Annotated in this window: 50 protein-coding genes (1 of these 50 only partly in view); 29 read left to right on the top strand and 21 right to left on the bottom strand. The window is 72.2% G+C overall.

What is annotated here, in order from left to right:
• From ABZW30_RS25160 to ABZW30_RS25150, 3 genes are all read right to left on the bottom strand, one after another.
• Nucleotides 1-750, bottom strand: the 5' portion of a protein-coding gene (locus tag ABZW30_RS25160; RefSeq protein WP_355673447.1) for a phosphotransferase family protein. 279 nt of this gene lie to the left of the window's left edge; 750 of the gene's 1,029 nt are visible here — the first part of the coding sequence; the start codon lies at nucleotides 748-750; the stop codon falls past the left edge of the window.
• 126 nt (nucleotides 751-876) lie between these two features.
• On the bottom strand, nucleotides 877-1,167 hold the full coding sequence (locus ABZW30_RS25155; RefSeq protein ID WP_355673446.1) for a DUF397 domain-containing protein: 291 nt from the start codon (nucleotides 1,165-1,167) through the stop codon (nucleotides 877-879).
• A complete protein-coding gene (locus tag ABZW30_RS25150) occupies nucleotides 1,149-2,000 on the bottom strand; it encodes a helix-turn-helix transcriptional regulator (RefSeq protein WP_355673445.1) in 852 nt (283 codons plus the stop codon). The genes ABZW30_RS25155 and ABZW30_RS25150 overlap by 19 nt, the downstream gene beginning before the upstream one ends.
• Before the next feature lie 127 nt (nucleotides 2,001-2,127).
• Between ABZW30_RS25150 and ABZW30_RS25145 the strand changes: the two genes are divergently transcribed.
• The 3 genes from ABZW30_RS25145 to ABZW30_RS25135 all read left to right on the top strand — a co-directional run bounded on the left by ABZW30_RS25145 (nucleotide 2,128) and on the right by ABZW30_RS25135 (nucleotide 4,181).
• Nucleotides 2,128-2,466 carry a hypothetical protein gene (locus ABZW30_RS25145; RefSeq protein ID WP_355673444.1) on the top strand — a complete coding sequence of 113 codons (339 nt, stop codon included), beginning with the start codon at nucleotides 2,128-2,130 and terminating at the stop codon, nucleotides 2,464-2,466.
• Nucleotides 2,463-2,831 carry a hypothetical protein gene (locus ABZW30_RS25140; RefSeq protein WP_355673443.1) on the top strand — a complete coding sequence of 123 codons (369 nt, stop codon included), beginning with the start codon at nucleotides 2,463-2,465 and terminating at the stop codon, nucleotides 2,829-2,831. Before ABZW30_RS25145 ends, ABZW30_RS25140 begins: the two co-directional genes overlap by 4 nt.
• Nucleotides 2,832-2,945: 114 nt before the next feature.
• Nucleotides 2,946-4,181, top strand: a complete 1,236-nt coding sequence (locus ABZW30_RS25135; RefSeq protein WP_355673442.1) for a hypothetical protein — start codon at nucleotides 2,946-2,948, stop codon at nucleotides 4,179-4,181.
• A gap of 116 nt (nucleotides 4,182-4,297) precedes the next feature.
• Here the strand turns inward: ABZW30_RS25135 and ABZW30_RS25130 are convergent, their stop codons facing one another.
• A complete protein-coding gene (locus tag ABZW30_RS25130) occupies nucleotides 4,298-4,873 on the bottom strand; it encodes a helix-turn-helix domain-containing protein (protein ID WP_355673441.1) in 576 nt (191 codons plus the stop codon).
• 161 nt (nucleotides 4,874-5,034) lie between these two features.
• Between ABZW30_RS25130 and ABZW30_RS25125 the strand changes: the two genes are divergently transcribed.
• The gene (locus ABZW30_RS25125) at nucleotides 5,035-5,358 is read left to right on the top strand and encodes a hypothetical protein (RefSeq protein WP_355673440.1); all 324 of its coding nucleotides are present in this window, start codon (nucleotides 5,035-5,037) and stop codon (nucleotides 5,356-5,358) included.
• 591 nt (nucleotides 5,359-5,949) lie between these two features.
• On the opposite strand, the gene ABZW30_RS25120 is transcribed toward ABZW30_RS25125, so the two are convergent.
• Complete coding sequence (locus ABZW30_RS25120) at nucleotides 5,950-7,953, bottom strand: transglycosylase domain-containing protein (protein WP_355673439.1); 2,004 nt, start codon at nucleotides 7,951-7,953, stop codon at nucleotides 5,950-5,952.
• A 183-nt stretch (nucleotides 7,954-8,136) separates the two neighbouring features.
• Here ABZW30_RS25120 and ABZW30_RS25115 point away from each other — a divergent pair, with 183 nt between their 5' ends.
• The gene (locus ABZW30_RS25115) at nucleotides 8,137-9,249 is read left to right on the top strand and encodes a hypothetical protein (RefSeq protein WP_355673438.1); all 1,113 of its coding nucleotides are present in this window, start codon (nucleotides 8,137-8,139) and stop codon (nucleotides 9,247-9,249) included.
• Between the two features lie 77 nt (nucleotides 9,250-9,326).
• Here ABZW30_RS25115 and ABZW30_RS25110 read toward each other — a convergent pair whose 3' ends face one another.
• From ABZW30_RS25110 to ABZW30_RS25100, 3 genes are all read right to left on the bottom strand, one after another.
• Nucleotides 9,327-10,226 (bottom strand): Gfo/Idh/MocA family oxidoreductase, encoded by a 900-nt coding sequence (locus ABZW30_RS25110; RefSeq protein ID WP_355673437.1) that lies wholly within the window; start codon nucleotides 10,224-10,226, stop codon nucleotides 9,327-9,329.
• Between the two features lie 33 nt (nucleotides 10,227-10,259).
• On the bottom strand, nucleotides 10,260-10,949 hold the full coding sequence (locus ABZW30_RS25105; RefSeq protein WP_355673436.1) for an O-methyltransferase: 690 nt from the start codon (nucleotides 10,947-10,949) through the stop codon (nucleotides 10,260-10,262).
• Nucleotides 10,950-11,128: 179 nt separating this feature from the next.
• Nucleotides 11,129-11,803, bottom strand: a complete 675-nt coding sequence (locus tag ABZW30_RS25100) for a DedA family protein (protein WP_355673435.1) — start codon at nucleotides 11,801-11,803, stop codon at nucleotides 11,129-11,131.
• Nucleotides 11,804-12,906: 1,103 nt separating this feature from the next.
• Here ABZW30_RS25100 and ABZW30_RS25095 point away from each other — a divergent pair.
• The 10 genes from ABZW30_RS25095 (at nucleotide 12,907) to ABZW30_RS25050 (ending at nucleotide 25,241) form a co-directional block, all read left to right on the top strand.
• Nucleotides 12,907-13,956, top strand: coding sequence for a 3-oxoacyl-[acyl-carrier-protein] synthase III C-terminal domain-containing protein (locus ABZW30_RS25095; RefSeq protein WP_355673434.1), 1,050 nt, complete (start codon nucleotides 12,907-12,909; stop codon nucleotides 13,954-13,956).
• 2 nt (nucleotides 13,957-13,958) lie between these two features.
• Nucleotides 13,959-14,918 carry a 3-oxoacyl-[acyl-carrier-protein] synthase III C-terminal domain-containing protein gene (locus ABZW30_RS25090; protein WP_355673433.1) on the top strand — a complete coding sequence of 320 codons (960 nt, stop codon included), beginning with the start codon at nucleotides 13,959-13,961 and terminating at the stop codon, nucleotides 14,916-14,918.
• Nucleotides 14,915-16,885 (top strand): fatty acid CoA ligase family protein, encoded by a 1,971-nt coding sequence (locus ABZW30_RS25085; RefSeq protein ID WP_355673432.1) that lies wholly within the window; start codon nucleotides 14,915-14,917, stop codon nucleotides 16,883-16,885. The genes ABZW30_RS25090 and ABZW30_RS25085 overlap by 4 nt, the downstream gene beginning before the upstream one ends.
• Nucleotides 16,882-17,919, top strand: a complete 1,038-nt coding sequence (locus tag ABZW30_RS25080) for an NAD-dependent epimerase/dehydratase family protein (RefSeq protein ID WP_355673431.1) — start codon at nucleotides 16,882-16,884, stop codon at nucleotides 17,917-17,919. The genes ABZW30_RS25085 and ABZW30_RS25080 overlap by 4 nt, the downstream gene beginning before the upstream one ends.
• Before the next feature lie 2 nt (nucleotides 17,920-17,921).
• A complete protein-coding gene (locus tag ABZW30_RS25075; RefSeq protein WP_355673495.1) occupies nucleotides 17,922-21,074 on the top strand; it encodes a non-ribosomal peptide synthetase in 3,153 nt (1,050 codons plus the stop codon).
• Complete coding sequence (locus ABZW30_RS25070; RefSeq protein WP_355673430.1) at nucleotides 21,071-21,769, top strand: formyltransferase family protein; 699 nt, start codon at nucleotides 21,071-21,073, stop codon at nucleotides 21,767-21,769. Before ABZW30_RS25075 ends, ABZW30_RS25070 begins: the two co-directional genes overlap by 4 nt.
• A 348-nt stretch (nucleotides 21,770-22,117) precedes the next feature.
• Nucleotides 22,118-22,594, top strand: a complete 477-nt coding sequence (locus ABZW30_RS25065; protein ID WP_355673429.1) for a hypothetical protein — start codon at nucleotides 22,118-22,120, stop codon at nucleotides 22,592-22,594.
• Entirely contained in the window at nucleotides 22,557-23,792 is a 1,236-nt protein-coding gene (locus ABZW30_RS25060; RefSeq protein WP_355673428.1) for a cytochrome P450, read from the top strand. Before ABZW30_RS25065 ends, ABZW30_RS25060 begins: the two co-directional genes overlap by 38 nt.
• A 32-nt stretch (nucleotides 23,793-23,824) precedes the next feature.
• Entirely contained in the window at nucleotides 23,825-24,019 is a 195-nt protein-coding gene (locus ABZW30_RS25055; protein ID WP_355673427.1) for a ferredoxin, read from the top strand.
• A 34-nt stretch (nucleotides 24,020-24,053) separates the two neighbouring features.
• Entirely contained in the window at nucleotides 24,054-25,241 is a 1,188-nt protein-coding gene (locus ABZW30_RS25050; RefSeq protein ID WP_355673426.1) for an FAD-dependent oxidoreductase, read from the top strand.
• A 31-nt stretch (nucleotides 25,242-25,272) separates the two neighbouring features.
• On the opposite strand, the gene ABZW30_RS25045 is transcribed toward ABZW30_RS25050, so the two are convergent.
• Nucleotides 25,273-25,899 (bottom strand): TetR family transcriptional regulator, encoded by a 627-nt coding sequence (locus ABZW30_RS25045; protein ID WP_355673425.1) that lies wholly within the window; start codon nucleotides 25,897-25,899, stop codon nucleotides 25,273-25,275.
• Nucleotides 25,900-26,566: 667 nt separating this feature from the next.
• Here ABZW30_RS25045 and ABZW30_RS25040 point away from each other — a divergent pair.
• From ABZW30_RS25040 to ABZW30_RS25030, 3 genes are all read left to right on the top strand, one after another.
• Nucleotides 26,567-26,908 (top strand): hypothetical protein, encoded by a 342-nt coding sequence (locus ABZW30_RS25040; protein WP_355673424.1) that lies wholly within the window; start codon nucleotides 26,567-26,569, stop codon nucleotides 26,906-26,908.
• Between the two features lie 11 nt (nucleotides 26,909-26,919).
• Nucleotides 26,920-27,567, top strand: coding sequence for a protein-L-isoaspartate(D-aspartate) O-methyltransferase (locus tag ABZW30_RS25035; protein ID WP_355673423.1), 648 nt, complete (start codon nucleotides 26,920-26,922; stop codon nucleotides 27,565-27,567).
• Nucleotides 27,568-27,793: 226 nt separating this feature from the next.
• The gene (locus ABZW30_RS25030; protein WP_355673422.1) at nucleotides 27,794-29,884 is read left to right on the top strand and encodes a hypothetical protein; all 2,091 of its coding nucleotides are present in this window, start codon (nucleotides 27,794-27,796) and stop codon (nucleotides 29,882-29,884) included.
• A 512-nt stretch (nucleotides 29,885-30,396) separates the two neighbouring features.
• Here the strand turns inward: ABZW30_RS25030 and ABZW30_RS25025 are convergent.
• The 3 genes from ABZW30_RS25025 to ABZW30_RS25015 form a co-directional block, all read right to left on the bottom strand.
• Nucleotides 30,397-31,233: a class I SAM-dependent methyltransferase gene (locus tag ABZW30_RS25025; protein WP_355673421.1), complete on the bottom strand. Its 837-nt coding sequence runs from the start codon at nucleotides 31,231-31,233 to the stop codon at nucleotides 30,397-30,399.
• A gap of 102 nt (nucleotides 31,234-31,335) precedes the next feature.
• Nucleotides 31,336-32,130 carry a fused MFS/spermidine synthase gene (locus ABZW30_RS25020; protein ID WP_355673494.1) on the bottom strand — a complete coding sequence of 265 codons (795 nt, stop codon included), beginning with the start codon at nucleotides 32,128-32,130 and terminating at the stop codon, nucleotides 31,336-31,338.
• A 53-nt stretch (nucleotides 32,131-32,183) separates the two neighbouring features.
• Nucleotides 32,184-33,155, bottom strand: a complete 972-nt coding sequence (locus ABZW30_RS25015; RefSeq protein ID WP_355673420.1) for an alpha/beta hydrolase — start codon at nucleotides 33,153-33,155, stop codon at nucleotides 32,184-32,186.
• 272 nt (nucleotides 33,156-33,427) lie between these two features.
• Between ABZW30_RS25015 and ABZW30_RS25010 the strand changes: the two genes are divergently transcribed.
• Entirely contained in the window at nucleotides 33,428-34,831 is a 1,404-nt protein-coding gene (locus tag ABZW30_RS25010) for a selenium-binding protein SBP56-related protein (protein ID WP_355673419.1), read from the top strand.
• Nucleotides 34,832-34,850: 19 nt separating this feature from the next.
• Here the strand turns inward: ABZW30_RS25010 and ABZW30_RS25005 are convergent, their stop codons facing one another.
• Both ABZW30_RS25005 and ABZW30_RS25000 read right to left on the bottom strand, forming a co-directional pair.
• Nucleotides 34,851-36,107, bottom strand: coding sequence for a globin domain-containing protein (locus tag ABZW30_RS25005; RefSeq protein ID WP_355673418.1), 1,257 nt, complete (start codon nucleotides 36,105-36,107; stop codon nucleotides 34,851-34,853).
• 136 nt (nucleotides 36,108-36,243) lie between these two features.
• Nucleotides 36,244-37,137, bottom strand: a complete 894-nt coding sequence (locus tag ABZW30_RS25000) for a helix-turn-helix transcriptional regulator (RefSeq protein WP_355673417.1) — start codon at nucleotides 37,135-37,137, stop codon at nucleotides 36,244-36,246.
• A 204-nt stretch (nucleotides 37,138-37,341) separates the two neighbouring features.
• Here ABZW30_RS25000 and ABZW30_RS24995 point away from each other — a divergent pair, with 204 nt between their 5' ends.
• The gene (locus ABZW30_RS24995; protein ID WP_355673416.1) at nucleotides 37,342-38,442 is read left to right on the top strand and encodes an NAD(P)-dependent alcohol dehydrogenase; all 1,101 of its coding nucleotides are present in this window, start codon (nucleotides 37,342-37,344) and stop codon (nucleotides 38,440-38,442) included.
• 137 nt (nucleotides 38,443-38,579) lie between these two features.
• On the opposite strand, the gene ABZW30_RS24990 is transcribed toward ABZW30_RS24995, so the two are convergent.
• The 3 genes from ABZW30_RS24990 to ABZW30_RS24980 all read right to left on the bottom strand — a co-directional run bounded on the left by ABZW30_RS24990 (nucleotide 38,580) and on the right by ABZW30_RS24980 (nucleotide 40,667).
• Entirely contained in the window at nucleotides 38,580-39,119 is a 540-nt protein-coding gene (locus ABZW30_RS24990) for a DUF6114 domain-containing protein (RefSeq protein ID WP_355673415.1), read from the bottom strand.
• Nucleotides 39,120-39,121: 2 nt separating this feature from the next.
• A complete protein-coding gene (locus ABZW30_RS24985; protein WP_355673414.1) occupies nucleotides 39,122-39,778 on the bottom strand; it encodes a DUF6230 family protein in 657 nt (218 codons plus the stop codon).
• A gap of 136 nt (nucleotides 39,779-39,914) precedes the next feature.
• Nucleotides 39,915-40,667 (bottom strand): TetR/AcrR family transcriptional regulator, encoded by a 753-nt coding sequence (locus ABZW30_RS24980; RefSeq protein ID WP_355673413.1) that lies wholly within the window; start codon nucleotides 40,665-40,667, stop codon nucleotides 39,915-39,917.
• 321 nt (nucleotides 40,668-40,988) lie between these two features.
• Here ABZW30_RS24980 and ABZW30_RS24975 point away from each other — a divergent pair, with 321 nt between their 5' ends.
• A complete protein-coding gene (locus tag ABZW30_RS24975; RefSeq protein WP_355673412.1) occupies nucleotides 40,989-41,660 on the top strand; it encodes a Tat pathway signal sequence domain protein in 672 nt (223 codons plus the stop codon).
• A gap of 79 nt (nucleotides 41,661-41,739) precedes the next feature.
• On the opposite strand, the gene ABZW30_RS24970 is transcribed toward ABZW30_RS24975, so the two are convergent.
• Nucleotides 41,740-42,129 (bottom strand): hypothetical protein, encoded by a 390-nt coding sequence (locus ABZW30_RS24970; protein WP_355673411.1) that lies wholly within the window; start codon nucleotides 42,127-42,129, stop codon nucleotides 41,740-41,742.
• 175 nt (nucleotides 42,130-42,304) lie between these two features.
• Between ABZW30_RS24970 and ABZW30_RS24965 the strand changes: the two genes are divergently transcribed.
• Entirely contained in the window at nucleotides 42,305-43,195 is an 891-nt protein-coding gene (locus tag ABZW30_RS24965; protein WP_355673410.1) for a MoxR family ATPase, read from the top strand.
• Nucleotides 43,192-44,634 (top strand): VWA domain-containing protein, encoded by a 1,443-nt coding sequence (locus ABZW30_RS24960; protein WP_355673409.1) that lies wholly within the window; start codon nucleotides 43,192-43,194, stop codon nucleotides 44,632-44,634. The genes ABZW30_RS24965 and ABZW30_RS24960 overlap by 4 nt, the downstream gene beginning before the upstream one ends.
• Here the strand turns inward: ABZW30_RS24960 and ABZW30_RS24955 are convergent.
• Nucleotides 44,631-45,608 carry an alpha/beta hydrolase gene (locus ABZW30_RS24955; RefSeq protein ID WP_355673408.1) on the bottom strand — a complete coding sequence of 326 codons (978 nt, stop codon included), beginning with the start codon at nucleotides 45,606-45,608 and terminating at the stop codon, nucleotides 44,631-44,633. The genes ABZW30_RS24960 and ABZW30_RS24955 overlap by 4 nt on opposite strands.
• Nucleotides 45,609-45,768: 160 nt before the next feature.
• Entirely contained in the window at nucleotides 45,769-49,257 is a 3,489-nt protein-coding gene (locus tag ABZW30_RS24950; RefSeq protein ID WP_355673407.1) for a S8 family serine peptidase, read from the bottom strand.
• Between the two features lie 1,057 nt (nucleotides 49,258-50,314).
• On the opposite strand from ABZW30_RS24950, the gene ABZW30_RS24945 reads away from it, so the two are divergent.
• Nucleotides 50,315-51,088 carry a TetR/AcrR family transcriptional regulator C-terminal domain-containing protein gene (locus ABZW30_RS24945; RefSeq protein WP_355673406.1) on the top strand — a complete coding sequence of 258 codons (774 nt, stop codon included), beginning with the start codon at nucleotides 50,315-50,317 and terminating at the stop codon, nucleotides 51,086-51,088.
• A gap of 8 nt (nucleotides 51,089-51,096) precedes the next feature.
• On the opposite strand, the gene ABZW30_RS24940 is transcribed toward ABZW30_RS24945, so the two are convergent.
• Entirely contained in the window at nucleotides 51,097-51,294 is a 198-nt protein-coding gene (locus tag ABZW30_RS24940; RefSeq protein WP_355673405.1) for a hypothetical protein, read from the bottom strand.
• A 255-nt stretch (nucleotides 51,295-51,549) separates the two neighbouring features.
• Here ABZW30_RS24940 and ABZW30_RS24935 point away from each other — a divergent pair, with 255 nt between their 5' ends.
• The 5 genes from ABZW30_RS24935 to ABZW30_RS24915 form a co-directional block, all read left to right on the top strand.
• Entirely contained in the window at nucleotides 51,550-52,797 is a 1,248-nt protein-coding gene (locus tag ABZW30_RS24935) for a D-alanyl-D-alanine carboxypeptidase (RefSeq protein ID WP_355673493.1), read from the top strand.
• 29 nt (nucleotides 52,798-52,826) lie between these two features.
• Nucleotides 52,827-53,237, top strand: coding sequence for a PPOX class F420-dependent oxidoreductase (locus ABZW30_RS24930; RefSeq protein ID WP_355673404.1), 411 nt, complete (start codon nucleotides 52,827-52,829; stop codon nucleotides 53,235-53,237).
• A 146-nt stretch (nucleotides 53,238-53,383) separates the two neighbouring features.
• Nucleotides 53,384-53,875 (top strand): NTP pyrophosphohydrolase, encoded by a 492-nt coding sequence (locus ABZW30_RS24925; protein WP_355673403.1) that lies wholly within the window; start codon nucleotides 53,384-53,386, stop codon nucleotides 53,873-53,875.
• A gap of 184 nt (nucleotides 53,876-54,059) precedes the next feature.
• On the top strand, nucleotides 54,060-56,369 hold the full coding sequence (locus ABZW30_RS24920; RefSeq protein ID WP_355673402.1) for a heavy metal translocating P-type ATPase: 2,310 nt from the start codon (nucleotides 54,060-54,062) through the stop codon (nucleotides 56,367-56,369).
• A partial coding sequence (locus ABZW30_RS24915) for a copper chaperone PCu(A)C (RefSeq protein WP_355673401.1) occupies nucleotides 56,366-56,916 on the top strand: 551 nt, incomplete at its 3' end. The genes ABZW30_RS24920 and ABZW30_RS24915, both read left to right, overlap by 4 nt.

Below are 56,916 nucleotides of genomic sequence, written 5' to 3'. Positions count from 1 at the left end.
TTCGGTGTACATCACCAGCAGGCCGATGTCGGTGAGCGGGTCGCCGAGGGTGGACATCTCCCAGTCGAGGACGGCCGTGATGGTGTCCGTGTCGTCGACGAGGACGTTATCGAGGCGGTAGTCGCCGTGCACCAGGGCGGGTGAGGGGGAGGTCGGCAGGCGGTCGGCGAGCAGGGCGTGCAGGCGGTCGAGCTCGGGCAGGTCGCGGCTGCGGGAGGCGGCGAGCTGCTTGGACCAGCGGCGCAGCTGGCGCTCCAGGTAGCCGTCGGGGTGTCCGAAGTCGGCGAGCCCGACTGCGGCCGGGTCGATCCGGTGCAGGGTGGCGAGGGTCTCGACCAGGCTGCGACCGAGCGCTTGGACCCGCTGCTCACCGACCGCAGCCAGGGGGTCACGGTCCCGGTGCGCGACGCCAGCCACGTACTCCATGAGGTACCAGGGCGCGCCGAGCACGTCGTTCTCGTGGTCGATCAGCAGCATCCGGGGAACAGGCACACCGGTGTCACGGAGGGCCGACATCACCCGATACTCGCGCCCCATGTCATGGGCGGTGGCGAGGACGTGCCCGAGCGGGGGGCGACGCAGGACCCAGCGGCTGATGCCGTCGGTGAGGACGTACGTGAGGTTGGAGCGGCCTCCCTCGATGAGGTCGGCCCGCAGCGGGCCCTGGACAGCACCGGGCAGCTCGCGGCCCAGGTGGGTACGGAGGCGAGCCAGATCCAGGCCGGGCGGGTCGGCGGGGGTCTCGGACATCAGGCGACTCCTCGGGTTGGATCCATTGACTAAGCGCTTGCTTAGCATTCAGCCGCAGGAGGCCCCCTGTCAATGCGACGAGCCCCCGGACTCGCTAGTCCAGGGGCTCGTCGGCGGGGTCGTGGATCAGATGTCGCCAAACTCTCCGGCGGCAGTCGCGGCGACGAAGGAGCGCCACGCCTCGATCGGGAAGAGGAGGACTGCCCCCTCAGGGTCCTTGGAATCACGAACGGGCATCACGCCGGGCGCGTCGGGAGCCACCTCGATGCAGTTGCCGCCGTTGCCGCTGTGGCGACTCTTCACCCACTGAGCCCCGGCCAGATCAAGGGGCACCACTGCCACCTCGACACAGTTGCCACCTTGCTGGCTGAAGCTCGACTTCATCCACCGGACGGCAGTCAAGTTGATGTCGGACATTCGGTCCCCTTCCGAGCAGCGCGCATCCATTCGAGAGTCGCCGTCTCGGCCAGCGCTCCCACCTGGAGCCGATCGTAGTGTTTCCTCCAGGTGGCCAGCCTTTCAGTATCCCGCTCAAGATGGCTCCGCCCCTCCGACTCCGAATAGCCCAGGAGGGTCTGATCAGGGAGCGTGAGGAGCACCATCGGCAAGGCGAACGGCCTCTCCTCTCCCAGCTCAAATGGCGCAACTTGAAGGATGACGTTGTTCACCGCGTACAGCGCCTCCAGGTGGGCAAGTTGCGCCCGCATCACCTCACGCCCCCCAATGGGGCGGCGCAGGCAGCTCTCATCGAGCACCGCATGCACGAGCGGAGGCCGGTTTCGCCGGACCAGTTCTTGCCGCGCGAGCAGGAAGGTGACTCGCTCGTCCGCCTGGCTCTGAGTGATCGTGCCCCTTCGAACATCACCGGCCGCAAGCGCCCTTGCATACGCCTCGGTCTGAAACAGTCCCGGAACGACACCCGCCTCGTAGATCCTTATCTCAGTGGCGGCCCGCTCCTGGCTTGCGAACTCCGGGAAGCCTTCCAACAGAGCCGAGTGCTTGGCCTGGAGCCACATGAGGAGCAACGTCCCGCCCGTCTCCAGCACCCGGTCAGCCTCGCGGGCGAACCTCTCGCTCGGCGGGGTCCGACCCGGCGGAGCAAGTTCGGCATAGGAGACGTAGGAGGCGTCGACCCCGACGAGTCTTGCCAACTGGGCTTGCGTAAGCCCCGCTGCCCGTCGCGACCTGCGGAGTTGAATCCCGAAGGGCGCCCATGGACCTGATGTTGGATCAAGCTCCTTGAGGTTCACGAGGCTTCTCCTACTTGCCGTGGAACGACTTCAAGATTCAGATCGCCTTCCGATCGTAAGGCGCAGCAGGCCACCATGGCTACACCCGGTGAGACGCCGGACGCGAAGCGCAACCACGGAGACAGCCATGCCCCCCAACACCCCCACCCAGAACTTCCAGGTCGTGACCTACCTGGCCAAGACCAACTCCCGTTTCCCCGAGCGCGAGTTGCGCCAGTGCGAGGCCTACGCCCAGGCCTTCCGCTGGGACATCTCGCTGATCGTCGTGGACGACGAAGTCGACGCGAAGGGTCCCGAGCACCGGCCCATGCTCCGGGCCGCCCTCCAGCGGCTCCTCGAAAACCGCGCCGGCGCCATCCTCATCCCCAGCAAGGCGACCATCTCCCCCATCGACGGCGAGTTCAACGAGTTCGCCGAGCGCGTCGAGAAGGCCTCCGGCTTCATCCAGGTGGCGACCCGCCGATGACCAGCCGCTACACCGCCGTCCCCGCCGAGGCCCCGCACGGCGCCTCGTACCAGGTCTGGGTCATCCGAGACCGCAGCACCAACCTCCTCGTCAAGGCGCTGCCCCCCGCCCCCGACCCGCTCCGCTTCTACTCCTACGCCCACGCCCAGGCGTGGATCCGCAAGAACGAGCCGCGCAGCACGTTCGAGATCCGCCTCATCGACTCCACCAGCCCGCACTTCCTCCAACTGGAGTGCTGGGGCCTCTGGGATCTCGACAACCAGGAGTACCTGCGCGTACCTGGCTCCTCCAACCGGATCCGCCGCTTCTACACCCGCGCCGGCGCCGAGGCGTTCGAACGGCATCTCAGGCAATCGGCACCGTAGGAGAGTTCACGGCCGCAGATGCAACCATCTCCGCCCCCTCAGTCATCGGTCTAAGTGACCCACTGATCGAACTGTAGGGCTATTTACGGAGGCACGGTGCGGAATGCTCGCGGCATGACCGGTCTGCTGGCGGTGGGGGTCGTAGTGGCCCTCGCCCTGGCCACGGGAGGCCTCGATTCGCAGGGCAGACCCACCGCCGCCGGCACCACTCCCGCGAGCCCCGAACCCAGCCCGACCAACGACGCCCCGACCCCCGCCCCCAGCGCGACGCCGACCTGGGACGGCCAGGTGAAGGTGCTCGGCGACGGTTCCACCTCCTACACCGGGCCGCAGCCGAAGCAGCCCACGCCCGAGAAGCTCAAACCAGGCGAGAAGCCCCCGCAGTTCGTCGTCTTCTCCTGGGACGGCGCGCTGGAGGGCGACGAGCACCTGTTCTCCCGCTTCCGCAAGCTCGGCGTGGAGAACAACGCCCAGATGACCTTCTTCCTCAGCGGCCTCTACACCCTGCCCAAGTCCAAGCGCGCCCTCTACCACCCACCCCAGCACGACGTGGGCGCCGCCTCCATCGACTTCGCCACCGATCCCCACATCAAGGACACCCTGGAGCAACTGCGCCTGGCCTGGCTGGACGGCAACGAGATCGGCACCCACTTCAACGGCCACTTCTGCAAGGCCAAGGGCGGCGGCGAGTGGAGCACCGACGAATGGAAGAGTGAACTCGACCAGTCCATCTCCTTCGTCACCAACTGGAAGACAAACACCGGCTTCAAGGACCTCCCTCCCCTCCCCTTCGACTACACCAAGGAGTTGGTCGGCGGCCGCGCCCCCTGTCTGGAGGGTCAGAAGGCCCTGCTCCCGGCCGAGAAGGCGGCGGGCTTCCGCTACGACGCCAGCTCGCCGGGCGAGTTCCAGGTCTGGCCCGTCAAGAAGGAGGGCATCTGGAACTTCCCGCTGCAGATGCTGCCCTTCCCCGCCAGGTCGACCCAGGGTCTGTCGATGGACTACAACTTCCTCGCCGGCCAGTCCGGGGACAACCTCAACGGCGACCCGAGGAAGTACGACGTCTGGGAGAAGGAGGCCCGGGAGAGCTACCTCGCCGGCTTCGAACGCGTCTACAACGGCAGCCGGGCCCCGCTGTTCATCGGCAACCACTTCGAGAACTGGAACGGCGGCATCTACATGCAGGCCATCGAGGACGTGATGAAGAGCGTCTGCAAGCGGGACGGCGTCCGCTGCGTCTCCTTCCGCCAGGTCGCCGACTGGCTCGACGCCCAGGACCCGAAGGTGCTCGACAAGCTGCGCGCGCTGGACCCGGGGCAGCCGGGTGACTGGTCGCGACTGGTCAAGTGACCTGCTCCGGGCGGCTGCGGGCCCCGCAGCCGCCCGGCTTCCCGCCACTCCTTCAGGAGTGGGCGCCTCCTTGCGGCAAGGGTCCTTCCGGGCTCCCGGTGCACGCCTTCAGCCCGTCACGGACGACCGCGCGGGGCGCGCTTCGCGGACTCCGGGTGGCCGTCCAGGTACTCCAGCATGCGGCAGGTGCCCACCAGAATCGCCGTCAACTCCGACACTTCCAGGTCCCGTCGCACCACACCAGCCTGCTGGGCGCCATCGAGGAGCGCGGTGAGCACCTCACGCAGGGCGCGTCCGGCCTCAGAGGTGGCGGCCCGCACATCGACTCCCGCGTCCGCGAGCGCCGCAGCGAAGGCATTCTTGACCGGAGACTGATCCAGTACCAGGTCGAAGAACGCGAAGAGAGCGTCCGTCGCCCCTGTCTCGGCGAGCAGGCGGCGTCCCTCCTCGGCCAGCCGTTCCAATCGCCGGACGAGCACCGCTTCGAGCAGGGCTTCCTTGGTGGGGAAGTACCGGAACACGGTGGCAATGCCGACCTTCGCCTCCCGGGCGATCTCCGCCGTTGACGCGCCGGTGCCCCGCTCGGTGAAGACCGCCCCAGCGACCTCCAGCAGCCGCGCGCGGTTTCGCCGCGCGTCGGCGCGCAGGGGATTCGTGCCTGTGGCCGGGGGAGCATATAGCCCCGTGACCACGCTGGGATGGCACTGCCGAGCATGCAAAAGGGGGCTGCGGAAACTCCGCAGCCCCCTTTCCTGCCGATCAGAGGATGTTCCGCTCACACCGCACGAGTCACACCACTGGCTGTGTAGGTCCCGAGACGGATGGGGACTGACTGGTCGTGTTGGGGCTGGTCATGGACGAGCCACCCGTGCTCGGACTGGTCGTGTTCGGGCCACCCGTGTTCGGGCTGGTCGTGGACGAGCCGCCCATGCTCGGGCCACCCGTGTTCGGGCTGGTCGTGTTCGGGCTGGTCGTGGACGAGCCGCCCATGCTCGGGCCACCCGTGTTCGGGCTGGTCGTGTTCGGGCTGGTCGTGGACGAGCCGCCCATGCTCGGGCCACCCGTGTTCGGGCTGGTCGTGTTCGGGCTGGTCGTGGACGAGCCACCCGTGTTCGGGCTAGTCGCCGTACCGCACGAACCGCAGCTCGGAGATGGTGTCTTCGCCGGCCCTGAATAGTTCGGGTGCTCGGGAACCGGGTTAGAGGGCACAGCGGGTACGAGCGCACTGCCCAGGAGAGTGTCTATTTCTTCGATGTATGCGTCTTTCGTCCCCTGCAATACCCCTCTTTGATAGACGTAGCTCGGGTCATTGCCTGACACCGCGGGGTACTTCGTAAATGCGCGGCTCATTTGGCCGTGCTTGAAGTCGGCTCTGGCCAACTGCCGGCCGAGTTGCAAGCCGACCAGATAGCCCTCGCTATAGGTATTCGGTTGAGGTGGGTTTGCTTGCTCGACGTACTGGTGGGCGCTTAGCGCGGCCGGAGCAGCATCCGCAAGGGCCGTTCCACCGCTTCCCAGAAGCGTCACAACCCCCATCAGGGCGGCAGCGGTTAGACCGCTCGCCCGCCGCATTCCTGGGTGCCGTATGGGTTTGCCGTTCATTTCAGATACCGTATCCGTTGATCCTTCTACCTTTTCCTCCCTTGCTCACTGACAACGGTAGCCCGGATGCATCGACACCAACAGGGCTGGACGGCCCGCCTGGCATTGAGCCGGATCGGCCGGCGTCTGTGCTTTCGCATAGAAGCAACGCCCATAGTCAATACACCTAGCCGGCCGCCTTCATGTACGAGGTCCAGATCCGCGTCGGCAGTTCGGAGTCCGGGGTGTCCGGGGAAGCCCCGCCGACGCCCTCCAGCGGGAGCAGCTTCATGTCCTTCAGGTCCGCCCGGAAGACCGTGACCGCCGTGGACAACCGCCCGTTGTAGCCGACGGACCACCCCGCCGTACGGTCCACGGTGGTGCCGGGCTTCGCGGCCAGATCTGGGCCGGCCTCGGCCACCGACTTGGCGCTGCCGCCGCGGACCGCGCCCTTGAGCGCCGCATCCACGTCCCCCGCGGCCGCCGTGCTCAGCGCCTGGACGGCGGTCGGCAGCCGCAGCGGGAGCGGCGCGCCGTTGCGGGTGATCTGCAGCACCGAGTAGGGGTCGGTGTGGCTGCCTCGGGCCGCGAAGGCGGCGTAGGCGTCGGCGGCCCTGATCGCGCTGGGGGTGGAGTTGCCGATCCCGAAGGCCGGCACCAGTTCGCCCATGCTGCTCGGCAGCACGCCCAGGTCGGCGGCGGTCTGCTGCACCTTGTCCAGGCCGACGTCCATGGCGAGCTGCATCATCGGCCCGTTGACGGACTGCTCCACCGCGCTCCGCAGGCTCATCGGGCCCCAGTTCCGCTTACCGTCGTTGGCGGTCCTCACGATCTTCCCGTCCCGGCCCCAGTACGGCCCCTCGGGGGTCATCACGTTCACCCCGTTGTCGCCGTTGTAGCTGGTGCCGGGCGTCACCGGGGTACGGTTGCCGCCCCGCTCGCGCTGCACGCCCTGGCTGAGTCCGGCCGCGTACACCAACGGGGTGAAGGCCGAACCGATCGGCACCGTCGAGGTGTTGGCGTTGTTGAAGCCCTGCTTCCGGTAGTCCGGCCCGCCGTAGAGCGCGACGATCCGTCCGTCCAGGGCCACCGAGGCGGCGCCGACCTTCAGCAGCTTGTCGGCCTCGCGGCCGTCGGGGTCGATCCCCTTGGTGGCCTCCTGCACCGCGGCGGCCAGGGCGTCGACCTTCGGCTTCTCGAAGGTGGTGTGGATCTGGTAGCCCCCGAGGTCGAACTGGGCCGGGGTGACGTCGGTGTGGCCCTCCACGTACGTCCTGCCCATGTCCACCAGGTAGCCGACCTGGCCGCCCTGCCCCGCCCCCTTCGGCTGGGGCCGGGGTTCGGGGAACACCGTGTACCCGGCGCGCTCGGCGGCGGACAGCTTGCCGACCTTCACCATCCGGTCCAGGATCCAGGACCACCGTTCCTCGGCCCGCTCGCGGTTGTCCGCGCTGATCGCCGGGTCGTACTGCCCGGCCCCCTTCAACAGGGCTGCCAGGAAGGCCCCTTCGCTCGGGTTCAGCTGCGAGACGTCCTTGCCGTAGTACGCCGCCGCGGCCCGTTCGATGCCGTAGCTGCCGCGCCCGAACCAACTGGTGTTCAGATAGCCGGCCAGGATGTCCTGTTTGCTCATCCTCCGGTCCAGCTTGATCGCGATGACGACCTCGCTGAGTTTGCGGGAGATGTCCTGGTGCTGGTTCAGGTAGATGTTCTTGACGTACTGCTGGGTGATCGTCGAGCCGCCCTGGGTGTCGCCGCCGGAGGCCATCTCGTAGACCGCCCGGCCGATGCCCGTGAGCGAGATCCCCGGGTCCGAGTAGAACGTCTCGTTCTCGGCGGACAGCACCGCCCACCGCACCGACTCCGGCACCTGGTCGAGCGGCACCTCCTGACGGTTGGTCTCGCCGATCCGGGCCATCTCGGTGCCGTCCGCCCAGTAGTAGACATTGTTCTGCTGGGTGGCGAAGGCGTTCAGGTCCTCCGGTACCGCGGTGGTCGCGTAGAACCAGGCGGCCAGCCCGGTCAGCACCACCGTCCCGGCCGCGGTCGCCAGCAGCAGCTGCCGCCAGGACGGAAGCCAGCGGCGGAATCCGCGCCGTCCCCGGCGCGGGTAGTCGATCCGCCGCAGCGGACGCCATCGCCGACGCCCGGGCTTCTCCTCCTCGTCCCCGCCGCCCTGGTGTGCACGCACAGTCCGCTCTCCGATTCGCTGGTGGACAGACCCCCTCGATCAGATAGACGTGCTGGGAGTCCCATCAGGGCAGCACGAACCGGTGTGATCGTGGTCATACCGTCTCCGCCGGCAGTACGCCACACCCACCGTCGACGGCGCCCGGCCCCGCGACCACCGTGCGCGACCGCCAGAATGGGCGGCATGAGGTTGATCCACACGCTGCTCGGCGTGCTCGTCCTGCTGATGGTCGTCGGCAGCATCCTGCGCACCCTGGTCGTCCCGCGCGGGCTCTACTCGGCCCTGGTGTACCGGCTCTGGGCGGTGCTGCGCACCGCGCTGCGGCTCTGGGCCACGCCGTTCCGCGGTGGCTACCACGCGCAGGACCGCGCGCTGACCTGGCTGGCACCGCTGGTGCTGCTCGGCATGCTCACGGTGTGGCTCAGCGGGATGCTGATCGCCTACACGCTGCTGCTGCACGGCACCTCCGACCTCAGCTGGTCGACGGCCATCCGGGAGGCCGGATCCAGCCTCTTCACCCTCGGCTACGCCAGCGGCGAGCGGCTGCAGCTGTCCGCGCTCGACTTCATGGCCGCCGCCAGCGGCCCGCTGGTGATCGCCCTGCAGATCGCGTATCTGCCCACCCTCTACGCCGCCTACCAGCGGCGCGAGACCGAGGTGACGCTGCTGCAGTCCCGGGCCGGCGAGCCCGCCTGGGGCCCGGAGCTGCTGGCCCGCCAGTCCCTGGTGGACACCGAGACGGCGCTCCCCCAGCTCTACCGGGACTGGGAGCGGCTGGCCGCCGACATCGGCGAGAGCCACTCCAACTACCCGGTGCTGCTCTCCTTCCGCTCCCCGCAGCCCAACCGCAGCTGGGTGGTCGGCCTGATCGCGGTGATGGACGCCGCCGCCCTCCACCTCGCCCTCTGCCCGCGCTCGGCCCCGGCCGAGGCCCGGCTGGTGCTCCGGGCCGGCTTCACCGCGATGCGCGACATCGCCCGCTCACTGCGCGTCAACTTCGACCCCGACCCGGACCCGGGCACCTCGATCCGCCTCAGCTACACCGAGTACCTGGGCGCGGTCGCCATGATCACCGCCTCCGGCTTCCCGAGCGAACGTCCGGTCGAGGACGCCTGGCGGCACTTCCACGGCTGGCGAGTCAACTACGAGGCCCTGGCCTACGAACTGGCCCGCCGCAGCGACGCCGTCCCCGCCCTGTGGACCGGCCCGCGCGACTTCCATGCCCCGGTCATCCCCCCGGCCCGCCCCACCGACCGCCGCCCGGACGCGCCCCGGCCCACCCTGCCACCGACCTGACCGGGCCTCACCGACGTCTGCCGGCGGGGTTCCGTGCCGGTCGAAGTGGAGAAGATCGAGAAGATACGGGAGCGGCCTCAGACCGCCACCGGGCCGCCGTCGGCGAGGGAGCGCTCGGCGGCGGCCAGGATCTCCACCACCCGCAGGCCGAAGTCCGCCCCGCAAGGGTGCGGCTCACCGGAGGCGGCGGAGGACCGCAGGGCGTCCAGGGCGCGGTGCAGGGCGGTGGTCGGGCCCTCGCCGCGCTCGGGCAGGTGCGCCACGCCGTGCTCGCCGCGCAGCTCCATGGCGACGCCGCCGCCCGCCATCGGGGCGGTCAGGCTGAGCGCGAGGGTGCTGGAGGCGCCGCCGGCGTGCCGCAGCACCAGGTGGACGGTGTCCAGCCGACCGGCGACCGCCGTGACCTCCGTCGCGTCACCCAGCACCGGCAGCAGGACCGACAGCGCGTGCGGGCCGACGTCCCACAGCGAGCCCTTCTCCCGGCGCCACGGCGAGGCCGCGTACGGGCTGGTGCTGCCCGGGGCGAACACCGAGCCGAGCCAGTCCGAGCGGCCGGTGAACCAGCCCCCCAACTCGGTCTGCCGCTCGATCCACGGGATCTGCTCGCCGCCGAAGCGCACCGTGAAGAACACCACCGAGGCGACCTTGTGCTCGCGCACCGCCTCGGCCACCGCGCGGGCGTCCGGTACGGCGAACGCGACCGGCTTGTCCAGCAGCAGGTGGCAGCCGGCCTCGGCGGCCCGCACCGCCAGGCCGGCCTGGACGGACGGGGGCAGCGCGATGGAGACCGCGTCCACCTCGGCGAGCAGCCGGTCGAGGTCGGCGTACCCGGGCACGCCGTGCGCCGCGCCCAGTGCCTCGGCCGCCTCCGGTCGGCGGCCCCAGACGCCGGTGAACTCCAGCCCGGGGTGCTCCGCCAGCACGGGCGCGTGCACCCGCTCCGCCCAGGTGCCGGTGCCCAGCAGTCCGATCCGCACGATGTCTCCGCTCGCTCTGGTCCTGGGTCCGGTTCAGCCCTGTACGCGGGCCAGCGTGAAGCCGTCGTAGCCCTTGCTGCCGACCGTCTGCACCGAGGTCGCGGTGACCCTCGGCTCGGCCGCGATCAGCTCGTGCAGGGCGCGGGTGGCGACGACCGCCGGGTCGGTGCTGGCGGCGTCGGCGATCGCGCCACCGCGCACCACGTTGTCGACGATGATCAGCGAGCCCGGCCGGGTCAGCTGGAGCGCCCGGCGGAAGTACTCGGGGTTGCTCGGCTTGTCCGCGTCGATGAAGACGAGGTCGAAGGGCTCCTCGCCCTGTTCCACCAGCGCCGCCAGCGAGTCGGCGGCCCGGCCGAGCCGCACCTCGGCGACCTTCTCCAGCCCCGCGCGAGCCAGGTTGCCGCGCGCCACCTCGGCGTGCTTGGGGTCGATCTCCAGGGAGATCAGGGTGCCGTCCGCGGGCAGCGCCCGGGCCAGCCAGATCGCGCTGTAGCCGCCGAGCGTGCCGATCTCCAGGATCCGGCGCGCGCCCCGGGCCAGCGCCAGCAGGTGCAGCAGCTTGCCCTGGTTGGGGGCCACTGCGATCTTCGGCAGCCCGGCCGCGTCGGCGGCGGCGGTCGCGGCCTCCAGTGCCGGGTCGTGCCCGACCAGCTGCTCGGAGAAGTACGTGTCCACGGCGTCCCACGTGGACTGCTGCGTCGGCTGCGTCGGCTGCGTCATCGGGCCCTCCAGTGGTGCGAGTTCGGCAGGTTCCGCCGATGCTACTCCGGGGGCCCGACAGCGCCTGGACGACCACTCGCCACGTTCCGGACGACCGCTCGCCACGTTCCGGACGACCGCTCGCCACGCTCCGGACGACCGCTCGCCACGCTCCGTGCCGGCGTTGCACGGTTACGCCGCTACTCCGCGACGGGAGCCTTGACGCTCTGCGCCGCCTCGGCGGCCTTGGCCGCCTCCTCCGCCTCGATCCTGGCGTGGGTCTTGGCGGCCCGGCGCTTCATCACCCAGGCCGAGGTGGCACCGACCAGGACCGCCGCCGCCAGCCCCGCCCACGAGAACCGGGAGAGCCACGGCTCGATGGCCTTGCCCACCTTGAAGACCAGCAGCGTCGTGCCGCCGGCCCAGATCACGCCGCCCAGCACGTTGGCGATCAGGAACTTCCAGTACGGCATCTTCAGCGCGCCCGCCAGCGGACCGGCGAAGATGCGCAGCAGGGCGATGAAGCGGCCGAAGAACACCGCCCACATGCCCCACTTCTGGAAGGAGCGCTCGGCGGTCGCCAGGTGCGAGGGCCCGAAGTGCTTGGGGAACTTCCGTCCCAGCTTCTCGAAGAGCGGCTTGCCCCCCTTGCGGCCGATCGAGTAGCCGATCGAGTCACCGATGATCGCCCCCGCGACCGCGCAGGCCGCGATCCCCCACGGGCTCACCACACCCTTGACCGCCATCAAGGACGCCGTGACCAGCGCGATCTCACCGGGCAGCGGGATGCCCAGCGATTCGATCCCGATGATCAGGCCGATCAGGGCGTACACCGCGGTCGGCGGGACGCTCTCGATCCAGGCGTCGATGTGCAAGGCCAGTACCTCCGTGGCAGGTCGGGACCGGTCCCGGCCCTCGCAGGAGCCGCATACCGTCCCGGCGGTTGTCCGATGGCGGCACCAGGCCGCTCCCCCAAGTGTCCCCGGGGCGCAGCCTAACGTGCCGGGCGGCCCGTCCCCCCGGCCGATCACCCGTCGTTACGACGTACGCCCCGAGGCCATGGTTCCGGGCTGACCAGCATTTCTTCAAGATTCGGCAAAACGCGGCGCGACCACCGACGGCCACTGCTTGATCCAGCGCGCGAACGGGAGGCAGCAGGGCGCGCACCGGGCCGCGCCCGCCCTCCGGGTACACCTCGCGCACGTCGGTGATCGCCGGGTGCGCCCCGGCCGGCTTGCCGAGCTCGTCGGCGTCCATGCCGAAGGGCATCGGCGGCGCCTGGTGGTACCGGTCCCGCGGCTTGCCCTGGACGGCCCGCGCGGAGGGTCGTCATTCGCGGAGACCGCCTTGGATCGAGGTCGGTTCGGACCGCCCACCCGTCAGGCAGTCGGATCTCAAACGCCGCCCACTCATCAGGCGAACGGCCCCGACACCACGCTTTCAGGTTCGGTGGCAGCGGGGCGGGAATCCGGGAAAAGAAGGGCAGTTCCCCGCTCCACCGGATCACCCGCCCGCCGGGCCGAACCATCCGCACAGAAAGGACAGCGGGCGCCCCGAGGGGGACCTCTTCACAGGCGGCTTCGAATCCCGGGACGGGTCGGGCTCCCTTCGCCGGCCGTCCCGGCCGCCGATCGATCTCCGCCAGTGCGGCAGCTGTTCGCCACGGCGCCTTCGAACAGGAGGGATCCGCGGCCTCCGGCCGCTCCGAGCCCCTTGCCGTGGCTGCGCACGCGAGGCCGGAAATGGCGGGTGGCGATCGTCACACGCCCGCGAAGCGATGTCGCTTTGAGTAATGCGATAGTCTCCGACAGTGATTGGCGCGGCCACGTCATGCGGCACTCCCGCGGCCAGGGAGAAGTCCGCGAAGTAGCCATGGGCGCATCGAGTTCCGGCGTGCACGAAGGTGATGTCGATTCACCTCGTGTGATTTTACGTGGCTTTAATCAGCCGGACCCGCGCGAGAAAGAAAGAGGGTGTCGTGAACAAGACTCGGTTAGAAGCCATCGGGGCCTACCTCCCCGCAACGGTGATGAGCACCCGGGAACTCCTCGACCGCCTGGAGAAGGCTCCGGAGTTCGACCTCGTGAAGATCACCGGGACGACGGAGCGACGGGTGGCGGACGACACCGCGCAGCACCCCGAGAACAGCCTCACGATGGCGGTGTCGGCGGCCCGGGACTGTCTGGGCCGGTCCCGGTACGCACCGGACGAGATCGACGCCGTGATCTCCTGCTCCATCAGCCGCACGGCCGACGGCGGGCGCCTCCAGTTCGAGCCTTCGTTCGCGCACCGCATCGCCAAGGAGCTCGGCGCGGAGCGCGCCGTCCACTTCGACGTCTCCAACGCCTGCGCGGGCATGATGACCGGTGTCCTCCTGCTGGACCGGATGATCCGCGCCGGTACCGTGCGCAACGGCCTGGTGCTGAGCGGGGAGCACATCTCCCCCATCGCCTTCACCGCCGCGCGTGAGATGGAGGACAGCAGGGACCCGCAGTTCGCGTCGATGTCCGTGGGGGACTCCGCCGTCGCGCTGGTGATGGACCGCGCGACGGACGACCGGGACGTGATCCACGACATCGAGCTCATGACGTGCTCGGAGTACTCGCACCTGTGCCTCGGCATGCCCAGTGACGGCACCGGCGGCATGGCCATGTACACCGACAACAAGCAGATGCACGCCGAGGACCGGCTCTCGCTGTGGCCGGCCTTCCACGGGGACAGGCTGGCCGAGCAGGGACGCCGATTCGCCGACGAGGGATACGACTTCGTCATCCACCACCAGGTCGGCACCCGGTTCGTGGACTTCATGAACGCCACGGGCGAGAGCCGCTTCGCCGCACCCATGCCGCCGTCCCTCTCCGTCGTCGACCGGCTGGCCAACACCGCGACCACCTCGCACTACCTGGTGCTGCACCAGGCGCTCGCCGAGGGCCGCATACCCGAGGGGTCGAAGGTGCTGATGGTGCCCGCGGCCTCGGGTGTCGTGACCGGTTTCCTGTCCGCGACCGTCTCCTCCCTGGAGGTGTGACCATGGCCACCGTCATCACCTCGGCCGCGCTCGCCCCGGCCGACGGGTCCGGCAGCTCCATCGGCCACGCGGCCGCCGCCGGCCGCGCCTGCCTGGACCAGGCCGGGCTGTCCGCCGCCGACGTCGACGTCCTCGTCAACGTCGGCGTCTACCGCGACTCCAACATCGTCGAACCGTCCGTCGCCGCGCTCATCCAGAAGAGCATCGGCATCAACCTCGACTACCTCCGCTCCCCCGACCGGCGGGCCGCGTTCTCCTTCGACCTGATGAACGGGGCCTGCGGCGTGCTCAACGCCGTCCAGGCGGCCGACGCCCTGCTCTCGACCGGCGGCGCCCGTCGCGTGATGGTGGTCTGCGCCGACACCCACCCGTCGACGGACCCCTCCCGCGCCGGCACGGCCGCCTTCCCGTACGCGAGCACCGGAGCGGCCCTGCTGCTGGAACACACCGGTGACACACTCGGCTTCGGCCGGGTGCACCACCGGTCCCTGCCCGGCGGGCACGGGGTCAACGGCTACCTGCCGCTGCCCGACGTCGGTGCCGACGGACGGAACAGCATCGTCGTGGACCGCGACGACGACGCCGTGGAGCGCATGCTGGCCCTCGCCGTCGACTCCGTGCGCACCGTGCTGAGCGCCGAGGACGGCGCAGCCACGGCCGAGGACACCGCGCGGGCGCACGTCGCCCTCGACCGCACCCTGCTGGTCACCTCACAGCCGTCACCCGCGTTCGCCGCGCGCCTCGCCAAACGCCTCGGCCTCGCCTCCGACGCCGCCGTCACCGTCGAAGGCGTCCACGGCGACCCGCACACCTCGGCGCTCGTCCACGGATACCGCCAGGCCCTGGACACCGGCCGGCTTGCCGGACACGACCGGGTGCTCTTCCTCGCGGTCGGCGCGGGACTCACCTCCGCGGCCTCGCTCTACCGACTGACCGCCACCGGCGACGGGACGACCCGATGACGCCCGCCCCCTCCCTCCCCCGGGAGCGGCATGCCTCCCCGGCGGAAGTGTTCGCCGGACACGCCGCCCGCACCCCCGGCAGGACCGCGCTCGTCCACCCCGACGCGGAACGCACGGGGCCGGACGGCCGCGCCGCCTACACCACGGTCTGCTACGCCGAACTCGCCACCACCGTCGCGGCCTGCGCCGCCGGCCTGGAAGCGCACGGCATCCGCCGCGGCACCCGCACGGCCCTGCTGGTGCCGCCCGGCGGCGACCTGCTGACGCTGGTCCTCGCCATGATGCACGTGGGAGCCGTGCCGGTCGTGGTGGATCCCGGTATGGGCCTGGACCGCATGCTCGACTGCCTGCGGCGGGTCCACGTGGAGGCCTTCATCGGCGTCCCGAAGGCCCAGGTGCTGCGGCGGCTGCGCCCGCGCGCCTTCGCCGGGGTGCGCAGCTCGGTCACGGTGGGCCGCGCGGACGGCACCGCCCTGCGCAAGCTGATCGCCGCCGGCGCCGGCCGGCCGGTGCCGCCCCCGGCGCAGACCGGCCCGGATGACCTCGCGCTCATCGGCTACACCACCGGCAGCACCGGTCCGGCCAAGCCGGTGGAGGTCACCGTCGGCATGCTGCGCGCGATGGCGCAGGGGACCGAGGAGGGCCACTTCACGGACGACGCGAGGACCACCCTGGTCACCATGCCGCTCATGGGCGTGTTCGACCTGGTGGCCGGGCGCACCGTGGTCATGCCGAGGATGGACATGGCCCGGGTCGGCGCCGCCGACCCGGCGCCGCTCGCCGACGCCATCCGGCGCTTCCGGGTGGACGCGATGTTCGCCTCCCCGGCGCTGCTCGCCCCCTTCGCCTCCCACCTGGCCGCGACCGGGACCCCGGTGCCCTCGCTGCGCCTGGTCATCTCCGGCGGCGCCCCGGTGAGCCCCGCTCTGATGGGCGCACTGCGCGCCGTACTGCCCGACGAGGCACGCGTGTTCAGCACCTACGGGGCGACCGAGGCCCTGCCCGTGGCGCTGTTGGAGAGCCGTGAGGCGCTGGCCGGGCTCGCCGACGGTCCGGCCGCCGGACTCGGTGTCTGCCTGGGCCGCCCGGCGCCGGGCACGGCGGTGCGCACCGTCGCGATCAGCGACGGGCCGGTTCCCCGGTGGGCGCCGGGCCTGGCCGTACCGCCCGGTGAGCCGGGCGAGATCGTGGTGAGTGGGCGGGCCGTCAGCCCCCGCTACTTCCGAACGGCGCAGGCCGACGCCGACCACAAGATCCAGGACGGCGTCACCCGCTGGCACCGTACCGGTGACGTCGGATGGATCGACGAGGCGGGCCGGATCTGGTTCTGCGGACGCAAGAGCCAGCGGGTCCGCACACCCGAAGGCGACCTGCACACGGTGCGCTGCGAGAGCGTCTTCAACGCCCATCCGCGGGTCCGGCGCACCGCCCTGGTCGGCGTCGGGCCGCGCGGGCGGGAGCGGCCGGTGCTGTGCGTGGAGCTGGCGCCGGGCACCGGCCGGGACCAATGGCCGCGCATCTCGGACGAGTTGCGCGCCCTCGGCGCGGACAACCCCATGACGAAGCCGATCTCGGACTTCCTGCCGCACCCGGCGTTCCCGGTGGATGTCCGCCACAACGCCAAGATCCGCCGGGAGCTGCTGGCCGGCTGGGCCGAGGACCGGCTCACCGGGAGCCGGCGCCCCACGGCCGCGGGTCTGGCGCTGCGCGCCGTACCGCTGGCCGGCTGGGCGTACCTGGCCGCCCGGCCGCTGCTGCCCCGGGACCATCCGCTGCTCACCGCGTTGTGGTGGCTCGACGTCTTCCTCAGCGTCGTCGTCCACGCGGCGCAGACACCGGCCGCGCTGCGGGCCGAGCGGGAACGCGCCACCGGGCGCGGGCCGTGGGCCACCGCCGCTCTCACGATGCTCTTCGGGGCGACGTGGTGGCGGACGGCCCGCGGCGGCAGGAAGGGTGTTTCGCCGTGAAGGTCCTGGTGACGGGCGCGTCCGGATTCCTGGGCAGCCACATCGTCGACGCCTGTCTGCGGGCCGGCGACGAGGTCCGCGTGCTGGTGCGCGAGGGGAGCGACCTCAGCCATCTGCGCACCGTGGCGGGCATCGAGTTCGCCTACGGCGACCTGCGGGACCCGGCCTCGCTGAGGGCGGCGGCGGACGGGATCGACGCGGTGCACCACAGCGCCGCCCGGGTCACCGACCGGGGCACCCGGGCCCAGTTCCGCGACGAGAACGTCGACGGCACCCGGCGGCTGATGACGGCGGCCAGGGACGCCGGGGCACGGCGGTTCGTCTTCATCGGCAGTCCCAGCGCGCTGATGGGTGTCCGCGACGGCGACCGGCTCGGCATCGACGAGGGCGAGCCCTACCCGAAGCGCTTCCTCAACCTGTACTCGGAGACCAAGGCCGCCGCGGAACGTCTCGTCCTGGCCGCCGACCGGCCGGACTTCACCACGGTCGCACTGCGGCCGCGCGCCGTGTGGGGCCCGCGCGACCATTCCGGGTTCATGCCGCGTCTGCTGGCGAAGATGATGACCGCGCGCCTGCCCGACCTCTCCGGAGGCAGGCCCGTCCACGCCTCGCTGTGCCACTGCGACAACGCCGCCGAGGCGAGTGTCCGGGCCGCCCGGGCCCAAGGAGTGGGCGGCCGGGCCTACTTCATCGCGGACCCGGAGCCGGTGGAGGTGTGGAGCACCCTGGCCGACCTCGCCGAGCGCTTCGGCGGCACGCCCCCGACCAGGCGGGTCCCCCTCGGACCGCTGCGTGCCGCCGCCTTCGCGGCGGACATGGCGCGCAAGCTGCCCCCGCTCGCCAGGCACACGTCCCCATCCCTGTCCCGCTACTCGCTGGCACTGCTGACCCGGTCGGCCACGTACGACACCTCGGCGGCGCGCCGCGACCTCGGCGCGCCGCTGGTGGACCACGAGACCGGGATGGCCCAACTGGCGGCCTGGATCGACGAGATCGGCGGAGTCGGCGAGTTCATCCGAAAGGTGAAGCCTTGACCGTGCACGACACGACCACCCGGTCCGCTACCGGGTCCGTCGGTGAGGGCGCCCGCGTCTTCCGGCGGCCCGTCTCGCCCACCGAGTGGTCCTACCTCGCCGCCGCCCGGCTCGGCGAGATGATGGTGATCCAGCTCGTGGTCGAAGGCGACGGGGAGATCGCTGCCCGGGCACTGGCCCGCGCCGTGGCACGGGCCTCCCGGTCCTGCCCCGGTTCCCGGGTCGTGCGCCACGGCCGGACGTGGACCGACAGCGGGGTGCCGGCCAGGGTCGTGGTCGTGGACGCCGACTCCTTCGACCGCACCGCGCTGACCGGACTGCCGGAGCTGACCGGCCACTTGGCGCAGGCCGAGGACCGTCCGGCGTGCGAGGTGCTGCTGCTCACCGGGCAGCCGTCCACCGTGGTCTTCCGCGCCGCGCACGCGGTGATGGACCTCAAGGGCCTGCGGACCTGGGCCGCCGAGGTCTTCCGCGCCCTCAGGGGCGAGCCGCCGCAGGACGCCGCGGACACGCTGACGGACTACCGGCTCCTGGCCTCGCTGGGCAGGACCGGACAGCGTCCCCGCCTCGGGCTCGACCAGCGTTCTCCGCTCGGCGGCAGGGCGGGCCCGGCCGCCGTGTGGCGGCGGCGGACCGTGCCCGGCCGGCCCGCGGCGGCGACCGCGAGGGTGTCGGCGGCACTCGCCGAAGCCGTCGGCTCCCCGGCCCGGATCATGGTGCCGGTCGACCTGCGACGGCACGCACGTGCCTCGTCCGCCACGGCGAACCTCACCCTGCCCGTGTTCCTCGACGTGCCGCCCGGCCAGGGGCCGGACGCCGTCCACCGGCGGTTGCTGGCCGCCCTCGCGGACCGGCGGGAGCTGGCGGCCGGCACGGAGGCGTCGCTCGCCGGGCTTCCGCTGCCCGTAGCCGCGGCCCTCGTCCGCGCCTCCAGGGCCGCGGGCCTGGCACGGCAGCGCCACCTCGCCTCGGCGATCGTCTCGCACGCCGGCCGGCTGGACCCCGCGGAGTTCAGCACGGACGGGTTCGCCGCGAGGACGGTCTACGCCCTGCCCGTCCACGCCCCCCTGGTGCCCTTCAGCGTCGTGCTGGTCGAACTGCCCGGCCACACCGAGCTGGTGGTCTCCGCCCGAGGGGCCGCGGACGTGGGTGAGCGCTGCGACGCGCTGGTCGACCGGATCGCCGGGTCGCTCGTGACGGACGCACCGGCGGCGGGTTCCGGGGGGTTGCGGGCAGCAGGTTCGCGGGAGTCGCGGCGACTGCGCGAGCCCGGCGCCGCCGAGCGGCTCCTCGCTCCAGGACCCGACGGGCTGCCGCCGCTGGACACCACGGTCGTCCGGCTGTTCCGCGCGCAGGCCGCCCGCTCCCCGCAGGCCCCCGCGGTGACCGGCGGCGCCGCGCACTGGTCGTACCGCGAATTGGACCGGCGCTCCGACGCCGTCTGCGCCGAACTGCTCGCCAGGGGCGTGCGGCGCGGCGAGGTCGTCGGGGTCATCGCCGACCGCACGGCGTACGGGCTCGCGGGCGTCTGGGGCGTCCTCAAGGCCGGCGCGGCGTTCCTCCCCATCGACGTCCGCAATCCGGCGCGGCGTGTCGCGGAGCTGCTGCGTGACGCACAGGCCCGGTTCTGCCTGGCGGAGACCGCCTGGGCCGACCTCGCCGGGGAGTTCGGCAGTACGACGATCCTCCTGGAGGACGTCGCCGCCGTCGACGGTCCGTTCGACGCGCGGACGCGGGAGGCACTCGCCACCGCCGCGCCGGGCCCGGACGACCTGGCGTACGTCATCTACACCTCGGGGTCCACCGGCCGCCCCAAGGGCGTGCAGGTGGAGCACCGGAGCCTGGTCAACGCCGTCGGCTGGCTGGCCCCGCTCATGCGATGCGACGCGGGGACCCGTGCCGCGTACTCCTTCTCGCCCGGCTTCGACCTGTCGCTGATGCAGATCTTCCCGCCGCTGCTGCACGGCGGAGCGGTCGTGCCGGTGCCCGGCGAGCTCGACCACCTCAAGCTCCGCGACATGTTCTCGGGCCGGCTCGCCAACACCCTGTCGCTCACCCCGACCCATCTCGACCTCGCGGCACGGCTCGGCGTCCGTCCGACGGGCATCCGCGCGCTGCAGCTGGGCGGTGAGAACCTCACCGCGGCCACCGCCCGGCGGGCGCGCGAGGACTTCGGAGCGGACTGTCTCATCGTCAACGCCTACGGCCCCACCGAGGCCACGCTGGCCTGTACGGTCGCCGTCGTCGAGGACGGCATCTCGCGCGGATCGGCGCCGATCGGCGTTCCGGTGCACCGCACCGGGGTGAGCGTGCTGGACGAGCGGCGGCGCGAGGTCCCGGACGGCCGGCCCGGCGAGCTGTACGTCACCGGCGTGCAGCTGGCCCGCGGTTACCTGGGCCGCCCCGACCTCACCGGCGAACGGTTCGTCCTCCTGCCCGACGGCCGCCGCGCCTACCGGACCGGAGACCTGGTGCTGCGGCTGCCCGACGGACAACTGGAGTACGCGGGACGCGTCGACGACCAGGTGAAGATCCGCGGCCACCGGGTGGAACCTGCCGAGGTCGAAGCGGCGCTGACCGGGATGCCGGACATCGCCCAGGCCACCGTGGTCGCCCGCGGCCGGACCGAGGAGGTACGGGCCCTGTGTGCGTTCGTCGTCCTCGCCCAGGGCGTCACCGCCTTCGACGAGGCCGCCGTACGGGCCGAGCTGGCCCGGTCGCTGCCGCCGCACCTGGTGCCCACGGTGGTACGCGTTCTCCCGGCGTTGCCGGAGACCGCCAGCGGCAAGACCGACCGCAAGGCGCTGCCGGATCCCTTCGACACCGCCACGGCGGGTGCGGGCGCCTCACCGGGCGGGGCGGAGCGGCGCGGGGTGAGCTCCGGTGCATGCACCGATCGCGCCGTGACGGCCGTGACCGCGGAGATCTGGTCGCGCGTCCTGCGGTGCGAGGCCACGGGCCTCGACGCCTCGTCCGACTTCCACGCGCTGGGCGGCGATTCGCTCGCCGTGCTGGAGATGCTGTCGGCCCTCGGCGAGGAGCTGCTCGGCGGGTCGGCCGAGCGGCGGCTGCTGGACCGGCTCGGACCGCTGAGCGACGGGCTGACCCTGGGCCGCGTCGTCGCTGCCGTCGACGTCGTGCGGAGCGAGGCGTGATCTTCGTCGGTGAGGGCGCGCTGCTGTGGCGCGCCGTACGGCACACGCTGGACAGCGGGCTGCCGGTGGACCTGGTCTGCGGCCCGGATGCGGACGGCGCCGCAGCGGTGCCGTCCGGGGTCCGCTTCCTCGGCACCGCGGACGTCAACGCGGTCGCGGGCGAGCTGGCGGCGGCCTGCTCGGACGGGCTGGTCTGGTCGGTCAACAACCGGATGATCTTCCGTGCTCCGGTGCTGTCCACCGGGCTGCGTGTCCTCAACGTCCACCACGGCCCCCTCCCGGCCTACCGCGGGATGCCCGAAGTCGCCCTGGTGTACGCCATGCTGGGCGGCGAGCCGGAGTTCGCCGCCACGCTCCACCGCATCGACGAGGGCATCGACACCGGTCCCGTCCTGGCCTCCGAGCCCTATCCGATCGGTGCCGAGGAGCCGTACCACGTGGTGATGCGCCGGGGACTGCAGGTCTGTCACCGGCTCTTCGAGCGGTGCCTGCCACTCGTGGCGGCCGACCCCGACTGGCCCGGCGACCCGGCCCCCTCCCCGGGTGCCTCCCCGCAGGCGCGGAGCGGCGGCTACTTCGGCCGTACGGCACTGGCCCGGCTCCCCCGGTACCGGGAGCACCCGAGGTTCGCCCGCGCCACCGACCTGGGCTTCCTCGCCGCCTACCTCCCCGAGCTCGCGGAAGCCCTGGCGTGACGACCGGCCCCACGACGCGCCGTACAGCCCGGCCGGCCCGGAACTCACCGCCGCCGACCGGGGCACCCCGGTGGTCCGGCTGGACGCCGCCCCGGGCCGCGACGGCCTCGTGGTCCTCGACCGGCCGGCCGGGGCCTGCTGATCCGGCCGACGCCGCGGCGAGGCGTTCCCGGCCCCCGCACTGCGGTGCGGGGGCCGGGCCTTCGTCGGGGGCGGGCGGGCCGTTCGTTCCGACCTGGCGGCTGGTGTCGATCGGCCGGTCCAGGAGCGACGTGGCGACGACGGGGTTGGGGAAGAGCGGAACCGGCCCGTCTTGACACTTGTGCCACTTTCTCTATTGTGGCAGTTGTGCCACTTTTTAGATTCCGGGGCGGCGCCCCGGGCCGTCGCCTGATCCACATCGGCTATGCGGCGGCCGGGGCCTGTTTCGGCTGGCGCTGGGCGTTCGTGGAGCACGGCCCCGCGTGGCAGCGCGCCCTGCACACGCTGGCCCTGATGGCTGTGCTCGCCGCCCTGGCGCAGGCGGCCAGATGGCAGCGCCGTCGCCGCAGGAGCCCGGTCGGACCGTTCCGGCTGCCGCTGCGAAACCTGATCCTGGGCAAGGTGCTGCTGGTCGTCCTGGCGCTCGGCGCCGGGCTCGTCCTCGACCGATGGACGTCGCAGGCCCAACTGATCGTGGGAACGGGCTTGTTCCTGGCGATCGCGCTCGGCGGGCCGGCCCTGCACCGGCGGCATGCCGCCATGCCCGCAGACGTCCCGCCCCTCACGGAAACCACTGGAGGAATCCATGACCGACACCGCCGTCAACCGGGCAGTCCCGAGTGACCTGCCAGGCCTGCCCAGGCAGCGCGGCTGCCCCTTCGATCCGGCACCCGGGTACGCCCGGCTGCGCGAGCAGGCTCCGATCAGCCGGATCTCCTTCCCCGGTGGCGGATCCGGCTGGCTGGCCACCCGGTACGAGGACGTCCGCGCGATACTGGCCGACCCCAGGTTCAGCTCACGACTGAGCACCGCGGCGCCACACGTCCGCCCCGCGCCGACGGCCCTGCCCGAGCAGCCGCTCCCGGGCGCACTGCTGCGCCTGGACGAACCGGAACACGCGCGCTACCGGCGCCCGGTCATGCGGGCGTTCACCGTCAAGCGCGTCCAGCGGCTTCGGCCGCGGATCCAGCAGATCGTCGACGAGCGCCTGGACGCGATGGAACGGGCCGGCGGGCCGGTCGACCTGGTCGCCGAACTCGCCCTGCCGGTCACCTCGTTGGTCATCTGCGAACTGCTCGGCGTCGACTACGACGACCGCGACACCTTCCACGGCCTGGCCGGCCGACTGCTGGCCATCGAATCCTCGCCCGAGCAGGCGCAGCAGGCCAGGGCGGAACTCGCCTCCTTCATCGCCGCCCTGGTCGCCGCCAAGCGCGAGCAGCCGGGCGACGACCTGCTCAGCGCCCTGATCGCCGAGGGGGACGCCGATCCGGACAGCCCGCTGACCGACATCGCGGTCACCGTCCTGGGCTCGCTGCTGCTGATCGCCGGTCACGAGACCACCGCCAACATGATCGCGCTCGGCACCCTGACGCTGCTGGAATCCCCCGACCAGCTCGCCGCCCTCCGCAGTGACCCGGCCCTGGCCGACCGCGCGGTCGAGGAACTGCTGCGCCATCTGACGATCATCCAGTTCGGCCTGGTCCGGGCGGCGGCCGAGGACCTCACCCTCCGCGGCCAGTCGATCAAGGCCGGCGAGTACGTCGTGGCCTCACTGCCCTCGGCCAACCGCGACCCCGGCCTCGGCATCGCGGACCCGGACCGGCTGGACATCACCCGCGACCCCGCCGCCCACGTCGCCTTCGGCTACGGCCCCCACCAGTGCCTGGGCCAGCAACTCGCCCGTGCCGAACTCCAGATCACACTCACCTCGCTGTTCGCCCGCTTCCCGCACCTGCGGCCGGCCGTCCCGGCCGACCAGCTGCCGTTCCGCGACGACATGATCGTCTACGGCCTGCACCAGCTGCCCGTCACCTGGTGAACCACGCCCCGACACCCCAGCAAGGACACCCCATGCGCATCACCCTCGACCAGGACCGCTGCTGCGGCGCGGGCACCTGCGTCATGACCGCTCCCGAGGTCTTCGACCAGCGCGACGACGGCATCGCCATCCTCCTCGACCCCAACCCGCCCACGCAGCTGGCCACTTCGGTCCGAGACGCGGCCGCTCGCTGCCCCGCCGCCGCCATCCGGGTGGAGGCCCGGTGAGCGAGCACACGCCCGTACCCTGCGAGGCCGGCGCATGAACACCGCGCTGCGCCGTGTGATCGTGGTCGGCGCCTCCGCCGCCGGGCTCGCGGCGGCGGAGACACTCCGCCGCGAGGGCTACCACGGCCGACTGACCCTCCTCGGCGAGGAACCCCACCTCCCGTACGACAGACCGCCGTTGTCCAAGCAGATCCTGGCCGGCGACTGGCAGCCGACCGCCTCGGCCCTGCGCGGCCCGGACGACTACGCCCGGCTCGATCTCGACCTACGGCCCGGCCGCCGGGCCGTAGCCCTCGACCCCGACCAGCGCGCTGTCCGACTCGACGACGGCACAAGCCTCGACTACGACGGGCTGATCATCACCACCGGTGTCACGCCCCGCCGACTGCCCACCGGGCACGACCTCGACGGCGTCCACGTCCTGCGCACCCTGGACGACGCCCTGCGCCTGCGCCGACACCTGCTGCGCCGGCCCACGCTCGCCGTCGTCGGCGGCGGGTTCACCGGCGCCGAAGTCGCCGCCACCGCCCGCACCCTCGGTCTGGAGACCACCCTGATCTGCCAGGGCCCCTCCCCCCTCGCCGAACGCCTCGGCCCCCACCTGGGCCGCATGGTGGCCCGGCTCCACACCGACCACGGCGTACGGCTGCGCACCGGCGTCCGCGTCACCTCCCTGATCGGCTCACACGGGCAGGTGACGGGGCTGCAACTGACCGACGACTCCCTGGTGGAGGCCGACGCCGTGGTGGTGGCCATCGGCTCGACACCCGCCACCGACTGGCTGCGCGGCAGCGGCCTGCGGATCGGCGACGGCGTGCTCTGCGACGCCTACTGCCAAGCCGCGCCGGGCGTCTACGCCGCCGGGGACGTCGCTCGCTGGTACCACCCGCGCCTCGGCGGCACCCTGCGGCTGGAGCACCGCACCAACGCCGCCGAGCAGGCCATCGCCGCGGCACGCAACCTGCTCGGCGCCCACGAACCGTACGCACCGCTGCCCTACTTCTGGAGCGACCAGTACGACGCCAGGATCCAGGCGTACGGGACGTGCGCCGCCGACGCGAAGATCGAGGTGGTACACGGCGATCCGGAGGAACGTTCCTTCGTCGCCCTCTACCGCACGCAGGACCGTGTCACCGGCGCGCTCGGCTGGAACAGCCCCCGGGCGCTGCGCTCCCACCTCACGGCCCTCACCCGGCCCGACCCAGCGGCCCAGGCCGGCTGACCAGGGCCCGCCCGGGGCGGGCGCGCAACCGTCACAGGTCCGCGCTCGCCTCGGCCAGCACCGCGAACGCGGTCGGCAGCAGCCGGGCGAAGGCGCCGACCGGCAACTCCTCGGTCCTGCGCCGCTCCCGCACCGTACGAACCACCGCACGCACCGCCGACATCGCCGACATCGCCACCACGGCAGCCCGCAGATCCACATCAGGGCCGGGCGGCAACCGCTCCATGAGCAGCTTGGTGAGCCGGCTCTCCATCTGCACGAAGGCGTACACCAACCGGTCCGTCACCAACGCCTCCGCACCCTCGATCGGGTGGGCCAGCGCGACCAGGGTTGTCTGCGGGGCACTGGCCACCGCCGCCAGTACCGCTTCGCGCAACGCGACCAACGCGGGTTCCTCGGGCGGGCGGCAGGCCAGCTCGTGCACCATCCGGTCGAACGACTCCGCGAGATCCGGCAGCAGCAGGTCCTCCTTGCTGTCGAAGTACCGGAAGAACGTCCGCTGCGACACCCCGGCCGCCTCGACGATCTCCGCGACCGTCGTCTCGGCGAACCCGCGCTCGGCGAACAGCCGCGCGGCCGCGGCACGCAGCGCCTCCCGGGTCTCGGCCTTCTTGCGTTCCCGCAGCCCAGCGAAAGGGGTGCCATCGGATCGAGCCATGCCAGAACAGTACGCGAGATGACCGCCACGCCGGTCGGCACATATGTCCGAAGCCGCACGTCGCAACGGCTGATCAGAGTGTGAACGCACGTGTCTCGCGCACTTCCGCCCCCGGTCGGCCCCGTCCGCTGCCGCCTGCGCGTCCGCCCTCACCCCGGCCCGCTTCACCGGAACCCGACACTTCCGAGCCTGTGCGACACCACGAACGACTCCGCCGCCTCCGTGCCCACCGTCTCCGCCGCGGCCTCCCCGGCGACCCCCGGCCCCTCCCGGACCGACGACCGGGCCGCCTCGGCGCGCGGTGGCGATCCCCCGCTCGGACAGAACGGACTACTCTCGTGCCCGAGGGCCGCCATCAGCCCCGGGCGGGCATCGATTCTCGCGCGGCACGGCACGATCCAGGCGGAATCCCGACACCCGCGGCACGGTCGGCAAGCGTGGGTCGGACACTCCTGGATCCCGGAACCGATCGCTCGGCGCGCAGGACCCGCCACTGCGGGCTGGTGCAGGACGAGGATCTCGGCGTTTCTCGTGGCCGAGGAGCGCCCCAGCGGTGTCGGCGAGTCAAATGGTCAGAGGAGCATCCACTGCTGTGATCCGTCCACGGCGCGCTCCGCCGCCGGTAGGCGACACGCGGCGCAACCGGCCGGGCGCAAGGAGGAAGACCGTGATCGTCGACTGCGCGCACTACCGCGCCGGACGCCGGCAGCACGAGGGCCCGATACCGCTGGAGGAGGCGGCCGCGCGCTGCACGCAGGGCGGATTCGTCCGGCGCGGATTCGTCCGGCTCGGCATGTTCGAACCGACCCCCGAGGAACTGGCCAGGGTACGCGCGAGCTTCGGGCTGCACGAGCTCGCCGTCGAGGACGCCCAGACCTTCCACCTGCGGCCGAAGGCCGAGCAGGAAGACTCCCTGTGGGTACGGGAGACTCTCGACCGGATCAGCCGAGTCTTCGGCGCACGCATCGATCTCGGGCCGGACGGCATGCTCGATCTCCGGTGGACGTGAGGAGAGCGGACGTGACCGGCGAGGCTTCTCCTGCACCCCGAGATCTCGTCCAGGCCGTCCTGATGGCCGGGGTCCGCGACGAGCGGCTGCTCGACGCCATACGGGCGACGCCGCGAGCAGGATTCGTCCCTGCCGAATACGTCGCCCTCGCATGCGAGGACCGGCCCGTCCCGATCCCGCACGGGCAGGTGACCACCCAGCCCTCGCTGTCGGCGAAGATGATCGAAGGTCTGGAACTCACCGGGAACGAGCACGTCCTCGAAGTCGGTACCGGCCTGGCCTTTCAGACCGCTCTGATCGCTCGCCTCGCCGCAGACGTCGTGAGCATCGAGATATGGCCCGATCTCGTTCGGCAGGCGCGGCGGAATCTCTCCCACCAGAGCGTTCGCAACGTGGAGCTGCGCGTCGGGGACGGCAGCTGCGGCGTGCCGGACCGCGCCCCGTACGACGCCATCATCGTCTCCGCCGCGTTCCCCGAAGTCCCTCTCCCACTGGTCGAGCAACTTCGGCTCGGCGGCCACCTGGTCCAGCCCATCGGACCGGGTGGGGAGGAGCAGGTCATGTCCTTCCGACGCACCGCTTCGGGACTGCAGCACCGGCAGACCCTCACCTGGGCCAGGTTCGTCCGGCTGCACGGACGGTACGGCTTTTCGTCCTGAGACGGTGAAGAGACCTGTGGCTCCGTCTACGGCGAACAGCGCCACACGCGCCTGGGCATCGGCGAGGGTGGACGCCAGTGTGCCTCCCACACACTGTTGCCCTCCTTGGCGGCGATCTCCAGAACAGCGCTGATGAACACAGAGGTCGCCACGACGGCATCGTCGCCCTCCCCCGGCCGGTAGGCTGACGTCGTCCGCCCCCGTCCCCCGCGAGGCCCTGATCTCCATGCGCATGTTCTTCGATCCGGACGACGAGGACGGCTACGCGTCCGCCTGCGAGCAGTTGGTCATGCGTTTCGCGCGCTGGTGCGAGGAGCACGGCGAGTTGGGCGATCCGACGGTGGCGGAGTCGGCGCTGGACTACCGGCATCGCGGGACCGTCGACGGCCGGCTCGGGCTGTGGCAGGCGCGCCATGTGGAGGAGTTCCTGCTGAACTGGCTGCCGCGCACGCTCACCGAGCTGCCCGGCGAGCCCCCTGCGGACGGCCCTGGCGCGCTTCGCGCCCTGCTGCGGTTCCTGCACGCGACGGGGCTTGACGATCCGCGCGGTGAGCCGCTCGACGTGCTGGAGCGCGTGATCGACGCAGTCTCGCCCGGGTACGCGGAGGCGATGACCGACCGTACCCGCTGGGGCATGGCGAAGTTCTGGACGACCACCGCCGCCGAGCAGGGCGTCGACATCTTCGATCAGCGCGCGATGGAGCGGTTCATCGAGCGCGCCCAGCGCGGCCAGGTTCCGTACGACGAGGCTGTTCTGGAGGAGATCGTCCGCCGTCACCGCCTCACCGGCCCGGCCACGGTGGACCGTGCCGAGCCGCAGCTGCCCGTCACGCTGCCGAGCGAGGACGAGCTGCGGACCGCCGCCGCGGCCGTCCCGCTCATGGGCCGGCTGGCCTCTCTCGCGCAGTGGGCCGGAAAGGACGGACGGGAGCTGACGAAACTCGGGCGGCTCAAACTCGCCGACGCCCGGGAGCTCGTGGCTCTGCTCTCCACCGGCGACCGGCCCGGTTCGCCGCGTACCAGTGCCGATCTGCCGCACCTCAACGTGGTCTTCGAGTGGGCGAAGAAGGCCCGTGTGGTCCGCCCGGCGAAGGGCCGCTTGTTCGCGGTGGCCAAGGCGCAGCCGCTGCTCAAGGACCCGCTGGCGCTGTGGCTGCGGGCCTTCGAGGCGTTCTTCGAGCTGCGCGAGGCGCTGATCGGCGACCGGGACGGCTACCGGCCCACCTCCATGCTGTTCGCGGTGTACGAGGACCTTCTGCCCGACATCCTCAATACCCTCTACAGCATCCCGCACCCCATGCCCTGGCCCCGGCTTCGTGAGTCGACCCACCTGGCTTATGACACCCGCTTCCTCCTCACCGGCGAGGAACTGGCCCAGGAACAGTTCTGGTTGCGGCAGGCCGACGCCGACCTTCGCGAAGTCCTCGAAGTCCTTGAGCAGTTCGGCGTCATCACTCGCGAACAGGGCATGGCCCATCCGGCCTTCCTCGACCTGCCGGCTGCACCGCCCGCACCGGCCCTGCCGCCGGGCATGCCTCCGGAGCTGGCCGCCCTTCTCGGCCCCCCGGCTCAGGACGCCAACGCACCGCGCCGCGCCGAGGAACTGCGCGGCGAACTCACCGCCGGCCCGGTCGAACTGATCCGCCTCACCGACCTCGGCACCCACGCCGTACGGCTACGGCTGCTCGCCGAGGGCCGCAACGCACCCCTCGTCGGCGAACTCACCCACGCCCCGGCCGCCGGACTGCTCGGCGTCCTCGCCGAGCACTACGACCCCGCATCCGCGCGCCTCGAACTCGCCGCCTGGACCCGGACGTGCGGCGGACCCGAGGCCGCGCTGGCCGAACTCGTCCAGGCCGTACGCGACACCCCGTGGCGCACCCGTGCTGCCGCCCTGCTCGACGTCCTCACCATTGCCCTGCCGGATGGCGAAGGCGAGCGGCTCCTGCGGAGTCTGCGCTGCGACTCGCAGCTCGCCCCGACCGCACTCAGCGTCCTCACCCACCGCGAGATCCTCCACCCCGACGACCTCACCGACCCCGAGTCATTGCTCGTGCTCGCCGAGAGCCTCCTCCAGCTGCTCGAGGCCGGAGGGGAGGATGCCACCGTCGACTCGCTGCTCTCCCAAGGCCGCAGCAAGGCCGGCGAAGCCGTCGCCGCCGCCGTCGCCTCCGGGCATCCGGACCGGGCCGGCCTCGCCGCCCTCCGCTCCCTGGCCGGCGGCCCGCTGCGCGAGCGCTCGGCACAGCTCGGCCGCCTGAACGCTGCCCGCGCCCGCCGGAGTACCGCACGATCCAAGGGCAAACGGCGGCGCTGACCCACCTGGTCAACGCGCCGCCAATGCCGACCTTTTCACTCGACCGGGTCAAGTTGAACCCGGCCCCCCTTCGCGTCGTCCTCCGTGCTTCCGGACTCTCTCCACGAGCCGGCCCTCAGCTGGACCCATCGAGGGCCAGGACGCCCGTGATCGCTGGGCTGATGGTCTGTGTCCCCCCGCCGACACAGACACCACAACGTCGCCGCCGGGCTCCGCCATGTCCCCTGCGACCCCTTTGGCTGGCCGCTCGACTTCCTGGACATCCCTTGAGCAGCCCACCTACACAATTCAGTAGGACTTTGAAACGCCCCTGGCTACTGTTGGTCCAACAAGGCAGTGTTGCAACGACCGCTTGAACCTGGGCAGATCATGCCGGTCAAGGCGTTCGCCCGCCGCCGACGCCACCGAGCTGTGCGGCGACGTGGTCGACGTCCCATGGCGTCTGGACCAGACACACCTTCATTTTCGCGGGCGAGGACAAGTCCCGAGCGCGGTAACCCACTGCCCACCGTTTACGACCGCACGGGCTGCTCGGCGAAGTCCAGGACGGCGACCGAGGGCAGCCGCGCGGCCAGCGGCGGGACGGCCAGGGCCAGCGGCAGCAGCGCGCCGACCAGCGCGCGCCCGCCGACCGGCCGGACATCCCGCACGTCAACCACCGCGGGGCTGGCGGTGCGCAGCCTGGCCCGCTCGCCCGCGTCCATCGCCCAGGGCATCGGCGGCACCTGGTAGCCGTGGGTGCGCAGCTTGCCAGTGCGGGTCAGCCTGCCGAACCAGCGCGGCACAGCGTCCAGCACTAGCGAGCCGCCCGGGAAGCGCTCGGCACAGCCTGCGATCAGGGCTCGCACCTGAGCGGGTTGAAGGTACATCAACAAGCCTGCTGCCGTGACGAATACGCCACGGCTCTTGTCCACCTCGTCGACCCAGCCCAGTGCGGTGGCGTCGGCCGCTAGGTAGCGCTGCCGGGGCCCGGGCGGCAGCAGCCGCTCGCGCAGCGCCACCGACTCGGGCAGGTCCACGGTGAGCCACTGGGCGCGCCCGTTGTCGACCCGCCAGTACTGGGTCTCCAGGCCCTCCCCCAGGCAGACCACGGTGCCGCGCGGCTCCCGAGCGAGGAAGTCCGCCACCTCGCGGTCGAAGCAGGCCGCGCGCAGGGCCTGGAGCTGGGCCTGGGTACCGCTTGTGCCGAACCGCTCCGCGAAGGGGTAGTCGATCCGGTCGACCAACTCGACGGCCTTGGGGTCGTGGAGCACGGTGTCCGGCCGGCGCGCCTCCAGCGCCCGGTGCCACAGCGTCCACAGCGCCGTCTCCGGTACCTGCCCCAACTCCGGCCGCTCCCCGCCGCTCATCGCTCACTCCCTCAGACGTGCACCACACTCCGGCATGAACCCGCTGATTCTGACACCCCGGGCGGGGAGGGCGCCGGGCCGACGCGCGGCGTGGCCGACGCCTCAGCCGACGCTGAAGGCGCCGTCCGGCGGGGGCGGGGAGTCGCTGGCGTCCGCGTCCGTCACCGGGGTGGTACGGCCGACCAGGGCGGACAGGTCCTCGCCCTCGGTGAGCCGGGCGGGGAAGATGTCGCCGGCCAGCAGCCGGCTCAGCTCCGTCGCCGGCAGTGGCGCCGTCGAACCGGTCAGCAGGATGTTGCCGTACCGGCGCCCGCGCAGCACCGGGGCCTCCGCCACCAGGCAGACGTACGGGAACACCGCCCGCACCGTCGCCGCCTGCGCCTTGGCGAAGGCGAGCGGCGGGCCGTCCGCCAGGTTGGCGGCGTAGCAGCCGCCCTCGCGCAACGCGCGCGCGGCCAGCCGTAGGAACTCCACCGAGGTGAGGTGCGCCGGGGTGCGGGAGCCGTGGAAGACGTCCGCGATCACCAGGTCCTGGCTGCCCGCCGGGGTCGCGGCGAGCGCCTCCCGGGCGTCGCCGACCGTCGCGGTGATGTCCGCACCGGGCCCCTGCCAGGGCAGGTGCTCGGCGACCAGGTCGAGCAGCGGCCCGTCCACCTCCACCACCCTCTGCCGCGAGCCGGGCCGGGTGGCGGCCAGGTAGCGCGGCAGCGTCAGCGCGCCGCCGCCGAGGTGCAGTACGTCCAGAGGCCGTCCGGCGGGGGCGAGGGCGTCGGCGAGGTGGCCGAGCCTGCGGGTGTACTCGAACTCCAGGTGGGTCGGGTCGGCGAGGTCGACGTACGACTGCGGGGTGCCGTCCAGGGTGAGCAGCCAGCCGCCGTCCCGGTCGATGTCCGGCATCAGTTTGGCGAAGCCGAGGTCCGTCCGCCGCCCGACCGGCACCGGCTCGTCCGTCACGCGTTGTCCCCCACCGGCTGCACGTCCAGGTATGCGGCCAGCCAGCGGTCCAGCTCGGCGAACACCTGGGTGCGGGCCGCCTCACCGGAGAGCACCAGGTCGTGTATGCCGCCCTTGATCCGCACGATCGTCACGTGTCGGCCGAGCCTCGGTCCCTCGGCGGCGATGTCGTCGGCGCGCAGCACCCCGTCGGCGTGGTGCAGGGCGTTGTGCCACTTGGTGGTGGAGATCGACCGCGTCGAGGCCATCAGCAGCACCGGCACGTCGATCCCGAGCCCGCGCCGCAGCTGCCGGTGCCCCTGGTGGATCGCCGCCAGCCACCCCGCGAACAGCGGGAAGCCCTCGGCCGGCTTGAGCGTGAGGTCGAAGTCCCACTCACCCTTGTGGTCCTTGTGCAGGCTGTGGGTGTAGTGCGGGTTCAGCGAGGACGGCAGGACGCGGGTCGGCGCCAGCTTCCCGATCGCCGTGACCACCGGACCGCCGGCGGTCCGGACGGCCTGCGCGGCCGGCATCGACAGGAACGGACTGTTCAGGAACAGCCCGTCCACCACCCCGCGCCCGGCTCGACGCCCCGCCCACAGCGCGGCGACCAGCCCGCCGGTGGAGTGCCCGTTCAGCAGCAGTTGCCCGTGCCCGTCCACCTCCCGGATGATCCGCACCGCCTCGTCGATCTCCTCGTCGTACTCGGCGAGGTCGCGGACGAAGTTCGGCGACTGGTGCGGCTGCAGCGAGCGCCCGTACTTGCGCAGGTCCAGGGCGTAGAAGGAGAACCCGAGCGCCGTGTAGTGGTCGGCCAGATTGGTCTGAAAGAAGTAGTCGTTGTACCCGTGGATGTACAGGACCGCCCGGTCCGACCCCGGCACCGGCCGCCGTACGAGGGTCGCGCAGACCGTCCCTTCGTCGTCGGACCGCAGCGCCAGCTCCGCCGCCTCGTAGGGGGCACCGAGGATGTCTTCCCGAAACTCCATCTGCCCTGAACCCGTCCCTCTGCTCCGCCCGCCCTTTACGGCGGGTGACCACCCGTTCCGAGCCACGACGATACCGGCCGGTAGGTGCGGGGCGCGCAGCGGCGGGTGCCACCGGCCGGGGACTCCCCCGTTCGGCCCGACCGGAGGATCCGGGGTCGAATACCCGCCCGGGGTAGCCGTCCGCGCCTCCTGACCACTTCTCGTGCGCCTGCTGTGCGCCGGTGGTCATGTGGAACGCTTCCCGGACAGACCAGGCGAGTTGGGGAGTTTGCATGCAGCACGGGCATACCGATCCGTCGCTCTACCGTTCGGCGGCGGAGGCGATCGCCGCGCCGCCGGAGAAGCTGGCGTACGTGGCCGGGTTCGACCGGTCGGCGCGGCAGCCGGACGCGTTGCTCACGGTCGACACCGATCCGGCGTCGGCGAGCTACGGGAAGGTGCTCAACTTCGCCGAACTGCCCACCCTGGGCGATGAGCTGCACCACTTCGGGTGGAATGCCTGCTCCAGCGCGCTCGCGCACGCCTGCCACCAGAACCCGGAGCGACGCTATCTGCTCCTCCCCGGGCTGCGGTCGTCCCGGCTGCACGTGATGGACACCCGGCCCGACCCGGTCCGGCCGCGGCTGGTGAAGACCGTGGAGGCGAAGGAACTGGCCGCCAAGGCGGGTTACTCGCGACCCCACACCCTGCACTGCGGACCGGACGGCGTGTTCCTGTCCTGCCTCGGCTCCGGGGACGGCGACGACGGGCCGGGCGGGGTGGCGCTGCTCGACCACAGCACCTTCGAGGTGCTCCGGCCCTGGGAGACCGAGCGCGGTCCGCAGCATTTCGCGTACGACGTCTGGTGGCACCTCGGCACCGATGTCGCGGTGACCAGCGAGTGGGGCACCCCGTGGATGGTCGAGGACGGGGTGCTGCCCGAGCAGTTGTTGGCCCGCAAGTACGGGCATGCGCTGCACTTCTGGGAGTTGGGCACCGGGCGGCACCTGCAGCGGATCGACTTCGGGGACCAGTACCAGATGGTGCTGGAGCTGCGCCCGGCGCACGATCCGCAGGCGGAGTGGGGGTTCGCCGGGGTGGTGACGAACGTCGAGGACCTCTCCTCCTCGGTGTGGCTCTGGTACCGGGAGGGGCCGGCGTTCACCGCGCGCAAGGTGATCGAGATCCCCGCCGAGCCGGCCAGGACCGAGGAGCTGCCGCCGGCGCTCCGGCCGTTCGGGGCGGTGCCGCCGCTGGTGACGGACATCAACCTGTCGGTGGACGACCGCTGGTTGTACGTGTCGGCCTGGGGCACCGGTGAGTTGTTCCAGTACGACGTCTCGGATCCGTTCCACCCCCGGCTGGCCTCCTCGGTGCGCCTCGGCGGGGTGGTCGCCCGGACGCCGCACCCGGCCGAGCCCGGGCGGCCGTTGAGCGGGGCGCCGCAGATGGTGGAGATCAGCCGGGACGGGCGGCGGCTGTACCTGACCAACTCCCTCTACGGCGCCTGGGACGACCAGTTCTACCCGGACGGCATCGACCCCTGGCTGGTCAAGCTGGACGCCGACCCCGAGGCCGGCGGGCTGAGCATCGACGAGCGTTTCTTCCCGAACGGCGCGGACTTCCGGGGCCTGCGCGTCCACCAGACCCACCTGGCGGGCGGCGACGCCTCCTCGGATTCCTACTGCTACCGGTAGCGGGCTACCGGCAATCGGGCTACCGGTGGAGCACCTGGTCGTACCGCACCTGCGCCAACGGCAGCCCCGCCGACAGCAGTTCGGAGCGCACCGAGGCGACCATCCCGGCCGGTCCGCTGACGCAGGCGAGGTGCTCACGCCAGTCCCCGGCGGCCGCCACGGTGTCGGCGAGCCGGCCGGCGGTGACCGGGGTGAGCGACAGCCACGGCTTGTGCAGGCCGAGTCCGGCCATCGCCTGCCAGTCGTAGAGGTCCGACCGGTCGCGCGCGCCGACGAAGAGGTGGACCCGGCGGCCGGGCGGGCGGCGGGCGGCCTGCTGCTCGACGATGGCCTTCATCGGGGCGAGCCCGGTGCCGCCCGCGATCAGCAGCAGGTCGCGGGCGTCACCGTCGGGCAGCAGGCTGCCGCGCGGCGGGCCGAGGCGCAGCCGGTCACCGACGGCGGTGTGCTCGACCAGGGCCGCGCTGACGCCGCCGGGGCCGGTGCGGCGGACGTGGAACTCCACCTCGTTGTCGGTGCGCGGGGCGCATCCCATCGAGTACTGCCGCCAGGTGTGCGGCAGCGCCGGGTGCTCGACGGTGCCGTACTGTCCGGCGCGGTAGGGGTAGGGCTCGCCGGTGCGCACCCGTAGCACGGCGACGTCGGGGCGGCGGCGTTCGTGGCCGGTCACCACGGCGTGCCAGTACGGGGGTTCGGTGAGCGCGGAGTCGGCGCCGGCGACCATCGCGCCGACGGCGAAGCGCAGCATCCGCACCCAGGCGGCTTCCAGTTCCTCGGTCCAGCGTTCGCCGGCCCGGTGCCGGATCGCCGCGCACAGGGCTTCCTCGAAAGCCTCGTAGTGGACCGGCCGGACGCCCAGTTTCCGGTGGTCACGCCCGAGTTGACGGAGCATCCGTTCCAGGTCGGCGGGGCGGTGCAGGTGGGCGATCAGGTGCTGGAAGATCTGTTCCAGGTGGGCCTGCTGGAACTCCATCGAGGCGGGGAAGAGCGGTCGCAGGTACGGGCGGCGGCGGAACATGACCGCGTAGAGGTGGTCGATCAGCTCCGCGAGCGGGGCGACCTGGTCGAGGTCGCCGCGGATCAGGTGCTGGTCTCTCGCGCCGTCGTAGCCCTCGCTGCCGCCGAAACCGTAGTCGGCTCCGGGCTCGGACCCCGACGGCAAGGCGGGGGTGAGGAGTTGGCGCCGCAGTCTCATCGCGTGGTGGCGGGCGATCAGACGGTCGTACTCGGCAGTGCCGATGGCGGTGGCGGTGGCCTTGCTGCTGCTGTTGTCCATGACATGCCCAGTCAACTGCCGCCCGCCGGACACGAGAAGGGTCGATCGCCCCGGGCGAACCCGGGACCATCGACCCTCCGTCGACGAACCAGTCGACGAATCAGTCGACGAATCAGTCGACGAACCCGCCCCACGCCTACCGGCTCTGCTCGGCGGCCCGCCCGGCCGCCTCCCCCGATTCCGCCCGCAGCTCGGTGGCCGCCCAACTCGCCAGCAGCCGGAGGGACTCGGCGGAGGCGGAGCCCGGTTCGGCGTGGTAGGTGACCAGCACCTGGTCGCCGTCCCCGGCCGGGCGCAGCGTCTCGTACTGCAGGCTGAGCCGCCCGACCACCGGGTGGTGCAGCTGCTTGACGCCGTGGCCCTTGTCCTGGATCCGGTGGGTGGCCCACAGCCGGCGGAAGTCGTCGCTCTTGACGGAGAGTTCGCCGATCAGCGAGGCGAGCCGGGGGTCGTCCGGGTCGCGTCCGGCGTCCAGGCGCAGGATGCCGACCACGTCGGTGGCCTTGCTCTCCCAGTCCTGGTAGAGCTCGCGGGCGGCCGGGTCGAGGAAGACGTGCCAGGCCATGTTGCGCTGCTCGGGCGACATCGCGGCGAAGTCGCCGAGCAGCGCGGTGCCGAGCCGGTTCCAGGCGATGATGTCCAGCCGCCGCCCGAGCACGTACGCGGGCACGCCCTCCATCGCGTCCAGCAGTTGCTGCAGCGCGGGCCGCACCCGCTGCGGGCGGGCGGCGGCGCGGCCGGGGCGGCGGCGGGCGGGCTTGGTGAGCCGGCCGAGGTGGTCACTCTCGGCGGGGCTGAGCCGCAGCACCCGGGCGATGGCGTCCAGGACGGCGGCGGAGACGTTCTCGCCGTGACCCTGTTCGAGCCGGGTGTAGTAGGCGGTGCTGACTCCGGCCAACTGGGCCAGCTCCTCGCGGCGCAGTCCGGGCACCCGCCGACGGGTGGTGGTGTCCGGCAGGCCCACGTCCTCGGGCCGCAGCCGGGCGCGGCGGGATCGGAGGAACTCGCTGAGTTCGGTGCGCTGGTCCATGACTGCAGTATGCGGGCGATCCGGCGCGGCCGGTGGCGGGCGAGGGTGATACTGCCGTGCGTAGGTTCCGCAGTCGTACGTTCCGCTTCCCTACGCCTCACGGTCGTACGTCCCGCCTTCGTACGCCCCGCCTTCGTACGCCCCGCCTTCGTACGACGATCTCTGGTCTGGTTGGCCTTCCGGCGCCGCCGCAGTCTTGTGGTCATGACGAACGACACGAACACGACGAACGCGACGACGCAGAGCACGAACGGCACCACCCGCACCGTCGCCGCCTACGCGGCGCAGCGGCCCGACGCCCCGCTGGCGAGGACCACCGTCACCCGCCGGGCCGTCGGCGAGCACGACATCGTGATCGACATCAAGTACTCCGGCATCTGCCACTCGGACATCCACCAGGTCGGCGAGGACTGGGGCACCGGGATCTTCCCGATGGTCCCGGGCCACGAGATCGCCGGCGTGGTCGGCGAGGTCGGCCCGGGCGTCACCCGCTGGAAGGTCGGCGACCGGGTCGGGGTCGGCTGCTTCGTCGACTCCTGCCGGGAGTGCGACAACTGCAAGGCGGGCCTGCAGCAGTACTGCACCGGTGAGGGCGGCGCCGTCTTCACCTACAACGCCATGGGCAAGGACGGCCTGCCGACCTACGGCGGCTACGCCGCGGAGCTGGTGGTGGACGAGGCGTACGCGCTGAGCATCCCCGACAACCTGCCGTTGGACGCCGCCGCGCCGCTGCTGTGCGCGGGCATCACGCTGTACTCGCCGCTGGCCCACTGGGGCGCCGGCCCCGGCAAGAAGGTCGCGATCGTGGGCCTCGGCGGCCTCGGCCACATGGGCGTGAAGATCGCCCACGCGATGGGCGCGGAGGTCACCGTGCTCAGCCAGTCGCTGCGCAAGCGCGAGGACGGCCTCAAGCTCGGCGCCGACCACTACCGGGCCACCTCCGACCCGGCGACCTTCACCGAGCTCGCGGGCAGCTTCGACCTGATCGTCAACACCGTCTCCGCCGACCTCGACCTGAGCGCCTACGTCGGCCTGCTGCGCACCGACGGCACCCTGGTGCAGGTCGGCATGCCGGAGAAGCCGCTCACGATGCACCCGTACCCGCTGGCCACCGGGCGCCGCTCGCTGGCCGGTTCGATGATCGGCGGGCTGCCGGAGACCCAGGAGATGCTGGACTTCTGCGGTGAGCACGGCATCGGCGCGGAGATCGAGGTGATCCGGGCCGAGCAGATCAACGAGGCGTACCGGCGGGTGCTGGACGGCGACGTCCGGTTCCGCTTCGTGATCGACGCCTCGACGATCTGACCGGCGGACCTTCTGGTCGGCGGACCTTCTGATCAGCCGACCGACTGACGGACCGCCCCGCGCCCCCGGTGCTCTCCACCACCAGGGCGCGGGGCGCCGCCGTAGATCCCCTGCTACGGGTCAGGCCCCGGGAGACGTCAGACCCCCGCCTTGGCCCCGGCCGTCGCCCGGCGCTCCGCGCGCCGGTCCTCCCGCCGCTGCCGCCCACGGCGCAGCGGCTGGTCGGGCATCCAGCCGAAGGTCAGGCAGGCGCCCGCCACACCGAGCAGCATCCCCATCAGGAAGCCGCCCATGTTGGAGGTCACCCAGCTGGCCAGCGAGGCGAGCACCGCGAGGACGGAGTAGAACAGCCGCTGCGCCGGGTTGAACAGGATCAGCAGGCCGCACAGCACCATCACCACCGGCACCAGGTACCCGGCCAGTCCCGCCATCCCGATGTGCAGGAGGACGGGCAGCGGGGCCCACAGCGTGAACAGGATCTCGGCTCCGCCGAGCGTCACCAGCAGCCCGCCCCAGAACGGTCTCTTGCCCCGCCAGTCGCGCTTGACCGGGCTTGATGGAACCGCGACGGGGGGTGTGGCGGCGGGCGCGACGGCCGTCCCCTCGGCCGTCACCCCCTCGGTCCGCGCAACGCCGCCGTCGCCGGTTCCGGCCGGCTCCGGTACGGACTCCGTCATGCTCAGCAGCCCTTGGAGCTGAAGCTCAGCCGCAGGTTGGGCAGCTTGAACCCGACGGCGGTGCTCGCGTAGTTGTGCTGCTTGACGTGGTTCAGCACGACCGTGTCGGCCTGCTGGCCGAAGACGCCCGGGCTGCCCTTACCGGCCGGACCGGCCTTGGTGTAGGTGCTGGCGTCGCCGCCGATCTCGATGTTGGTGAACTCCGCGTCGCCGGAGAGCAGATCGGAGTCGGTGGTGAGGTCGGTGGCGCTGACGGGGGTGCCGCCGTCGCCGGCGTGGATCACCAGGTTGACGCCGCCGAGGTCGACGCTCTGGCACAGGTTGGTGATCTCGGCGTTCTTGATCGCCGACACCGCGACCAGCACCTTGCCGCCGGTGTTGCCCTTGTTGGGGCTGTTGGGGATCATCGAGTCCAGGGCGCCGAACTGCGCGAAGCCCTTTCCGTCGAGCTTGTCCGCAGTGATCGTGAACGGCATGCCGGAGATGGAGAACTGCGCGGCGAGCACGCCCTGGGCGGTGAGGGTCATCAGGACGCCCCCGATCGCGACGGCCGGTACGGCCATCAGGACGGAGCGCTTCAGCCGTACCCGGCCTCTTCTGGTTCCGGTCGGCGTCTGCGCGGTTTCCGCCGCGGCGGCGGCGTCCTCGGACATGGCCATGTGTGCTCCCTGTGGATGGATGGGTGTGCAGGCACTGGCACGTTGCCCTGGCGCGGACAGCGTTGCGCGGCCCGACCGGGCCGTCCGGCCCTCGGCAGCGGGGCGGGTCCGGTCGGAGCGTGAAGTAACTGGGAAGCTACTGCCCGGTATTGGCCGGGTCAATAGAGGTGCACGAAGGATCTTCACCGATCCCGACCCCGAGCCGCTCGGCCGCCTCCGCCGGGCCGAGGAACGGCGAGAGGCAGAACATGCTCAACACCGTTAGCAGTTCCGACAGTTGAGAGGTGTGTCCGGAGGCGATCCGCCGGTAGACCGCGCTGTAGACGCCGCCCACCACGGCGTCCACCATCTCCTCCACCCCGACCTCGCCAGGCAGTTGGGGCACGTCGGCGAAGAACGCCCGGAAGCGGGTGAGGAGTTGGTCCCGCTCATGCCGCCCAGCTGGGCCGACCGCCTCGATCTCGATCACCGCCATGGTCGCGAAGGACGGCGTCCCGGCCAGGAGTTGGAGCATCACGCCGAGCGCCTGACGGATCCCGGCGCACCAGTCGGATTCGGCCGCGAAGGCCGCCGCCATCCGCCGGATCACCACCCCGGTGCCGTGCCGGTGGGCGGCCAGGAAGGCGTCCTCCTTACCGCTGAACAGCTCGTAGAACACCGGCCTGGTCACGCCCGCCGCGCGGCAGATGTCGCTCACCGTCGCGTGCTGGTAGCCGCGTTCGGCCACCGTCCGGACCAGCCCGTCCAGCAGCCGCTCGCGCTGGGTCGCGGCGACCACGCCGGCGGGCAGTCGACGCGGGCCGGGCTTGATCGATCTGGCCGGATCCCGGCCGGTCCGGGCACCCGGCAGCAGGATCACATCGGCACTCCGGAAGTCCTCCCGATCCATCCCAACTCCTGTGTCCTGTATTGACATTGACGGAAGAGCGGGTTTACAACACTGGCAGGTTTCCAACCGGTGGGTGAGCAGGCCACCACCGGCCGGCCTCCGTGCCGCTGCGATCGGAACCGCCGCGTACAGCACCGCCGTACCTCCGCGAAGTCGCACCTGCACACCGCCCTACCGCACGCGCGGACCCGTGGCGCCGGGCCCGCCCGCACCGCGGTCCGCCGTCGCCCTCGGTACGCCGACACCTCCCCCGTCGTGCACACCACCACACCCGCACACGGGGAATCCCCCACCCGTCCCCGGACGGAGAGAGGCACCCACATGCGCATCCGTCGCACTCTCGCAGCCGCATCCCTCGCCGCCATCGCCCTCACCGGCGCCGCCGTGGCACCGGCCCAGGCCGACGCCGGCGCCGTGCTGACCACCGGCAGCGCCTCCGGGCCGGCCGTCTCCGTCGGCGACACCCTCACCGCCAACCTGGTCTCCGGCACCGCCGCGACCTTCACCGACGGCGCCACCAGCAGCAACGGGGTCAGCTGCGGCAACTCCTCCTTCTCCGCGACCGTGACGGCCAACCCGGCAGCCCCCGGCAGCGCGGTCGAGCAGCTCAACACCCAGACCTTCGACTCCTGCACCTCCAACGTCATCGGCGTCATGGGCGTGCAGAGCGTCACCGTCTACAACCTGCCGTTCACCAACACGGTCAGCGACGGCGCCGGCAACCCGGTCTCGCTCACCCCCGGCGCCTCCGGCCCGATGGGGACCACGGTGGTGCTCAACACCATCCTGGGCAGCGTCACCTGCGACTACCAGAACAGCACCGGCATCTCCGGCACCACTTCCAACACCGGCAACACCATCGGCTTCTCCGGCCAGCCGTTCACCCTGGTCTCCGGCCCGGGCCTGTGCTTCTCCACCGGCTACTTCAGCGCCACCTACGGCCCGGTCACCGACAGCTCGGTCGCGGGCAACCCGCTCCTGTACGTCAACTGACCAGCCGGGGGCTGGACACCGAGAAGCGGCGTACGACGGGCAGCAGCCCGCCGTACGCCGCTCCACCGCACCCGGGGGCCTACACCTTGAGCACGAAGTAGGTCACCATCCCGCCGACGAGGGCCAGGAAGAGCTGCACCATCACCCCCGGAGTCAGGACGCCCTGATCCGCCGGGCGGCCCTCCCGCTGCGCCTCCAGCGCCCGCTCCGACAGCTTCCGGACGTGCCCGACCAACCCCAGCGGGAAGGCCAGTATCGCCGACGAGTACATCAACAGGGCGTCAGCCGGATCCATGCCCTTGACCTTGTAGTGGCCCAGCAGGAACAGCGCCCCGGCGAACGGCGCCAGCGCTGCCAGGATCCGGTACTCCCGCGTGGGCTGCAGTGTCACCACCACCGCCCAGAACACCGCCGTCACCAGGACGGCGATGCACCACCACGTGGCCACACTCAGCCCCAGTGGAGTCATTCCCCCTACCCCCATTCACAAAGGACGTTCGCTCACGCACGTCCACTGCCCAGCACCCTAGCCACGCCTGCGGCATCCCAGCCCGGCGCCCCCGGCACAAGGACCCGAGACAAGCAAGTGACCGGCGGGTAGGGTGGCGCCGCACGGACACGACGAACCGGAACGGGGCGGGCAGATGGCCAGCGGCAACAGCGCGAACGGCGACGGCACGGGGTTCTTCGCATCGGTGGCGGACACCGCCGACCGACTCGCCGCGACCGGGTACCTGGCCTCCACCGCCGTGGCCACCACCGTCTTCCTCGCCGACCGGCTCGGCAAGCCGCTGCTGGTCGAGGGCCCCGCCGGGGTCGGCAAGACCGAACTCGCCAAGGCGGTGGCCGAACTCGGCCGGGCCCGCCTGGTCCGGCTGCAGTGCTACGAAGGCATCGACGAAGCCCGCGCGCTCTACGAGTGGAACCACGCCAAGCAGCTGCTGCGGATCACCGCCGGCCGCGACGAGGGCTGGGACCAGGCCCGGACCGACATCTTCGGCGAGGAGTTCCTGCTCACCCGCCCGCTGCTCACCGCCATCCGCGGCGAGGAGCCCACCGTGCTGCTCATCGACGAGATGGACAAAGCCGATGTCGAGGTGGAGGCGCTGCTGCTGGAGGTGCTCAGCGACTTCCAGGTGACCGTCCCCGAGCTCGGCACCATCACCGCCAGCCGCCGCCCCTTCGTCCTGCTCACCTCCAACGCCACCCGCGAGCTCTCCGAGGCGCTGCGCCGCCGTTGCCTCTTCCTCCACCTCGACTACCCGGACGCCGAATTGGAGCGCCGGATCGTCCGGCTCAAGGTGCCCGGCCTGGACGACAGGCTGGCCGCCTCGCTGGTCCGGGTGGTCGGCGCACTGCGCGCGATGGAGCTACGCAAGGCGCCGTCCGTCGCCGAGACCATCGACTGGGCCCGTACCCTGCTCGCCCTCGGCGCGGACACCCTGGACGAGACGGTCGTCCGGGACACCCTCGGGGTGATCCTCAAGCACCAGGACGACGTCCGGAAGGCCGCCCAGAAGCTCACCCTCGCATGACCGCCCCGGGCCCCACCGACACCGCCGCCCGGCTGACCGGCCTGGTCCGCGCCCTGCGCGGGCACGGCCTGCGGATCGGCCCGGCCGAGACGGTGGACGCAGCCGCCGTGCTCGACGTGCTCGGCTTCGCCGACCGCGAGCAGATGCGGGCCGGGCTGGCCGCCGCCCTCCTGCGCTCGGACGGCCAACGGGCGGTCTTCGACGCCTCCTTCGACCTGTTCTTCCCGCTCGGCGTCGGCACCCCCGAGGCCCTGCGCACCGACCCGCCGCCGCAGCCGGACGGAGAAGGGGCGGACGGCCCGGAGCCGCCGCGCTTCGGCCGCCCCGACCCGCTCCGCGACCAGCTGCGCGAGCGCCTCGCCGCCGCCCTGGCCGCCGACGACCGGGCCGCCCAGGCCCGACTGGCCGGCGAGGTGATCGAGGCCTTCGGCCGGTACGGCACCGGTAGCACCCCCGGCTCGGACGGCTGGTCCGCCCACCAGGCACTCGGCCGGCTCTCCCCCGAGACCCTGCTCGCCCGGATCCTCGCCGCCCTGCGCGAGAACCCCGGACGGGAGGACCTCTCCGACCGTGTCCTGGCCGACGAGATCCGCCGCCGCATCCGGGACTTCCGCGCCCAGGTCACCACCGAGGCCCGCCGCCGGGTCGCCGAACTGCGCGGCGCCGAGCGAATCGCCGAGCGCGCCGTCGCCCCCACCGCCGACCGGATCGACTTCCTCTACGCCGGCCGCGAGCAGCTCGCCGAACTGCGCCGCACCGTCCACCCGTTGGCCCGCAAGCTGGCCACCCGGCTGGCCGCCCGGCGCCGCCGCGCCGCCCGTGGGCAGATCGACCTGCGCCGCACCCTGCGCCGCTCGCTCTCCACCGGCGGGGTGCCGCTGCGCCCGGCGCACCGGCTGCGCCGCCCGGCCCGGCCGGAGCTGGTGCTGCTCTGCGACGTGTCCGGCTCGGTGTCGGGCTTCGCCGACTTCACCATGCTGCTGGTGCGGGCGATGAGCGAACAGTTCAGCAAGGTCCGGGTGTTCGCCTTCGTCAACCGTACCGCCGAGATCACCGACCTGCTCCGGGAGAACAGCGCCGACCCGGCCCGGCTCGCCGCCCGGATCCTCGCCGAGGCCAAGGTGATGGGCTACCACGGCAACAGCGACTACGGCTCCGCGCTCGGCGAGTTCGCCGACCGACACCTGGACGCGGTCGGCCCGCGCACCTGTGTGCTCGTCCTCGGCGACGCCCGCAACAACCACCGCGACCCCAACCTGGACGCGCTGCGCCGGATCGCCGGCCGGGCCCGGCGGGTGTTCTGGCTCAACCCCGAACAACCCGCGCTCTGGCCGACCGGCGACTCCGCCGCACTCGCGTACGCGGACGTCGTGGAGATGCACTCCTGCCGCAACGCCCGCCGACTCGGCGAGCTGATCTCCCGCCTGCTGCCGGTCTAGCCGCTCTGCCCCTCCAGGTGCGTGAGGAAGTCCAGCAGCGCCGCGGTCACCTCGGCCGGGCGCTCCTGCTGCGTCCAGTGCCCGGTCTCCGGCAGCCGGACATGGCGGTGCAGCCGGGGTGTCAGCTCCTTGAGCAGGTACGCCAGCACCTCGGGCGCGATCATCGCATTCACCAGGTCCTGCTCACCGGCCACGTACAGAGCGGGCACGTCGATCCGCTTCCCGATGAACGCCGTCATCAGCTCGTTGTTCCGGTCGATGTTGCGGTACCAGTTGAGCCCCCCGGTGAAGGCCCGCTCACCGTGCAGGGCGTAGTCGGCCGCGAACGCGTCGAGGTCCGCCTCGGTGAGCCAGTCCGGCAGCCGCTCCGGCTCCGGGACGGTGTCCAGCAGCTTGCCGCCCTCGGGGATGACCCAGGGCCGCGGCTCGCCGCCGGGCCGGGTGCCACAGAGGATGCGGCGCAGGCTGGACGTGATGTCGGCCGCCAACTCGGCATCGGCACGGCCCGGTTCCTGGAAGTAGATCTGGTAGAAGCCCTCGCCGAAGTTCTCCCGGGCGGCCTGCAACGGCCCCGGACCGGCCGGTAGCGGCGGCACGCTCAGCCCGGCCACCCCGCGCACCAGGTCCGGCCGCAGCGCGGCGGTGGTCCAGGCGACCGGCGCGCCCCAGTCGTGCCCCACCACCACGGCTCGCTCCGCGCCCAACGCGCCGATCAGCGCGGTCACGTCCCCGACCAGGTGCAGCAGGCTGTACTTGTCCACGTCCTCCGGCTGAGAGCTGCGGGCGTAGCCGCGCTGGTCGGGGGCGACCACCCGGTACCCGGCCTCCGCGAGCGGGGCGAACTGGTGCCGCCAGGAGTACCAGCTCTCCGGGAAGCCGTGCAGCAGCAGGACCAGCGGCCCCTCGCCCTGTTCCGCGAGGTGCAGCCGGACTCCGTTCACCTCGACGTGGCTGTGCTTGATCGCGTCGTTCAACTCCCGCTCCCCGGTTCGGCCCGACAAAGGGTCAGTTCGATCCGACCCTGCCCAGCCCGGCGCGTCCGGAACCCCACGACGTCCGCACGAAGCAGCCGAGGCCGCCCCGGTGTTCCGGGACGGCCTCGGCCTCAGCCTGGCGTGCTGAACTGATTGGGCGTCAGCTCACCGTGTAGCTGTACGGGATCGCCGCGAGCACCGAACCGGTGGTGCCCAGGCTGTTGTTGGCGGTCGGCACGAAGGTCGGGCCGGACACCAGGTAGAGAACACCCTTGACCGTGCTGCCCTTCGGGCCGGTCGGGGTCACGGTCACCTGCAGCGAGCCGGTGGCGCCCGGGGCGACGGTCACCGGGTTGGCGGCCGGAGCGGAGGCGTTGACACCGGAGGCGAACGGGTCACCGGTGCTGGAGGCCAGCGCCGGGTCGAACGCCAGGGTGTGCGCGGTGGCGGTGATGGTGGAGGTACCGGCCGGCGCGGTGCCGTTGCCGAACGGGCCGATCTGCTGGACGAAGGTGCCCCAGGAGCCGGGGACGACCGGCTGCTCGGCGCTGCCCTTGTCGGTGGCGACCGAGATGGTCGAGCCGTCCTGGGCCTTCTTCAGGTCACCGAACAGGTCCGGCGAGCCGGTGGTGGCGTTCAGCTCGACCTGGGCCGGCGTCGAGGACGCCGCCACGGCCTTGAGCTGGTCGGTCGCCGGCGGCACCAGGAAGCCCGGCACCGAGGAGGTGAGGCTCAGCGGCAGGGCGACCGAGGCCGAGGCGCCCTGCGGCACCAGCGGAAGGTCGACCCGCTTGTCCAGACGGCCGTCGGCCGCGATCATCTGGGTGGCGGCGGTGTTGTTGGTGTAGTTCACCTGGACGGTGACCGGCTTGCCGGCCTCCAGCTTGGTCTTCGCGTCGTTCGGCAGACCGGCCGCGGTGGCCTGGTTCTGGTTGAACGCGATGGTGCCGGTGAAGTCCTGGGCGAGCTCCTGGCCGCTGACCGGGCCGAGCACGTTCAGGACGAACCGCCAGTGGCCCTCGGCCGGGTTGACCGTGGTGGCCGAGACACCGTTGGAGCTGGCGGTCAGGTTGCCCTTGGCGTCGAACAGCGCGTTGCCCTCGATGTCGATCGGGGTGCCGTTCGGGCTGATCAGCGCGCCCTGCATGAACAGGTTGGCGTCCTTGGCGACGGTCACGCCGACCCGGAGGTCCTTCTGGCCCTTCGGGACGTCGAAGCCGTAGGTGAAGCTCTGCGTCGGCGAGGAGCCGCGGCCGTTGCCACCGGTGATGGTGCCGGTGAAGGTGCCGGTGCCGTTGGTGACCGGGACCAGGCTGCGCAGGATCACCGGAACGCTGGTGGTGTTGCCGTTCGAGCTGGAGACGGTGACCGCCTCGCTCGAGTCGCCGCTGGTCGCCGGGACGGTGAGCTGGACCTTGAGGGTCTTGGTCTCACCCGGCTTCACGTCGGTGCTGTTCGGGCTCACCGCGCCGGCCGGGACCGCGCGCTGGGTGGAGGTGCCGAACTGGACGTCGCCGCTGTAACCGGCCTTGCCCGCCGGGGTGTACATGATCGCGGTCCACTCACCGGCGACCGGGTGCGGGACGTCGACCAGGCCGTAGTTGGCCGGGGTGGCGCCGCCCTGCGGACGGGTGTTGGTCTCGAAGCGGCCCGACGGGTCGAGCAGCGTCATGCGGACCACGGGACCGTTGGTGACCGGGTTCGGGCCGCCGTGCCAGGCGATCGACGCCGCGAGGCGGTCGGCACCGGCCGGAACGGTGAACTTGACCTGCTTCTGCACCCAGGTGGCGCCGTTGGTGGCGTACTTGAAGGTGTCGGTGGAGGCCGTGTCCAGCTTGACGGTCTGCTGGTTGTTCGACAGCGGCGCGAAGCTGCGGGTCGCGGCGCTCACCGTCTGGGTCTCGTCACCGGTGTTGGTGACGGAGACGTCGGCGGTGTGGGTCGAGCCCGGGGTGCCGGAGATGTTCAGCTGGCCGGTGTTGACCACGACGGTCTGGGCACCGTCGGTGCCGTCGCCGTCGTCGTAGCCGCGGGCGGCCTCGACGGCGGCCCGGACGTTCAGCAGACCGGCGCCCTGCTCCTCGGCCGGGACGCCGAGGTCGCTGGCGGTACCGGTGATGAACTTCTTCACCAGGGCCGGGGACGGCGAGTCGCCGCCGTGGGTGTCGCGGTAGGCCTGGATGACCAGGGCCGCGGCGCCGGTGACGAACGGGGCGGCCTGGCTGGTGCCACCGAAGGGCTGGATCGCCGAGGGCTTGCCGTTGAAGTCGGTGCACTCGGTGAACTTGGTGGTGTCGGGGGTGCAGAGCGCCCAGTCCGACTCACCCGGGGCCACCAGGTCGACGGTCCGGCCGGCCTGGGTGAAGCCGCCCGAGGACAGCGCGGAGATACGGCTGTTGCTCCAGGTCTTGTTGGAGAACTGGGAGGCCGCGTACCCGGTCTGCTGGTAGTTCTGGTTGTCCGTCGACGCGCCGACCGCGATCACGTTCGGGTCGGTGGCCGGGGTGCCGATCGTCCCGCTCAGGCCCGCGTCACCGGAGGAGACGGAGACCGTGACACCGGCCTTGACGGCCTGGTCGTTGAAGAGCGAGATGGTGTCGTGCGCGCCGCTGTCCGGGGTGACGTTGCCACCGAAGGACTCGTTCAGCACGTCGACGTGGGCGACCCGCACCGCGTAGTCGATGGACTGCAGGATCGACGAGTTCGACATCATCTCGCCGCCGGCCTTCAGGGCGACCAGGTCCGCGTCCGGGGCGAGGCCCTTGATGCGGATGTTGCAGCCGGCCGGAAGCGGGTGCGAGGAGTTGACGAACTTCGAGACGTCGTAGGTCTGACGGCCCTGGGCGATGACCGCCGAGGCGTCGCCGAAGGCCTCGGCGGCACCGCTCGGCGCGCCCCAGCCGTCACCCGCGAAGTCCTGGTAGTCGACGACGGCGTGCGAACCGTCGGCCCGGATGAAGTCCGGGTTGTTCGGGTCCAGGCTGTCGGCGATGTAGGCGACCTTGACGCCCTTGCCGGTGGCCAGGTCGGCCGCGCCGGGCTTGCCGTTGCCGGTCACGCCGTGGACCGAGTAGAGGCCCTCCGGCTCCAGCAGCGGCTTGGAGGGGTCGGAGGGGCAGACCGTGTTGGTCGCGTTCTCCTCGGGCTGGCCGTTGCTGCCCGAAACGGCCTCCGGAGCGGCGTTGCCCTTGGCCGAACCGGCGGCAGCCGTGTCCGTGTCCTTCTTCGCCTTGGTCGCGGCGATCGGAGCCACCTGGACCTGAGTGTCCGCCACCACGGCGGCGACCGCCGGGTCGGCCTGCAGCTTGGCGCGCAGGGCCGGGCTGACCGTGGCCGAGAAGGCGTTGCCGACCACGAAGCTCTTGACGTTGGTGCCGCCGTTGGCCTTGACCTTGTCCAGCAGCGGCGCCTGCGAGTGCGCGGTCTTCTGCTGGCGGTCGCCCAGGTGGCCGTGGTCGGCCGGGGCGTCCGCTATCTGGTCCTTCAGGATCACGATCACCGGTGCCGGCGCGCCGTCCGCGGACGCCGCCTGGGCGTTCTGCGGGTCCTGGAGCGGGGCTGCGTTGGCGATGGTCCCGAGAGTCAGGACCATGGACGCGGTGGTGACCGTGACGGCGGCTGCAAGCTGGGTCTTCCGCCAGCCGATCAATGGACATCCTTTCGTCTGATGAGACGTCAGGTTGCACGGCCCAGCATACGCGGATCCTGATCGGACGCGCGGTTGCTCCGGACCGCGCGTCCCGACAGCGGACGCATTCCAGCGCATCCGCCACGACCACGACAAGGGGCAAAATCCCCATCAGAAAGTAAAGATGACCATCGGAAAGTAAAATTCACAGTATAAATCGCGCCGAGTCCGTCCCTTTTTCACCGATCAGAGCCGGTCAGGGACGGTCGGAAGTGGCCTCCAGGGCGGCGGAAACGCCCGTGGCGAACTCTCGACAGTGGCGAAACATCGCCACCCGGCCACCCACCGGCCTCCTGCGCGCTACCTACTTGTCGACACTTCGACCCTTCCTTCCCCGTCGACCGGGATCGAAACAACACCCGGCGACGGCGACGTCAGGGCGGCCGGGAGTTCGCCCACCCCCGGCCACTCGGGCGCTTTCCGCAAGGCGCTTTCCCGGAGGGGACTTCAGAAGGAGGTCGGCCGACCACTCCTGATCGCCCGCCAGGCCCCCGGCGGTCGGCGCGTCGCCACGGGCCAGCCGCCGGTGCCGGCATCCGGCGAAGTCGATGCCCGACTTCGACACCCCCGCTCGTCGACCAGACGCCGGCGGATCCTCCGCACCGCCCCACACCGCCCCGCCCCGCCCCGGCGGCCGGTCGGCCAGCCGGACGAAGGGCTCACTCGTCGGCAGCACTGCACCCCGGAACGCCCCGGTCGGAGCAGCACTCGGCCTCGGGAACCGCCACGTAGGTCCGGCATCGGCCCATCGGATCGCCCTGCCGCGCCGGCAGTGCGGCTCGCGCCGCCCGGGGCGCGGGAAGCGGAGCCCAGGCTGCCGGTCGGGCGCCGTACCGGCGGTGTCGGCCAGGCCCTCGGCCTCGAAGGTGATCCGGGCGGTGCGCGGCGTGACCCGCCGGACCGCCACGACCTCGACGAAGGTGACGGGCGGCGTCGTCGCGAAACCCCTCCGATTGGTAATCTTACGGCATAAAGAATTGCCGCCGCGGGGATGTTTTACGCCGTAAGGAGATGCCGGATGACCGTCTACGCCGGGCAGGGCGACGCCCACCGCTCGCTCGCCCTGCTCTGGGGCGCACCCGCGGAACCGCGCACCGGGCGCAGCGGCCCCAAACCCGGCCTGAGTGTGGACGCGATCGTGTCCGCCGGAATCGCGGTGGCCGACGCCGAGGGGATGGCCGCACTCTCGATGCGCGCCGTGGGCGAACGGCTCGGCCGCACCGCGATGGCGCTCTACACGTACGTACCCGGAAAGGCCGAGCTGCTCGACCTGATGCACGACCGCGCACTCGCCGAACTCCCCGGCGAACTACCGCTACTGGAGGGCTGGCGGGCCGCCGTCGAAGCCTGGGCCGGGCAACTGTACGCCTGCTACCTGCGCCATCCCTGGGCACTCGGGATCTCCCAGGCCCGCCCGGTGCTCGGGCCGGCCGAACTCGCCACGATGGAGAGCCTGTTGACCGCGCTACGGCCAGCCGAGCTGGCCCCGGAGCGGCTGCGCGGGGCGGTCGCCGCACTCTGGCAGTTCGTCCGCGGCACGGCCGCCACGACCGCCGACGCACGCGGGGCGGCGGCCGCCACCGGCGTCGCGGACGAGGACTGGTGGAACGCCCGCTCGGCCCGGCTCGCCGAGCTGGCACCGGACTTCCCGAAGCGCTTCCCACTGCTGACCGCGCTGCAGAGCGCCACCGGCGCCGCGCCCGAGGAGAGCAGCCGGGACGGCTTCCGCACCGGGCTCGCGGTGCTGCTCGACGGCATCGCGGCCGGGGTCTCCGTTCAGGGCGGGCCCTAGGGCAGGCCCTAACCCCGCCGGGCGGAGGGGATGGCCAGCAGCACGCCGAGGACCAGCAGGGCGGCGTACCCGACGGTCTCGTGGCCGTCCGGCACCAGGACGCGGACGAAGCCGAACAGCCGGAATCCCCCGAGCCGGTCGGCCAGCAGGCCGGAGCCGCCGCCGAGGATCAGCACGAAACCGAGGTAGCCGAGCAGGGTCTTCATACCCCCGAGCCTAGGAATGCCCGGCCGCCGGTTCATCCGACTTTCGGCGCGGACCGGGGCCACCAAAGTCTCGGTCCCTTCCCGTGACGTCGTCCCGGGGTGGCTCCGGACGGAGCAGCAGGCGCGGCGGCCCGGCAGCGGCGCCGGTACGTTCGCGGTGTGCAACCAAAGCATGTGCAGCAGAAGTCACCGGCCGTCACCCGGCTCGCCGCCGCCTCGGCGGCCTCCGCCCTGGTGCTCGGCATCGGTGCCCCGGTGGTGTTCGCCGTCGGCGCCCCCGCCGCCTTCGCGCAGGACGCCGGCTCCGCCGTCGGCGGCGAGCGGCTCGGCCTCCAGGCCGTCCAGGTCGCGCCGCTGGCCGGGGCGCCCGCCCTGCCCTCCGGGCTGAGCGGCCGCTCCTGGCTGGTGGCCGACGCCGGCACCGGCGAGGTGCTCGCCGCCCGCGACGCCCATCTGCGGCTGCCCCCGGCCAGCACCCTCAAGATGCTGTTCGCGGACACCGTGCTGCCCAAGTTCGACCGCTCGATCGAGCACCAGGTCACCCCCGGCGAACTCGCCGACGTCGGCGTCGGCAGCAGCCTGGTCGGCGTCAAGGAGAACCTGCCGTACCGGGTCGAGGACCTCTGGCGGGGCGTCTTCCTCAGCTCCGGCAACGACGCCGTGCACGTCCTGGCGCACATGAACGGCGGCGTCCAGCAGACCGTGGCCGAGATGCAGGCCCGCGCCCAGTCTCTGCAGGCGAACGACACCAAGGTGGTCTCCCCTGACGGCTACGACATGCCCGGCCAGGTCTCCTCCGCCTACGACCTCACCCTGTTCGCCCGCGCCGGGCTGCGCAACGCCGACTTCCGCTCCTACTGCTCCACCCGCACCGCGCACTTCCCCGGCGGGCTGGACAAGACCACCGGCCAGCGCATCTCCTTCGACATCGCCAACACCGACCGGCTGCTCGGCAAGTACCCGGGCCTGATCGGCGTCAAGAACGGCTACACCACCAACGCGGGCGCCACCTTCACCGGCGCCGCGGAACGGGACGGCCGCACCCTGCTGGTGACGGTGATGCACCCCGAGGCGCAGGGCAGGGTCTACGACGAGGCCGCCAGCCTGCTCGACTGGGGCTTCGCGGCAGCGGGCAAGGTCCAGCCGGTCGGGCAGCTGGTCGGGGACCTCGGCGACTCGGAGACCGCCTCCCCCGACGCCGCCTCGGAGGCTGCGGACGCCACCCAGCTGCCGCCCTGGTCCCGCCCGCCGGTCCTCCACAACAGCGGCGCCGGCTTCGCCCCCGCCCTCTGGTCGGCCGGCATCCTCGGCGCCGCCCTCGCCGTCTGGGGCACCGCCCGCGCCGCCGTCCGCCGCCGCACCGCCGCCACGGCCGCCGGCGCCTCCGGCGTCCCCGACGCCCCCGTTGTCAGCTCCTCCGGTGTCAGCCGCGACAGCCACCGCCGCCTGGCCCGCCGCGCCCGCGCCCTGCTCCACGGCGACCGCCACCGCCGGACGCGCTGAGCTGCGGGGCTGCATCTAGACTTCCGGCCATGACCACGCCCGACCCCGCCGCCTCGGACCGACTCGCCCGGATCGTCAGCCTCTCCTCCGGCAGCTACCTGCTCGTCACCACGTACAAGAAGGACGGCTCCGCCGTGCCGACCCCGGTGTGGGTGGTGCGCGACGGGGAGGCGCTCGGCGTCTGGACCGTCACGGACTCCTGGAAGGTCAAGCGGATCCGCAACCGCGCGGACGTCCTGGTCGGCCCCTGCGACGTCAAGGGGCGGCCGACCGGCAAGCAGTACCCGGCCACCGCCGAGATCCTCGGCCCCGAGCGGACCGCCGCGTACCGGACCCTGCTGCGACAGAAGTACGGCCTGCTCGGGGTGCTCACCCTGCTCGGCAGCCGGCTGCGGCGCGGCGAGCGCGGGACCGTCGGGATCCGGATCACGCTGGCCTGATCGCTTGGAGCGGGGGGCCGGCCCTCAGCGGGGCGCGGGTCCGTCGGCACGCTCGGCGGGCCGACGGACTCCGACTCCGGGCCGAAGCGTTCCTCGCATCGGGATGGACGTTCACCGACCGGTCCGCACTGACAAGCTTGGCGGTCATGGAAGAGAACGAGGCCGAGCCCGCACCGCTGCTGGTGGTGGACGGCGCGAACGTGGTCGGGTCGGTGCCCGACGGCTGGTGGCGCGACCGGCGCGGCGCCGCCGAGCGGCTGCGGGACTCGCTGGTCCCGCTCGCCGCCCGGGGGCTGCCGAACCTGCCCGGCCCGGTGGAGGTGGTCCTCGTGGTGGAGGGTGCCGCACGGGGCGTGACCGCCCTGCCCGAGGTGCGGGTGGTCGCGGCGAGTGGCAGCGGGGACGACCGGATCGTCGAGCTGGTCCGCGAGGCCCGTACCGAGCACCCCGACCGGCTCTGCCTGGTCGTCACCGCAGACCGCGAACTCCGCACCCGCGTCGGCTCGTTGGGTGCCGCCGTCACCGGCCCGCGCAGCGTGCGGCACCCACCGCCGCCGCACCGCGTCGGCGAACCGAATCCGGCGATTTCGGAGCGGGCGGGAACCGACCACTCCGGTCGTCCGACTGCTGAGGGGTGAGTACGAAGTCGCCGGGTGTCCGGCCGTTGAGTGTGCTGGTGGGGTTCGCCCTGCTGCTGGTGGTGGTGTTCGTGGTGGCGTATGCGGTGGGGCGGCAGGCGGGACCGGTGGCGCCGGGGCTGACTCCGAGCCGGGGCGGTGGGGCGTCGCCGGGGATGGATGGGCACGACATGGGCGGGATGCGGTGAGCCCGCTCGCGGGGGCCGACGCCGGGGCGCTGGTGTCCACCGATCTGGCCGTCGGCGGGATGACCTGTGCGGCCTGCGTGGGCCGGGTGGAGAAGCGGCTGGGCCGGATCGACGGGGTGACGGCCGGGGTGAACCTGGCGACCGGACGGGCCCGGGTGCTGCATCCGGCCGGGGTGTCCGTCGAGGAGCTGGTGGCGGCGGTCCAACGGGCCGGCTACACCGCCGAGTTGGCGCCCGAGGGGGTGCCCGGCGGGCCGGCGGAGGAGGAGCCGGACGAGCGGTGGCGGCTGTTGGTGACCGCCCTGCCGGCCGTCCCGGTGCTGGTGCTGTCGATGGTGCCGGCGCTGCAGTTCACCGCCTGGCAGTGGATCTGCTTCGCGCTGGCCGTCCCGGTGGTGACCTGGGGTTCGGCGGGCTTCCACCGCCGGGCCTGGCAGGGGCTGCGGCACGCGGCCGCGACCATGGACACCCTGGTCAGTCTGGGCGTGGTGGCCTCCTTCGGCTGGTCCGGGTACGCGCTGTTCCTCGGCGGGGCCGGGCGGTTGGGCATGCGGATGCCGTTCTCGCTGACCGCCGACGGCGGCGGCACGGCACATGTGTACCTGGAGGCGGCAGTCGGTGTGCCGCTGTTCGTGCTGGCCGGCCGGCTGTTGGAGGGGCGGGTGCGGCGGCGCAGCGGCTCCGCGCTGCGGGCGCTCGCCGAGTTGGGCGCCAAGCAGGTGTGTCTGCGGGCGGAGGACGGCGAGGAGCGCCTGATACCCATCGAACTCCTCCTGCCGGGGCAGGAGTTCGTGGTGCGCCCGGGCGAGCGGGTGGCCACCGACGGGGTGGTGGTCGAGGGCGGTTCAGCGCTGGACCTGAGCCTGCTGACCGGGGAGAGCGTGCCGGTCGAGGTCGGCCCGGGTGACCGGGTGGCGGGCGCGACGGTGAACGTCGGCGGCGCGCTGGTGGTGCGGGCGACGGCCGTCGGCGCGGACACCCAACTGGCCCGGATCACCGCGCTGGTGGCGGACGCCCAGGCCGGCAAGGCCCGCGCCCAGCGGCTGGCGGACGCGGTGGCCGGGGTGTTCGTGCCCTGCGTGCTCACCGTCGCGGTGTGCGTGCTCGGCTTCTGGCTGGGCGCGGGCGCGGCCCCGCAGGCGGCGGTCACGGCGGCGGTCGCGGTGCTGGTGGTGGCCTGCCCGTGCGCGCTGGGCCTGGCGACCCCGACCGCGCTACTGGCGGCCACCGGGCGCGGCGCCGAACTGGGTGTGCTGGTGCGCGGCCCGGAGGTGCTGGAGAGCCTGCGCCGGGTGGACACCGTGGTGATGGACAAGACCGGCACGCTCACCACCGGCCGGATGGAGCTGGCGGCGGTGACACTGGCCGATGGCTTCACCGAGGAGTCCACCGAGCAGCTCACCCAGGCCGAGGTGCTGCGGCTGGCCGGCGCGGTCGAGCACCGCTCGGAGCACCCGATCGGACGGGCCGTCGCGGCCGCCGCCCGGGAGAGTTGCGGGGCGCTGCCGGCGGTGGACGGCTTCGCGGCCACCACCGGCCTCGGGGTGTCCGGCACGGTCGAGGGCAGGTCGGTGCGGGCGGTGCGACCGGACGGCGCTGCCCTGCCTCCGGAGCTGGCCGAGGCCGTGGCGGCCGCCGGGGAGGCGGGCCGCACGGCGGTGCTGGTGGAGCTGGACGGGCGGGGCGCGGCGGTGCTGGCCGTCGGCGACACGGTGCGCTCGGGCAGTTGGCGGGCACTCCACCGGCTGCGCGGGATGGGCCTGGAGACCGTCCTGCTGACCGGCGACGGCCCGGGCGCGGCCCGCGCGGTGGCGGCCGAGCTGGGCATCGAGCGGGTGCACTCCTCCGCTTCGCCCGAGCGCAAGGCCGAGGTGGTGGCCGAACTGCGCGCCGCCGGACGAACGGTGGCGGTGGTCGGCGACGGTGTCAACGACGCGGTGGCGCTGGCCTCGGCGGACCTCGGGGTCGCCCTGGCCTCCGGCAGCGACGCGGCGATCGGCGCGGCCGGGCTGACCCTGGTGCGCGGCGACATCGAGGCGGTGGTGGACGCGGTACGACTGGCCCGGCAGACCCTGGCGACGATCCGGACCAACCTTCTCTGGGCCTTCGGCTACAACCTGGTGCTGATCCCGCTGGCGGCCGTCGGGCTGCTGAACCCGATGCTGGCGGCGGTCGCGATGTCGCTCAGTTCGCTCCTGGTGGTGGGCAACAGTCTGCGGCTGCGCACCTGGCGACCGGGGCGGGGACAGCCCGGCGGACCACGCGACAGCCGGCACGGCGGACGGCGGCAGGGGGCGCGGCGATGAGGGCGCTGGAACGACTCGAGGTGGTCGGCCCGCCGGTCGGCGCGGCGGCGCTGGCGCTGGCCCTGCTCACCGGCTGGACGGCGGTCGGCGGGGCCGGCGCGCCCCGGCCGGTGGAGGCCGACGCCGGCTGGGTGCTGCTGCCCACGGCGGGCGCGGCCTCGGCGACGGCGGCCTTCTTCACGGTGCGCAACCCGGGTGACGTCCCGGACGAACTGACCGGCGCCAGCTGGGAGTTCGGCGGCCCGATCACCCTGAAACGGCATCTGCACCAGGGCGCGGCGGGCCGCTGGGAACCGGTCGCGGCGCTGCCGGTTCCGGCCCGGGGCGAACTGGCGATGTCCCCCGAGGACGCCGACCTGATGATCGCCGCCCCGCCCCCGATCAAGCCCGGCCAGTGGGTGGGCTTCACCCTCACCTTCCGCCACAGCCCGTCCCTGCGGCTGGTCGCCCGCCGCGCAAACCCGGCGAGGAGATCGCCCAGGACGCCGCGTTCGTCAAGGCCGGCACCATCGACCCCGACCTCACCGTGGTCGGCGTCGACGTGTCA

Source organism: Kitasatospora sp. NPDC004669 (assembly GCF_040609455.1).
Classification (GTDB): Bacteria; Actinomycetota; Actinomycetes; order Streptomycetales; family Streptomycetaceae; genus Kitasatospora.
The sequence above is the reverse complement of the archived record's forward strand: the minus strand, read 5'-3'. Positions and strand labels throughout refer to the sequence as shown.

Bases quoted from the DNA above. Each gene is read 5' to 3' on its own strand.
- ABZW30_RS25155 (WP_355673446.1), bottom strand. From the start codon at position 1,167: ATGTCCGACATCAACTTGACTGCCGTCCGGTGGATGAAGTCGAGCTTC.
- ABZW30_RS24945 (WP_355673406.1), top strand. From the start codon at position 50,315: ATGACCGTCTACGCCGGGCAGGGCGACGCCCACCGCTCGCTCGCCCTG.
- ABZW30_RS24970 (WP_355673411.1), bottom strand. From the start codon at position 42,129: ATGACTCCACTGGGGCTGAGTGTGGCCACGTGGTGGTGCATCGCCGTC.
- ABZW30_RS25140 (WP_355673443.1), top strand. From the start codon at position 2,463: ATGACCAGCCGCTACACCGCCGTCCCCGCCGAGGCCCCGCACGGCGCC.
- ABZW30_RS25085 (WP_355673432.1), top strand. From the start codon at position 14,915: ATGACGCCCGCCCCCTCCCTCCCCCGGGAGCGGCATGCCTCCCCGGCG.
- ABZW30_RS25105 (WP_355673436.1), bottom strand. From the start codon at position 10,949: ATGACGCAGCCGACGCAGCCGACGCAGCAGTCCACGTGGGACGCCGTG.
- ABZW30_RS25135 (WP_355673442.1), top strand. From the start codon at position 2,946: ATGACCGGTCTGCTGGCGGTGGGGGTCGTAGTGGCCCTCGCCCTGGCC.
- ABZW30_RS25055 (WP_355673427.1), top strand. From the start codon at position 23,825: ATGCGCATCACCCTCGACCAGGACCGCTGCTGCGGCGCGGGCACCTGC.
- ABZW30_RS25060 (WP_355673428.1), top strand. From the start codon at position 22,557: ATGACCGACACCGCCGTCAACCGGGCAGTCCCGAGTGACCTGCCAGGC.
- ABZW30_RS24940 (WP_355673405.1), bottom strand. From the start codon at position 51,294: ATGAAGACCCTGCTCGGCTACCTCGGTTTCGTGCTGATCCTCGGCGGC.
- ABZW30_RS25020 (WP_355673494.1), bottom strand. From the start codon at position 32,130: ATGCCGGACATCGACCGGGACGGCGGCTGGCTGCTCACCCTGGACGGC.
- ABZW30_RS24965 (WP_355673410.1), top strand. From the start codon at position 42,305: ATGGCCAGCGGCAACAGCGCGAACGGCGACGGCACGGGGTTCTTCGCA.
- ABZW30_RS25015 (WP_355673420.1), bottom strand. From the start codon at position 33,155: ATGGAGTTTCGGGAAGACATCCTCGGTGCCCCCTACGAGGCGGCGGAG.
- ABZW30_RS25090 (WP_355673433.1), top strand. From the start codon at position 13,959: ATGGCCACCGTCATCACCTCGGCCGCGCTCGCCCCGGCCGACGGGTCC.
- ABZW30_RS24960 (WP_355673409.1), top strand. From the start codon at position 43,192: ATGACCGCCCCGGGCCCCACCGACACCGCCGCCCGGCTGACCGGCCTG.
- ABZW30_RS24990 (WP_355673415.1), bottom strand. From the start codon at position 39,119: ATGACGGAGTCCGTACCGGAGCCGGCCGGAACCGGCGACGGCGGCGTT.
- ABZW30_RS25030 (WP_355673422.1), top strand. From the start codon at position 27,794: ATGCGCATGTTCTTCGATCCGGACGACGAGGACGGCTACGCGTCCGCC.
- ABZW30_RS24925 (WP_355673403.1), top strand. From the start codon at position 53,384: ATGGAAGAGAACGAGGCCGAGCCCGCACCGCTGCTGGTGGTGGACGGC.
- ABZW30_RS25125 (WP_355673440.1), top strand. From the start codon at position 5,035: ATGGACGAGCCACCCGTGCTCGGACTGGTCGTGTTCGGGCCACCCGTG.
- ABZW30_RS24985 (WP_355673414.1), bottom strand. From the start codon at position 39,778: ATGGCCATGTCCGAGGACGCCGCCGCCGCGGCGGAAACCGCGCAGACG.
- ABZW30_RS24975 (WP_355673412.1), top strand. From the start codon at position 40,989: ATGCGCATCCGTCGCACTCTCGCAGCCGCATCCCTCGCCGCCATCGCC.
- ABZW30_RS25000 (WP_355673417.1), bottom strand. From the start codon at position 37,137: ATGGACCAGCGCACCGAACTCAGCGAGTTCCTCCGATCCCGCCGCGCC.
- ABZW30_RS24930 (WP_355673404.1), top strand. From the start codon at position 52,827: ATGACCACGCCCGACCCCGCCGCCTCGGACCGACTCGCCCGGATCGTC.
- ABZW30_RS24980 (WP_355673413.1), bottom strand. From the start codon at position 40,667: ATGGATCGGGAGGACTTCCGGAGTGCCGATGTGATCCTGCTGCCGGGT.
- ABZW30_RS25145 (WP_355673444.1), top strand. From the start codon at position 2,128: ATGCCCCCCAACACCCCCACCCAGAACTTCCAGGTCGTGACCTACCTG.
- ABZW30_RS25045 (WP_355673425.1), bottom strand. From the start codon at position 25,899: ATGGCTCGATCCGATGGCACCCCTTTCGCTGGGCTGCGGGAACGCAAG.
- ABZW30_RS25050 (WP_355673426.1), top strand. From the start codon at position 24,054: ATGAACACCGCGCTGCGCCGTGTGATCGTGGTCGGCGCCTCCGCCGCC.
- ABZW30_RS25010 (WP_355673419.1), top strand. From the start codon at position 33,428: ATGCAGCACGGGCATACCGATCCGTCGCTCTACCGTTCGGCGGCGGAG.
- ABZW30_RS25115 (WP_355673438.1), top strand. From the start codon at position 8,137: ATGAGGTTGATCCACACGCTGCTCGGCGTGCTCGTCCTGCTGATGGTC.
- ABZW30_RS24995 (WP_355673416.1), top strand. From the start codon at position 37,342: ATGACGAACGACACGAACACGACGAACGCGACGACGCAGAGCACGAAC.
- ABZW30_RS25005 (WP_355673418.1), bottom strand. From the start codon at position 36,107: ATGGACAACAGCAGCAGCAAGGCCACCGCCACCGCCATCGGCACTGCC.
- ABZW30_RS25025 (WP_355673421.1), bottom strand. From the start codon at position 31,233: ATGAGCGGCGGGGAGCGGCCGGAGTTGGGGCAGGTACCGGAGACGGCG.